Below are 57,671 nucleotides of genomic sequence, written 5' to 3' on the forward strand. Positions count from 1 at the left end.
GCTGGGCGGCGTCTAGTACGTCCTCGTAGCAGCCTTCAACGAGTCCGAACCATGCAGACATCTCATACGCCCAGCCCATGAGTTCGCCGTGCCCGGTCTGCTTGCCCATCTGGTAGGCGGTCTGGCGCGCGACCTCTGCTTGTTCCCGCTGCCCAAGGTCGTAGCTTCGGCCGTCAGGTCGATGCCCAGGGTGTCATGGCGGGCGGCGCGGACAGCAACCGCTGTATCCGCTACCTGACCAAGTACCTGGTCAAGAGCGTCGCCGACTGCCACGAAGCGCAGACAGACCGCCAACTGGCCCACGTCGAGCGGATGGCTGAAGCGCTGCGGTATGAGCCGTGCTCCCCAACGTGCGCCAACTGGCTGCGCTACGGGGTCCAGCCCAAGAACCCGCGTAAGGGCCTGGTGCCGGGGTTCTGCAAAGGCAAGGCCCACCGACGCGAACACCTCGGCTACGGCGGCCGCCGCGTGCTGGTGTCGCGCAAGTGGTCGGGCAAGACCATGGCCGACCACAAAGCCGACCGCACCGCTTGGGTGCTGGCGCGGCTGGCGGAGGCCGGTATTTCGGCAACTGGCCCTGCAGCGGGTGATCGGCGGTTCCTGTGGGAACGCGCTGGGCCCGGTGATCCCGACGTCAAGCCGATCACACACCGGCTGCTGCTGCTCATCGAGGAACGCACCCGGCGACGCGACCAACTCGCCCAAGCCCTCAACGACGCTTCGGCAACCGGGGAGGCAGCGTGACCAGCAAGCGCAAGAACTCCTCGTCTCTCCCTGCTGACGAGCGTCTGTTGACCGTCGTGCAAGCGGCCGAGTTGCTCGGCACCTCCGAGCGGTTCCCTCGGCGGCTCATCGCCGAACGGCGCATCCGCTTCGTCCGCCTGGGCGAGCCCGGTAAGCGCGGTCTCGTCCGCATCCCGGAATCCGCACTCCGCGAGTTCATAACTGCCGGACTCGTCGAACCCCTGACCACGTCCGACGTCTGGAGGGCCGCCTGGTGGCCAAGGGCAACAAGCCTGGGCACCGCCGTTTCGGCAACATCCGCAAGCTGCCCTCGGGCCGCTACCAGGCAAGCTACATCGCACCTGATGGACAACGCCGCTACGCCCCCGAGACCTTCGCACGCAAGAGTGATGCAGAGCGGTGGTTGACCCTCACTGAGGCCCAGATCTACAGCGGTGAATGGGTCGACCCTGAGCGAGGCAAGGTCAAGCTAGGCGACTACGCCACGAAGTGGATCGAACAGCGGCCCGGTCTCCGGCCTCGCACAGTGGAGCTGTACGCCTGGCTGCTCAAGCGGTACATCGATCCGCACCTTGGCGGCGTTTCGCTGGGGAAGCTCAGCACGTCCATGATCCGTGAGTGGCGTACGGCCCTCCTCGACTCTGGGGTTTCGGCAACCATGGCGGCCAAGGCGTACCGGCTGCTGCGCGCGGTACTCATGACGGCGGTCGATGAAGACAAGATCCTCACCCGCAACCCGGGTCGCGTTCATCGAGCGTGACAATGGACAGATGGTCCTCGGGCCGCCGAAGTCCCGCGCTGGCCTGCGTACGGTGGCAATCCCCGATGCGATCATCCCGGACCTGGTCGCGCACCTGACCAAGTACACGAAGCAGGGGCCTGACGCCCTCGTCTTCACGGGGATCAAGGGCGGGCCGCTTCGGCGCAGTGGCTTCAACAAGATCACCCGGTGGAAGTACGCGGTGGAGCTGCTCGGCGTGCCGGGCCTGCACTTCCATGACCTCCGGCACACGGGCAACACCCTCGCTGCCGACATGGGCGTCTCGCTCAAGAACCTGATGGCGCGCATGGGTCACGACAATGAGCGGGCCGCGCTGCGCTACCAGCAGCGGTCGAGCAGGGCTGATCGTCAGATCGCTGACGGTCTCAATGCCCTTGTGGAGGCCGACCGGAAGCCGGACGAGGACGATGACGACGGTCCGGCGGGCGCCCTCGTCCCCGTGGCCTAATTGCACGCTAATTGCACGCGGTGCCACGGACGCCAAGAACGATCAAGGCCCAGATTGGGGATCATGTCCCTGACCTGGGCCTTAGATGTGGAGCGAGTGACGGGAATCGAACCCGCGCTACCAGCTTGGGAAATTTAAATCACGTCCATTTTGATCGCTAACCTGTTCGAGACTTCTTGGCTAAACTGCTGGTGAGCACCATGATCGACATGTCATACTGTCCAAGATTCTATCACTGAATGCCACATGATCCAGTGATAGAAAAGTGATAGATGATCAAGGCGCGAGGAGATCTCAATGGGCTTCGTCCGCACGTACAACAACAAGAAGGCAACGCGCTATCAGGCTCTGTACATCGACGCCCAAGGCAAGCAGCGGTCTGCGGGTACGTACGCGTCGGACAAGGAGGCCACCCGGGCCTGGCAGACGGCCGAGGTGAAGATACGCGAAGGATTACCGTGGGACCCACGCCGAGGCAAACAGACCTTTCGCCGCTACGTCGAGGAGAAGTGGCTACCCCATCACCGGATGGAGCCGAGCACCCGACAGGACTACCTCTCAGCGATCTACAAGCACATCATGCCCTTCTTCGGGGACATGAAGATGCGGGACATCTACCCGGAGAACGTCCGAGAGTGGATCACCAGGCTCAAGGCACAGGGCGTCTCGCCTCGCAGGATTCAGTACTGCAAGACATCGATCCTCAACGCGATCTTCACCACCGCACTCAACGATCACATCCTCGGCATCCATCCCAGTCGAGGAGTGCAGACCGACCCGGTACCTGAAAAGATCCGCAAGATCCTGACGGCGGAGCAGTTCGACGCCATCTATCACGCACTACCCGACGCGCGAGCGCAACTCCTCGTCGAACTCGACATCGAAAGCGGCCTCCGCTGGGGCGAGCTGACCGAGCTTCGGGTCCAGGACCTCGACTTCGAGACCCGTATCCTGACCGTGAGCCGTGCCGTTGTAGAGCTCACGCGCAAGAACCACCCCGACGGCAAACGGTTCTTGGTCAAGCAGTACCCCAAGAACAAGCGACACCGCCGGCTCAAACTGAGCTCCCAGATCGCGAACAAACTCAAGGCCTACGTCGAGGCCAACAGCCTCGGTTCGGACGACCTGCTGTTCTCACGAGAGCGAACGCCCACGACCAAGCCACGTCTCCAGGTCCTGGCGGACCCCGAGGACATGAAGTTCGTCGCAGACAACGGTCGCACGTACACCCACGGCACGACTTCGGCATACAACCTCGCCAAATGCCGGTGCGACCATTGCCGAGGCGCCTACGCCACCTACCGAGCCAAGCGGCGCGGTCAGGGCAAGGACAACCCACGAACTCCCCGTATCGTCGCCCCGGAAGATCACATCGCACGAGACTGGTTCCGCAAAAAGGTCTGGCTTCCCGCTCGTGAAGCCGCAGGTCCCGGTCTCGAACCGCGCATCCACGACCTACGACACGCGCATGCGTCCTGGCTGCTCGCGGGCGGCGCGGACCTTCAAGTGGTCAAAGAACGACTGGGCCACCTGAAACTCGCCACAACCGAGAAGTACCTGCACAGCCTCCCCACCGCCGACGAAACCGCACTAACTGCCCTCGACAAGATTCGCAGCGCTCCGCAGCAGAGCCAGACAGTCCCGCCATCGGCACCTGATGTCGAAGCGCTGGCGGAGGCGACGGCTGCCCTGGCAGAAGCCGAGGCAGAGAACACGCGCCTCCGCAAGGTCATCGCCGACCAGGCAATCGCTCAACTCACCGAGAACCAGGGACTACGGCTGGCGTAGACAGCCGGTCACATGGGTGGTCAGGTTTTGGCGACGCCGGGGTCCACAACGTGACGCGCCAGGACGGCAGAGTTGGCGAGCGAGCCGGTGGTGGCGGCCACCGCCGGCTCTCTGTCGGGGCTCATACGCTCGGGATAGATGCCCTCTGTCCCATCACGGGTAGGCAGCGCAAGGGCAGCCGACGTGAACTTCGTGCAGCAGACCTGGCGGCGACGGCTTGACAAGGTCCCTCTGGTACCCGAACAATGCGAATGTTCGGTCTTCGGACTCGGACAACATTCTTCACTCCCACAACATTGCCTCCGTTCCTCGTCTTGAGGGGCGTACCCAAACGGGCGGTGTCGTCGGTGTAACGCGATTCCGCGAGTAGGCCTCGTGGACGCGTCCGGGCTTCGGCTGAGCCGCCCCGGAGCATCGTCGAGCCGGAGCCTGGGGCAGTGTGTATGTGCAACTCAGAAAGCCGCACTCGGCTTTCTGCTGTTGCGCCTCACACACTGGAGGCCAGTATGACCACGCGCCCCACATTTTCCTACGGATCACCTTTCAACCCTCCTCTGGACTACGTATTCCATGAGCTCGTCGAGGTCGTCCAGAATCTGATCCGCGACGGTCGCTCAACCCGCTCGGCTGGCGTCAAGCCTCGTCTCACCCAGCGGCTCGGCACGCCCCTCGACGAGCGGTCCTACGGTTTCGCCACCTTCCGCGAGTTCCTCAACGCCGCGCGGGAGGCGGGTGTCATCGCTTTGCGTTCGGCCGAGTCCGGGCCTGATGTGGACGTCTTGCCGGTCGATCGGTATTCGGAGGACGAGGCGAAGCCGCGCACGCCGACACAGTTGCGTCCCGATCTCTGGTCCACGTTTATGGACTGGACCCCCGGGTTCCTGCGGGCCTACGACCGGGAGGAGGGAAAAGCCTTTCGGGTCGCCATCGCGGCCGAGGCCCACGACCTTCAGATCAGGCAACTCCGCCAGGCGATGCAGACCGACCGCCGGAGGTTCGTGCCGATCACCCCGGTGGATCTGCAGACCCAGACCGGTTGGGCCCACAGCTTTGTGACGGGTCTGTCGTCGGGCGGCGACCGCGACCTTCTCGCTCAGGCGCTGCGAGGAGAACGACCGCTCCAAGCGTTCACCCACATCATCCGGACGCTGGCCATCCAGCGTGATTGGAAAAGCTTCCGAAACGAGCAGGTCGTCGAGACGATCCGGTCGTGGGCGCGGCAGAACGACCTGACGATCGACCCGCGAGTGGCCGATGACGCCCCTTCCTCGCCGACCGCCGTCGCCACGCCGCCACGCCGGCGAGTCACCACGGGTTCTGCCGTGCAGCCTCGCGCCGCCGCGGAAAGCGACCTCGGGGCTTTGCGCCGACGGGCACACGAACTCATCGACCAGATGACCGCCGAGGAACTGCTCGCGCTGCCGCTCACTCTCGGCATGTTGTATCGGCGGTGACATCGTGGAGACCCCCCATGGCGCGGGGCGAACCCGACGTCCTGATTCCACCTACACCGATCTCGCCCTGACCGGCATCCTCACCACACCTCCGGCCCGTCTGCTGAGCATTCCCACTGACCCCGCCGAGCTCGAACAACTGCTCGACAGACTCCGACGGGACCCGTCCACCCCCAGACCGCTGCGCAGGCTCCTCTGGCAGCCTGCCCGGGACGGCAGTCCGCATTGCCTCGTGCCTGAATTGTTGGCAGCAGCCGGCAGCGCGTCCTGCCCGTTGGACGTCCTGTTCACCATCCTGACGAGGGCACAACGCGTGGTCCATCTGCCCGACGGCACCTGGTGGCTCATGGCTTCCATGGATGCGAACGCCGGGTCTCCTCGCAGCGTTGGCTGGGCCCGGCTGAGTCTTCCGCACGGCCCGAACGGCGCCGAGGTGCGGGAGCTGGATGTGTATCCTCTGGCGGATAGCCTGTCGGCGATCCGCGATGAGCTGATACTGATCACCGTCCAGAGCCGATGGCGCCCGCTCGCCGCCGCCTCTGAACGCGTCCTGGTCCTCCTTGGACCGGACGCCACCGTGCGGCTCGCACACGACGCCGAAGAAGTCGAGGCACATGCCGCTGTCGACGGCGTGCACCTCACGATCCTGCCGATCCCTCGAGCGTCCTCCACCCGCGCATGGACCGAGACCCGCGACCGTGGATCGGAAGCTGAAGGAACGATCGTCACCGCCGTCACCCCCGACGAGCACAGTGCACAAAAGATACTGGGCGCCCTACAGCAAAAGGGTCGCACCATGCTCGAACTCCCCGCTCCCAAGACCGGGGAATGGGACCTTTCGGCAGTGACACGAGGGCTCCAGGAGCTCGATGTATTGCCGGGAGGTTCCCGACCACAGCGGGATCCGGAGCCGGAGCCACCTGAACCGTTTCCAGCTCAGCAGGCCCGGCGTCTGATCACCAATGAGATTTACCTCGCCAAAACTGGTTCAGCCCCCGGCTTCGACATCATGGTTGGTACAGGACGTCGTTGCCGCCACAATTCCTTTAACCGCTTGAGCCGCCGAAAAGCCCCCAAGAAGTACAAGGGCGTGGAGCGGTTCCTACACAAGCTCGATCCACCCGGTACATTTCTCGAGGCCGAACTCTGCACCTCCTCTGGATGCGGCCTGGTCTGGGTCAGGTACGAGACTTCCACGACGACCGACGATCCCGGGGAGCCCGATTCACCGGGGCGCTGGGCGCAGCAGCTTAGGGCGCCTCCACACGATTCTCGAAGTCGAGGTCGTTGTCTCCGACCTTCAGCAGATCTAAACGGCATTCGCCGACCACGCGGGCCACGGCGGACATCAGGGTCTTTCTGCTCGGTGTCGGTCTTATTCAGCGGCTGTGTTGAAGACCAGCGTGGGCTCTTTGAGGATGTCGCGGCCGAGTTGGTTGAGATAGACCTCGTCGACGCTGCCGTAGGTGGCGTCAGTGAAGTCGAGTCCCAGGTCGGCCGCAGCGCGCCGAACGGACTGCTCGCCAGGGCTTTCGATCTCCAGGAAGATGGGCAGGTCAGGCCATGTGTCGATGTCGTAGGTGACGCCGTCCAGTTGCCATTCTTCGCGGTAGTTCTCCTGGTAGCGCAGTGCGGTCTCGTTGACGTACCGCCACGCAGTCGTGGTCGATACCCCGAATCCCGCGCCGAGCCCGGCGAAGGTCTCTCCTTTACGCAAGTAGACCAGCACCATCAGCGCCTGCATGCCCGGCGACAGCACCCGGTCCTTGCCGGCCAGGCGCGCGCGGTGCCGCCGGACGACTCCGGTCACCTACTTCAGGGTCGAACGCGAAAACGGCAGCGAAGCACGGTACAAAAGCATGCGAAGCCCCTGGTGGTCTGGCGTGGATTGTGGTGATCAACCCGACTACCAGGAGTTTTGCTGCTGCTGGGAGCGACACGCCGTCCGCGATCATGCCGTGATCGACGGCCTCACCAGCGCAAGCGAAAAAGGCTTAGTGGGTCGGCGCTCAAGCCGAGGCGTTGATCAGACACTATTGAAGGCCGATGGAGACTCTTGACCCTCAGGGCTTTCGACGAGGGTTCCACAATCGGAACGCTCGTTCCAGTGTCTACCGAAGCCCTAGAATGCGACATGAAGATCCTTAGCCTAAATCTTGGACCGGCAAAGCCGATGACCTTTACCGATGCCCCGTCAGGAATGACAGGCATCGACAAGCAGCCGGTGAGTGGGCCAGTGCATGTAGCTTCTCCTGGACCACCCGGTATTGGGGCGAGCGGCGTGGCGGGAGACTCCGTCTGTGATCTTCGCTTCCATGGCGGCGACGATCGCGCGGTCTACGCGTTCGCCCGCGAGGACTTGGACACGTGGGAGCAGGAGTTGGGGCGCCCGCTCACCAATGGGACTTTCGGAGAGAATCTCACCACGATCGGCATCGAGCTAAGGGACGTCCTGGTTGGCGAGCGCTGGCGAGTCGGATCCGAGGTGGTATTGGAGGTCACAGGCGGCCGCATTCCTTGCCGCACGTTCGCTAACTGGCGCGATGAGAAGGGCTGGGTACGGCGCTTCACCCAAGCAGCCTCGCCGGGTGCAATGCTTCGCGTGATTGAGCCCGGCGAGTTCTGCGCCGGCGATCCGATCGAAGTGGTGCATCGTCCCGACCACGATGTGACCGTCACCCAGTTGTTCCGAGCCGTGACAACGGAGCGCGCGAACCTGCCCGACACGCTGGTCGCCGCCCCGTGGATGGAGCGGGAACAGCTGGAGATCGCTCGCAACTACACGGAGAAGTACGCGGCCCGGCGGCGCAACGGCACCTGACAGTCCTCGATCGGGGATGAAGGCGAGATAACGTTCTAGTGTGGCTTAACGATGTGAGGGCTCACAACGCTTGCACCCTCTGGCAATTCTGCTGGGAGTGTACGAGCCTATTGCTAACCAAGATCTCCACCCGATTCAGCCGAGGAGTGCGCGTGTCCAACGCTCGCCCGGGCGACCGACTCGTCCGTTCTCCGGTCTTCCTACTCAGCTCGGTGCGCTCTGGTTCGACATTGCTGCGTTGCATTCTGAACACACACAGTCGGATCAGAGCACCGCACGAGCTACATCTGGCCGATCTGGAAGTGCAGGTCGTCGGCCGGAACGGAGAACTAGCGATGACCGAGTCGGGCCTGTCGGTGCGCGACATCGAGCACTTGCTGTGGGATCGCATGCTGCATAGGGAACTCGTGGTCAGCGGCAAGGACATCGTGGTGGATAAAACACCAGGCAATCTGCTGCTCTGGCGGAGACTGCGAGAGTGCTGGCCTGCCGCCCGTTTCCTCTTCCTGCTGCGGCACCCACTGCACGTGCTCGAATCATCCATCGCGGTGGAGCCAAGCCAGAACGCAGAAGCGGCTAAACGCCTCGTGGCGTGCTACCTCGAAGAACTCGTGACGGCCCGGCGCGAGCTGCCAGGACTGACAGTCCGTTACGAGGACCTCACGCTGCATCCAGACCAGGTGACCCAGCAGATCTGCGAATTCCTCGAAGTACCGTGGGAGGCGGGGATGGTGGAGTACGGCAAGGCCGATCATGGCTCCTACTTGTTCGGCATCGGCGACTCTAGCGAGACCATCCAGGGTGGTGTGATCGTGCCGGGCCGCGAATTGCCCCCTGATCTGCAGATCCCTGAGCATCTCCGGGCGGTGTGCTCCGAACTGGGTTATCTGGGAGCTGACCAGTGACCAAGCAGATGTTGGATGCCCACGACTGTGCGGCCGTCCTGGCGCGGCAGGAGCAGCGACAATGTGCCGCACAGGCGATCATGGAACGGCTCTCTCCGCTGGACCGATGGAAGGCGCTTGGCGAGCCGTACCTGTGCGGAGCGATGTCGTACGGGTTGCTTGTCAAGCCGGACATTGACATCGAGGTATTCGGCGAGTTGCGGATCGAGGCCGGGTTCGCGCTGATGGGCGAGTGGGCGCGAGATTCGGCAGTGCGCCGTATCCAGTTCCTCAACGCGATCGGCGAAACCGACGCTGGATTGGGTTGGGAACTGGGCTACCAGTATGGCGAACAACGGTGGAATGTGCAGATGTGGCTTTTGCCGGAGGACTACCCCGGTCCCAGGTCAGTCGACCTCGTCGAGCCGATGCTCGCTGCCCTGACCCCACGGACACGATGCGCCATCCTCCGGATCAAAGAGGCCCTGCTACGCAGTGGAATCCGCTACCAGTCCATCGACCTGTACCGCGCTGTCATCGAGGACGGTGTCGCGGACGCGCACGAATACGAGCGGTGGTGCTGGACCAACTCCAGCGTCGGGCTGGTCGACTGGCGGCCGGATTCCCCGACCGCAGCGAGCCAGCCCCACGATCACATCTGATCCGGCGCGGAGATGCCCAAAAGGTCCAGCCCGAGTGCGAGGGTCCGTGCAGTCAGATCACACAGCACAAGCCGACTCTGCCGCACCGGGCCCTCGGACTTGAGAACCGGGCACTTCTCATAGAATCCGGTGAACGTGCTGGCCAGCCCATACAGATAGTGGGCAAGCCGGTGGAATTCCAGATTCTCGGCGACCTGCGTCAGCACACCTTCGAAAGCCAGCAACTCTAGTGCCAGCGCCCGCTCCGCAGGCTCGGCGACGACGACCTCAGCCAGGTCCCGTGGCGGCTCGACGTTTGCCTTGCGGAAGATCGAGCAGATCCTGGCCCGGGCGTACTGCAGGTAGGGGGCAGTGTTGCCCTCGAAGGACAGCATCCGATCGTAGTCGAAGACGTAGTCCTTGCCCCGGTCGGTGGCCAGGTCGGAGTACTTGACCGCGCCAATACCGACCGCGTTGGCGACTTCGGCTCGGGTGGCCTCGTCCAAATCCGGATTCTTCTCCGCGATGATCGCAGCGGCCCTCACCACCGCCTCCTGCAACAGATCCACCAGCTTGACCGAGACCCCAGCGCGGGTGCGCAGGATCTTACCGTCCTTGCCCAGGATCGAGCCGTGCCCGACGTGCTCGGCCCGTGCCGGCAGTGCGAGCCAGCCAGCGTCCCTGGCGGTCTGGTAGACCATCTCAAAATGCTGAGCCTGCGGCAGCCCCACCACGTACAGGAGCCGGGTGGCGTGCAGGTCGCGCAGTCGGCGGCGGATGGTTGCCAAGTCGGTCGCACCGTAGCCGAAGCCGCCGTCTCTCTTCTGCACGATGATCGGCAGCGGGTCGCCGTTTCGGTTGGTGTAACCGGCGGGGAAGACACACTTGGCGCCCTCGCTAAGCCGCAGCAGCCCCAGCTTGTCCAGCTCGTCCACAACCGATTGGAGCTGATCGTTGTAGAAGCTCTCACCGAAGAAGTCGTCGGCGTTCAGCTTCACGCCCAGCAGAGCGTAGACAGTCAGGAAGTATTTCTTGGACTCCTCGACCAGGGTCGTCCATAGCCGCAGCGTGGTCGGATCACCGCTCTGCAGTTGGACCACCCGGGATCGGGCACGGTCCTTGAAAGTGTCGTCCGCGTCGAACTTGCGCCGGGCGGCCTGATAGAAACCGTTGAGGTCGCCGACCGACAGCTCCTGCGCCGCCTCGGCCTCGCCGATGTCCAGCAGGTGCTCGATCAGCATCCCGAACGGGGTGCCCCACTCGCCGATGTGGTTCTGGCGGATGACCGTGTGGCCCTGCCACTCCAGCAGCCGGACCACAGCGTCGCCGATGATCGTCGAGCGCAGGTGACCGACGTGCATCTCCTTGGCCGCGTTGGGCGCGGAGTAGTCCACCGTCACGATCTCCGTGCGCTCGGGCCTGGGCACAGTCAGCCGCTCGTCAGCGCTCACCTGAGCCAGAAGCCTGCCGAGTACATCGTCGGCGATCGTCAGGTTGATGAATCCGGGGCCCGAGATCTGCACGTCCGAGCACAGATCGGCCAGGTCGGCCTGCTCGACCACCCGCGCGGCGACATCCCGTGGATTGCCGCCCAGTCGACGCACCAAGGCGAGCGCGGCGTCGGACTGGAAGTGCGCATGCTGCGATCGGCGCAGCGCCGGGTCGACCTGGGTCCCGGCCACGGCTTCGAACGCGGGCGCCAAACGCTGGCGCAGCAGCTCCTCCAGATTCGCCATAGCCAAAATCTAGCCGACCTAAAACTCCAGTGTCCAATCGGTTACTGCGCAGCCGGGAGGGCCCCAGCGGCTGTGGGCGGCCACCCTGCGGTGACCTGTCGAAGAATTACCCAAAGCTGGCGCATTGGTCGATTCTGCGCGACACTGAGCGCCATGCGAACGGTCGTTCTACTGGTAAAGAATGGCATCGGTTACGGCCACCTGCGTCGGGCGATACTTCTGGCCGAGGCCCTCAGCCGGACCGGCCGGCTACGCCCCGTAATCGTCAGCCAGGCGACCACACTAGACCTGTTGCGAGACACTGCGGTTCAGGTGGTGAACCTGCCGCTGCTGCATCGGGTGCCTTCGGCGGTCATCGAGGACACCTACATCGAATTTCTTGAGCGATTGCTGCTCCGGCTCGCCCCTGCGGTCGTGGTCGAGGACACCTATCCCGATCCGCGCTACCTGTCCCTGGCAGCTCTTGTAGGCCGACCACGGCTACTGATGATGCGGCGGTTGGACGGGGAGTCATTCGACAGGCTGCGCACGGCGGGCCGGTTCGCCGAGTACGACCAGATCCTCGTCGCGCAGGACCCGACAGAGTTCCGCCAAGAGGGCCACAGCTCCGACGCTCTCGCAGCGGTGCTGCACAGCGGCCGGTTCGTGTTCGTTGGCAACCTCAACCACGAGGCCAATCCAGCGGACGTCGCGGCCGTGCGTCGCCGCTACTCGCCGACCGGCGCGCCGCTGGTCGTGGTGAACGGCGGCGCTGGCGGCGATCAGCTGGCCGACGGATACGGTGATCGGTTGTTCACAGCCGCCGCCATTGTGGCTGAGCGGCTGCGTCAGTCCGGGCACACTGCCAAGTTTGTTCTGGTAACCGGCCCGTACTACGCGGGACGGGCCCTACTTGAAACCTCGAACGTTACCGTGCGACGTTTCGAGCCGCAGCTCGCAGAATTGCTCGCTGCGGCTCATGTAGCCGTTATCAAACCGGGGAACAATGTACTTTCTGAAACTCTCCGCGGCGGAGCAAACGCCATCATTGTTCCGGATGCTTCGTTCCTTGAGGGGCTTGACCAACATGCCCAGCGCATTATTGGCCAGTATGGCGGTGCAATGGCCGAAGCGGACCCTGATGTGCTGGAGACGCTGGTGCGCCAAGCCCTGAACAAGCCGCCTCGGGAACGCCGGTTGGGGTCCAACCAGAACGGTCTCGCCGAGGCCGTGACCGCCGTCGAACGGCTTGCGCAAACACCTCCAGCCCGGATTCGCATGCGTCAAGCGATGCTGGTCCTCGTACCCGGCCCACGCTGGAGCCCCGAGACAGTCCGCAAGTTGCTGCCCGATGGGGCAGTCGGCCCGACAGTTCTCGGCGCGGCCGATGAAGACGACGTCATGCCTGTCAGCGGGCCCGATCCCAAGAGTGACCTCCGGACGATCTCGATCCTAATGAGCGGTGTCCGGCTCGAAGCTGCCCCACAGAACCTCGCCGCTCAGGGGGTCCGTGTCCTGATCAGCTGCTCCCCGGACGAGACTACGCAGGTGCGCCGATGGCTGGGTCAGGCGCCGCCCGTACCTTCTTTGACGGTTGCGCAAGCAACGCGGATCACCGCGGTTCCCCGGCAGTTCGGACCGCTCAGCCATCGGCTGGCGCGGGTCCTAGAGGCTGCGGACCCGGCGTGCGCGGTAGTGGATCTTTCCTCGCACCAAGAGGAAAACGCGTTGGCCCAGACCGTGCATGAGCTGTGCACCTGGCTGGCGGCACAGCCTGTTGAGTTGATCGGCCCAGCCGAGCTTGACGCGTTCTCCGTCCGGCGACTGCTGGAGCCAGCATGACCGAGCTCCGGCTTCAAATAGTCGCCACTCACAAGGTCCGGCATGCGGATGCCGACGTGGGGGAGCTGGTCGAGCTGGTCATGGGCCTGCTCACTGATGGCATACGGCTGATCGATCTCGCAAGGCATGACACCCGCGGCACCCGGTTCGAGGTGCGGGCCGAGCTGAAGGAGTGACCTTGACATTGACCGCCGTCCCCGCCGGACTGATCGCTGACGTACGGGCCAACGGGTTCGCGGTCTGGCCCACCTTCGTAGGGCCAGACCGTTGTGTCGAGCTTGCCGAGCTCGCCGCAGAGTTGAGCGCGGGGCCGTATGGCCTGCGCTTCCCGAAGTCGACACGTGTATGGGACCTCTATCGGCATGGTGCCATGTTCGTGGAACTACTGGCCGACACTCGCCTCGTCGCGGCAGTGACCGAACTTCTCGGGAAGCACTATCTGCTGTCGGACTTCAGCCTGAACAGCGTGCTGCCCGGGCTGCCTGTCGATGCTTGGCACCTCGACTATCCCTTCAACGAGATGCCCGGCACCTTGAGCGGGTCGATACTTGGGCTGCAGTGCGTCCTGGCGCTCGACCCGTTCACGTTGACCAATGGGGCCACCGAGCTGATCGCCGGTACGCACGACCGCCCCCGAACGCCCATCGCTGCGGAGATCGGCGAGCGGTTCACCTTCGTGGCCGAACCAGGAACGTTGCTGGTGATGGCTGCAGCTACCTGGCACCGATCAGGGTTGAACGCGTCCACCGCGCCCCGTACCGCCATCCTGCTCAGCTTTGTGGAGCGGTGGGTCCGGCCGATGTGCGATCCGCCGGAGCCAGGTCCCTGGTCACACACTGAGGAGCTGCGGATCCTACTCGGTATGTCTCGACCGCCCGAGACCATCAACGGTGTGCCCATCTGAGGGCGAACCTGTCACGATTCCGACCCGATCCCCCTTCTATCTGGGCGACAGATAACAGCCCACTCGCCGAGGGGGAAGAGTGCTCAAGCTCAACCGGGAGAGCGTCCCCAAGCAGCCCAAGCCATCGGGTTCGTTGGCTCGCAGCGGCCCGGAAGAGTCCGGCATTGGGATAATCGCCGTCGCAGCGGCCAATGCGCTACTGGGACTGCTGGGCTGGTCATCGGGCTGGCTGGGCGCGCTGATCACCAGGGGCTCACCCGCCCCGGGCATGGGGTTTACCGACCTCATGCTGTTCCCGGCCTATCTGGTGTGGAACTTGGGTGACGCCAAGGCAGTCTGGCCAGAGTCGCAGCGGGCGGCCCTGGGCTCCAACACGGCGTTCTGGATCATCTACCTGACCATGATCGTCCTATTCGCGGCCGTGGTGGGGTTGGTGGCCTTGAAGGTAGTGGGTCACCGCCGCCAGTGGCGGGTGCGCGCCCGGCAAAGAGAGCGCGACTTCTCGCCGATCTGGGCCAAGCCCAAGGACGTCGCACCGCTCGGGATCGAATCCAAGGACGAGTTGCGGGGCCGAGTTTACCTGGGCGACCTGGTCGGCAGAGGCAAGACCCAACTGGCCACCCCACGCTACACATCGATCGCGGTGATCGCTCCGACAGGCTCGGCCAAGACCGCCAAGTACGTAGTGCCAACCATCCTGCGCTGGCCGGACGCCATCTATGTGACCTCGACCAAAAGCGATGTCGCCGACCTGACCATCCCGCACCGTGCTGACCGGCCCGTCTACATCCTCGATCCGAGCGGGGACTGGCCTGAGCAGTACCGCAAGTATCTGTGCGCGTGGTCTCCACTGATGGAGGTGGACTCCTACGCGGACGCGGAGAAGGTCGCCGGATGGTTGGCCGAGTCGGCCCAGGCCAGCGATGACCCGAAGATCCGGTTCTTCATCAGCCTGACGCAAATCGCGCTGGCCCCGATGTTGTGGATCGCCCGCAAGTACGACAAGACGCTGCAGGACGTCTCCGACTGGGTCTCCTACGACCGGTTCGACGAGGTCGAAGACCTGCTCGACGAGTACAAGAACAGCGGGCGGCTACCCAAGAATGCGCTAGCGGACTGGGCCATGGCCCGACGTGCCGTGACTGCAACCAAGAAGCGCAGCAATGAGCTATTCGGCAATATTTGTGGAAACGTCGATTTCATCCTGCGTCCCTTCGTCTCCGCCCAGCTGGCCGAGACGATGGAGATCAAGTTCGACGTCCACGGCCGTCCATACAGCCCGCACGGCCGGCCTGTCCTGGACATGGGCAAGGTACTGGCGGAGGGTGGGACCATATACGCGGTTAGCGACGAGGAGGAGCAGGAACTGCTGCTCCCGGTGTTCGTCTGCGCCACCCAATCCTTCCTTCGTGCGTGCCGCAAGCTCCAGCAGCGCTCGGGCACCGGACCGCTCAAGAATCCACCGCTACTGCTGCTAGAGGAGGCTGCCAACGTCGCCCCCCTACCCACCCTGGACAAGATGGTCGCCACCTACCGGGGGTACGGCATTGTGATCATGTCGATCTGGCAGGACGAGGCGCAGGTCAACACGATCTACGGCACCAGAGCGCCCACCGTGTTGGGTAACCACACCACCCGCGTCTACCTGCCGGGCTCCTCAGACGACAAGACGCTGGCCCGGCTCTCCCGGTTGATCGGCGAGCAGCCGATTGCCACCCAGAGCGCGATGGCTATGCCTTCCGACCGATCATCCGAGGTGGCGGTCAGCATCAGCGAGAGCTCTCAGGACATCGAGATCGCCCCTGTCGAGTACCTGCGTACCCTCCCTGCCGACGTGGCCGTGGTGCTCTCTGGTCGACTACCCGCGATGAAGGTCAGCTCATTGCCATGGTTCCGGGACCAGCAGATGCGCGCCCGGGTTGGCGAAGAGACCTGTGAGCGCTACGACAGTGCGTTCAAGTGAGCCGCCGGGCCTGGACCATATAGACCGGCTCGGCGAAGAAGAAGCGGCCAGCCCGATCCGCAGACTCCAATTCGGCGCGCCAGCGCTCCAACTCACCACAGGTCACGTGGTGTCTCGAGAGATTTCGCCGAAGCGTCCAGACGATGTCGCGCACTCGATTGGCGGCCAGGCCGTCGAGTCTGGCGCTGGTCTCGATGTGCACTGCGGTCTCGGTGATCCGGAGTGTGGGGCACCGGCTCACCATCCCGACAAGCCTGCGCCCGAGATGCGCATCAAGGTGCTGACTACCATCGGCCTCGAGGCTGGCATAGGCGTGGCGGATGTGAGAGGTCAAGTCGCTGGAACCGGCATCGATGGTCAGTGCACCGAAGTCCGTGTGCGAGAAGACCGCACGGCCATGCTCGCCGAGTACCCGCCCGGCTTCCGCCAGCAGGATGACGGGGTACTCCAGGAACTCCAGCATGTTATGGCTGACGATGCCGTCGAACGATCTGTCGGTGAACGTGAGCGCCAGGTCGAGATCAGCGCATCGCAGCAGCGTCCGGCCGGGCAGGCTGGCGAGCCGGGCCTCAGCGGCGGTCAAGAACTCAGCGTTGCGGTCGATGCCGACGAGTCGTGCTTTGGGCACGAACCGGGCCAGCTCGGCCAGCTGTTCTCCTCGACCACAGCCGAGATCGAGGATGCGCCAGCCCTGCTTGGGCCGGAGCAAGTCGACAATTCGCCGATGGAGGCCGGGCCTGGTGGACTGGAGCACCTCGGGCACCATTCTTGATCGAAAATGCTACGAGCACGAGAAAGGCGGCGTCGTATGACACCCGAGCGAATCTGGCGAGTGGCGATCTTCCTACGCAGGCGCGGGCACATCCGGCTGGCCCGGAAGGTGAAGCAGCTGAACTCGCTGCTGTACCACAACTCTCTGGCCGCCGGCGCTCGGGTAGGACCCGACCTCTACCTCGGCCACCACGGGCTCGGTGTGGTCGTCCACAACAACGTGGTGATCGGCCGACGGGTCAAGATCTGGCAGAACGTGACGTTGGCGGTGCGCGCCCCCGCTGGGTCGCCACCATGCATCGTGATCGAGGACGACGTGATGATCGGCGCCAATGCGGTCGTCATCACCCCGCACGAGCGCGGCCTGCGAATCGGCCGTGGGGCGCGCATCGGCGCAGGTGCGGTTGTGACCTCGGACGTGCCGGCGGGCGCCACTGTGGTCGGCCCGGCGGCCCGGGTCGTTCGGATGACTGACCCGGGCGCCGACGGGGAATAGGCACTCAACGCCGCCAGAAGTCGGTGGGGCGCCTACCCGGACGGAATCCGCAGCTCTCCACCAGCGCCGCGGCATCCATGAAGCGTTGTGCTACCTCGCCGGGCTCGTGCGCGTCGCTGCCGAAGGAGACGGCCTGGCCGCCTTCCTCGTACCACCAACCGATTACCTGGTGGGCGGGCCATGGCCCGCTGGTGTTGACTTCGAGTGCCCGTCCGGACCGAGCCAGCGCACGGAGCACAGCCCGGTACTCCTCCTCGTAGTCCAATGCGTCGTATGGCTTGGCGTCGGGCGGCCACGGCGCCCGCATGGGGTAGTCGATGTGCGCCAGCACAGCGAAGCTGTCAGTTGTTTCGATCATCTTCAGGGTTGCGGCGAAGTATCGCCGCATCGTGCTGACGGTGTCTTTCTTTAGCAGCGTGGGGGCGTACACCAACACACCCTCGTCGTCGGTCAGCGAGTGGAGCGAGCCGAGCACCCGGTCGAAACTCCACGACGACAGCATGGAATCGACTTGTGTGTCGAATAGGTGCGGCTCGCCCAACTCCACCCCGGAAAGAATCGTTAGGTCCGGGAACATGTCACGGCACCTCTCGAGACAGTCCATGTAGCCCTGAACGTCTAGGAATCCGCCGTGCGAGTGTTCGTCGACCACCCGCAGCGCGGGGGTCTCGTCGGCTTGGCCGGGGAACGCCCAGTCGGTGAAGTCGGCATGGTCGGTGAAGGCGATGGACGGAAGGCCAAGCTCCATAGCGCGTCGGCAGGAGCCTTCCATCGAGCCGGTCGAGGCGTCCCACGACCACTCGGTGTGCACATGGTTGTCTGGGGGAAGCGGGCGATCGACGAATTCGGGGGGCAACATGTCACTCCTTGTCGGGCGGCTGGGTCTGGGCATGCAGCAGGGATGCCTGCTCGGTGAGGCTGATCAGCAAAGGGTCCGCGAGGATCTCGATCCTGTGGTCGAGCAGTGCCCGGAGAATCTCCACCTCGTCGGAGTCGCCTAGGACCGTAGGCGGCCCTTCCCTATCAGCAATCCGGCGCAGCTCCAGTTTGACCGCAGGCGCGGCCAGCGCCTTCCGGCACTCTTCGGCGGTGAAAATCTCGATGGGATACTTGGGGTCGGGGACGTAGCCGAGGTCCCGTTGCAGGGTGGCGAAGGCCGAGGCAATCTGAGTGAGGCGCTCCAGGCGAATGGGAGCGCGGGTGATTACGAAGAAGTCGATGTCGCTGTCTCGGCGCGCACGTTGTGCGGCCACCGAGCCGTACACGAACGCCGCCGTGGCGTTCGCGCCGAACTCGTCGGCCACGAACGAGCGCAACCGCCGCGGCAGGTCTACGGTTCTCTGGCCGGTCACCGCGGGACGTCGTTCCAACCCGCAGGTCCGCTGACCCCCGGCTCAACCCCCTCATCCGCCCAGCCACGTGCGACCAGGTCGGCGGTCAGCTGATGGGCCAGCGGGTATGCCGCCGCCAACAGGCGTCCGACAGCGCGGTCGAGATGCTCGCGAGTGAGCAGCGGGTTGCCTGGGCAGGCGGCCATGATCGTGTAGCCGGTGCCTGCCCCGGCACCGACCCGGTCGTCCAGATCCGCCAACGTGTGCTCGTCGAAGCACACCTGGCCGGAGGTATACAGCTGGGCGTTGAGCTCTGCGGTGTACCTGCTGATCAGCCGAGCGACCCTGGCCCGATCGGTAGCGGGCAATCGGCGCAGGCCCGCGCTGACAGCAGGTGGGCAGAGGACGAACGAGAGCCGATAGAAGTCCACATCATTGAGCCGGACGAACAGACCCGTGTCTGCGATTCGGCGGTCCAGGTAATGGATCAGGGCGTTGCGGCCGTCGACGAGGGCGCCAAGTCTGGCCACGCCCAGATGGCGCAGCAACATCCAGGTCGCCAAACTTTCGAAACCGCGCGAGCCGAGGAACGGGGTGATCAACCCGAGATCCCAGCAGTCATCCCTGAGCACAGTCGCCTCATGCCTGCTGAAATGGGTGAGCATGCCACGGTCCCGGAACACCACGTACGAGGACGGGTAGGGGGTGAACAGACCCTTGTGCGGATCGAGGGAGACCGAATCTGCGAGTTCGATGCCGACCAGATGTCGCTCTCGCATTTCCTCGCTGAAGATCAGGCTCCCGCCGTGGCAGGCGTCGACGTGAAACCAGACCCCGCTCTCCCGACAGATCTCGCCGATCGCCCGCAGATCGTCCAGCCCCGTGGTCCGGCAGTTGCCAGCAACTCCCACCACAACGAATGGGGTGAGCCCATCAGGCGGATTCGCCAGCGCGTTCGCCACCGCCTGGGGGTCAGTGGTGAAGTCGGAGGCCGCCTCAACAGAGATGACGCTGTCCCAACCCAGGCCCAGGTGAAAAGCCGCGTCGCTGTGCGAGTAGTGCGCGATCGGACCGGCCATCACTACCGCCGGCTGGGTCGACAGCGCCCGTAGTCCGCGCTTCCGAGCCTCAGGGAAGGCCTGCCCCAGGGCGACCAGCATGGCAATGTGGTTGGAAAGGTGACCACCGGTCGTCCAAAGCCCTGCCACATCCTTGAGCCCACGGAGGCGATCGAGCGGTGCGGACGGATAGCCGAGCAGCTCGCGCAACCACTCGATCACCTGGATCTCGATGAACGTGGCGACGGGCGCACTGCGGTCGACCGCGATGAGGTTCTGGTTTAGCAGCGGACTCAGGATGTTTCCGGCCACTGCGGCCACCGCGTTGCCGGAATCGGGGAAGGCCAAGTAGCCCGGATGTGACTGGGAGATCGAATACTTGGCGATGACCTCCTCGACCTCGTCGAGTACCTCACGCATCTCCACACCTGCCACCGGCAGTGGGCCGCCCACGTTCGCGAGGAGTTCGGCGGGCTCGGCGTGGTGCAGGAACGGCTCGCCATCCTCGGCTCGGTGGAGGAAGTCCAAGCCCACCCGTAGCGTGTCGCGCAGAGTGTCCTCGTGCTCGCTACGGTCCGCACCGGAACCCACCAGCAGCCCACCGAGTTGCTTGTTGTCCAGCCCCTCCGGCCGAGACTCCAAAGCCAGAATGAGTTCATCGACAAGCCATCCGGGATCGATGACCAACCGCTCGTACCAGTCCGCAATCGCCATTCGTCGAGCCGCCATTGCGCCGGGCCCCGCAGCTGCCAGGCAGGTAGTGAGTGTCTCGGTCCGGGCCGCGCCGTTCTCGCTCTCGTTCTCGCCGAGGGCCTCCTTGGTCAGCATCCGGCAGATATCTGCTTCCATGGCGGCCTCAAACGCTTCCATGCAAGCCGCCAGGATGGCCGGATCAGCCACCCGCGCTAGCACACGAAAGATCTCCGCCTCAGTCTCAGCCGGCAGGAAATCACCCCAGAAGTGTCCAAGCTCGTGCCCAAACAGGAACTCCTCGTCGTGGCCACACCTGGGCCGAAGGTGCCGCCCCTCCAAGGCAGCACTCTGCTCCAGCAACTCCCGACGCTGCCGCCAGCTCACCGTCTCGGCACCGAGAAGAGCCTGTTCAAACCGGTCCGCGTCCAACAACAGGTCGTCTGACGGCTCCGGGAATGCTCCATCGACCTCGAACAACCGGTGCTGCTCAGCGGCTGTAAGGCAGTCGGCGAAAAATACCCGGTGCCAACGCAGGCATTCGGCCGCCCGCTCCGGCCGCTGCGCGGCATCCACGACCTCCTCGAAGTCGATCAAGATGACCGTGTTGTCGTGGACGAACATGTTGCGCGGCGCGAAGCCTTGCCAGACCCGACCCACCTCAAGCATCGCCCTGCGCATAACCCGCAGGCCCTCCAACACCTTGGCCCGGCGCCCTGGTGCCAGCTCGGTACCGCGCAGCTGGTCCTCCAAGGTAGTCCCCAGGTTGGGCGCAAGCGCCCATGGGTCTCGATCCGGCCCGGTGTTGACGAGCTCGCATTCTTCTTGTACGGCGATGCGCAGGTCACCCGGCAGGTCCAGGGAGCTGACGAGGTCCCTGACGATTCTCTGATTGGCCCTCCGCGCCTCGACCGAATCCGCTTGCCACCGCAACGCGACCACGCCTTGCGGGAAGGCCGCCCCGCCTGGCAGCAGTCGGGCCTCTCGGGAGGGGTGCAGCGGCACGAGGGTCTGCAGAAGTCTCGGGGCCTCCGCTAGATATCGCTCCACATCCGGGATTCCTCGCAACAAATCCCGGAGGGCGCAGGAACTGTCCGCCCGTGGTGCGGGGACGCTAAGTATTGGCAGGTCGACCAGCAGCCGAGCTGCCCGGCGAGGGCAGATTTGTGCCTCGATACGCGCGGCCTGTTGACTCCCGGGCGCGGCAGCGGACTGCAACCGAGCCAGTACGACCGAGTACCGCGCTCGGAACCGGGGTGACAGGTGCGGGTTCTTCTCCAGCGGCAGCCTCCAGTCATCGACCTGGTCGATCCAGACCATGCCAGATTCGTCGTCCATCCCTTGCCCTTCCATATTCATTAACCGGTCGCGAACCGGCTTTCCAATTCGTCCAAGATTCGGGCTTTCACGGCTGGCTTCTGGGTGTGGTACATCGAATCTGGCGCTACCTTCTCGTCACAATGGAAGACATGCAGCGGCCACCCCTCTGGAAAAGCCAGCCGCCGATTGCCCGTGGCGCCCACGTGGGAGACCAAATCCTCCCAGTTGTAACTCAGATCGCTCCGGTCGATGAAAACATCTGGCATGAACGCACCGAATCGCCCAGCCGTCCAATTGAAGCGCTGCACGTCATAACCAAGGAAATGAGTGGAGATCCGATTGACCGAGCGCACTCCTGGCTCGATCGGCGGGCCCAGATCCTCCAGCTTCCATGACCAACATGCATAGTCGTCAACCTTGCCGATCGCCAGCACATCGGGGTGACTTTCAAACAGTTCCCGGCATTCTCGCAGCACATCAAATATGCCGCTAGTCCGGTACATCACCACATCGTCCTCAATAGCAATCAGATATTTCGCCGCTGTTGCAAAGAAGCGTTGGTGCCCATTGTTGGAGGGGTCCCCAGCCGCCAGAACCCCTGTACGACGACGGATCCGCAACTCGTCAATCCCCCACTCCGGCAGCAGACTAGGCAGTTGCGCCGCAATCTCCGGTGGCGTCCCATCACAATGCAACACCACCTCAAAAGTTTCACTGGTATTGCCCGTCAACGCTGAAAGACAGCGCGGCATCGTCCGGCGCAGCAATGACAGATCCTGATGAAACAGGAACACAATTTGGAACGTCGGACCATAATCACGCGCCATAAGTCAACCCCTCTCACACCGACTCAACATCACACTTTGAGTGAATTGTCGCCGCGTCGCAATAGTCTTCGGCGACTCATCCTGAATAAGAGCCAGGACCAGCAGAATCGTGACACCATCTCGTCGTCTAAGACTGTTATTCATTTGTTACATTGACCGCCTGGAGAGCTCGCTCAGGCACGCTCGCGACCAGCCGCATCCACGAGGCGTACGGTCCGCGATGCAGACGTTTTCTAGACCTCTAAGCGCTGCCGGTTCTGGCGCACATGAGCCAAGAGAAGGCCTTTCCCAGGGCTGGCCTGATCGGGAGGCGCCCTGAAACCGCAGTCATAGCGATAGCGACCAGCTTCAGCCTGAACCAACGCGGCGCCGCGCAGGACGCAGCTGTTCGAGGAGCTGTGCCGTCTCCGGCTCCATCTCCAACTCCAGCTCGTAGAGGATGAGGATCAACCGTTCTACGGCCTCATCGATGCCCGCCATATTGCCTGCGCGATGCTCGGCACGAATGAGGTCGCGGAAGAGCAACTCGGAGCCGGGCTCGATCTCCAGCCCCTTGGCTATGGCGGTGCGGGCGGCAGGAGCGTTTCCGGTTTCCGTCAGGGTGACAGCCAGAGCGTGGGTCACATCGACGATCACAGAGATCATCAGTTGCTTGACATGCTCGGCCCATACGTACGACGACGGGCCTGAACCCGCGAACGGCTGTCCACGGACGATGCTCAGTGCGGCCTGCAGATCCTTGACGGCACGGAGCCGGTCACCAGCCACGCGATGGGCAAGACCGCGTCGACCCAAGGCCTGGAAACGATCCCAATCGCAGCGCACTCCTGACAGCGTGTAGAGCCGACCTTGAGTTTGGGTCGGAACATAGAGACGGCCCTGGCTGTCACGGCCGAACCAGGTCCGCAGCCGTGACATGTTGCTCGCGCGGGTCGATTGAGACCAAGGGCCGCGTGGACCGCCGAGCGCACGGCTAACCTCTTCAGCGCTGCAGCCAGATTTAAGGTGAAGGAACGCGGCCAGTTCAGGGAGTAGGTTGCGCTTGCCGACCTCCACATCGTTGACGTCGCGGCCAGCGATCTCTACCCGCCCTAGGACTCTGATCTCGGGGGCGTCAGGGTCGAGATGCAGCAGGTCCGCGGCATCTTCGCGATCCCATGCCGGAGAGGTCGTCCCGGCTGCAGCAGCAGACGAGTCCTTCCGCGCCTCGTCGACGTGGCCAGCGGTGCTGCCGGGGATGTGGCTGCGGGTTTCCAGCTCAGCTATCAGCCGCGCCGCCTGCGCGTAGGGAATCCGCAAGCCTCGCTGGAGCGTGAACGCGTCGGCTGATGGTGTGCTCATCACTATTTCGGCGGCCACGTCGATGAGATCAGAGTCAGGCCCACCGGGGGCGAGCGGCTCACCCGCTACACGAAGATCTCCGGTATCGATTGATTCAGAAACCGATGCGCCGTGTGCCGCGTCGGTCACGTCCTGGGTGGCGTCGGACGACTGGACAGAGAACGGCGGCGGGTTCGGCCGCGTTGGAGTCTCGGCACTCCAGCCAACAGGATCGGGCTCAGGCGGGACATCCCGCCAGGCCGGGTCCGGAACGCTGTTGTCATCGCTCGCGGTCGCCAGATCATCGAGAAGTTGGTGGAACTGGTCAGCGGTGACGCGCTGCAGCGTGAGACTGCCGAGTGGCTCGACATGAACGGTCTGGTCCGGAGTGGCGTCGAGACGCCAACGTCCTGGGAGAGGTGAGTCTCCGCCGGCGGCCACCACTGCCGCGAGATTGCTGGATGCGCCACCGGTAACCAGAGCGCTAAGGCGAGCGACCTCGTCGGGAGTAAACGGGGTAGACGACAGGATTATCTGGGGAGTCCAGGCGTCGTCGGCGACGTGATCGGTGCGGGCCTGGCGGACGGACTCGACGTCTGCGTCTGCTAGCACGTCGGCTACCTCGCGGGCTCGAGCTTCGAAATCAACCAGGACCTGGTCCAGGTCGCTGACATAGCGCAGCCGTCCAGTGCCCAACACGTGTGGGAGTTCCTCGGCGAAGGCGACGCATGTGACCTGGATGTGATCCGCCCACGGACAGGTCGCCATCTCCAGCGCGAGCCCAGTGAGAACTTCGCAGATATGGCCTCTCTCGCCGGTGAGCGTGATGGCTCCAGCTGCCTCCAGGTCGATCAGGATGTGGTTGAAATCGGCGTCGACGCCCAGTGTGACCAACGAGGGATAGGGCGCTGGGATGTCGCTAAGGGTCTCAGAGGTGAGCAGAGCGTCGCTGGTTCGATCAAGGTTCCACACCTGCCGCCCCGTGTCCGCGGCGAAGGGAGGTATCGGGTCCGCGGGTTCCGCAAGCAGTAGCTCCACAGCTGTGCCTGTAACACGGGCACCATGAAGCGCAGGCAGCACGCCTCCGGTTTCACCCAACCGTGCGGAGAGCGACCGCACAGCGGTGTCCAGTAGTTGCACCGAGGCGGGCTCTTCATAGGCGCGCAAATCCATCTCGGTGTCACTCATGGCTTCGGGCAGCCGGATCCGATGGCCAGGGCGCCGTCGACGCTGTTGGGTGATCCGTTTGAGAGCTAGTAGTGACAACAGCCCAGCGGCGGTCAGCGCGCTATATCCGGCAATGGTCGGCGCGGAGACTCCTTCGTCGGCATCTTCCGCCCCTTGCGGGGCTGCCGAAGTGGCACCACTCGGCACCTGCATGGATGGCGGCGAGGTTGGGGTCGTGGGACGAGCGGACGGTGGAGTGACACTCAATGTCGGAGTCGATTGCACCGTAGGGCCTTGCCTGGGCTGGTGCTGGCCAGCGCCCGGCGACGACTGACTGGGGGGCGCGGGCACGACAGAGCCACCCTGAGTCGGCGCAGGCGTCGGCGCCTGGGTGGCAGGAGGTGTGGATGCCTTGCCAGACTGCTCTGGTAGTTGTGCGGGTTGCGTCGGCGTAGGCCGGACGGATGGGCTCTGCGGAGGAGCTGATCGCGGCGGATGCGTTTGAGGTGGCGGAACTCGAGACTGCGCCGATCCGGCGCTTTCCGGGATGAAGAGCCGTTGCCCGGGGTAGATCAGATCTGGATCTGTGAGCTGTGGACGCTCCTTAGGCTGTTCCAGATTCTTACTTGCCCGATAGATGAAGCGGTAGCGATCTCCCTTGCCGTATTCGTCTTCGGCGATATCCCAGAGCGTGTCACCTCTCTTGACAATGCGCGTGTGGCCCTGTTTCTCCGTGACGGACGAAGGAAGCTGTCCCTGACTCGCTGCAGTCTGGGCAGCAGCCGCGTGAGGCGTCAGGGCAGGCGACAAGTTGGGCGCGATGGCTGCGGTAGCGTGCGTAAACGGGGCAGTTGCATAGTGGGTACTCGGAGTGGCTGGAGTGGCAGCCATTGCAGCAGGAGTGCCGACCCCGAATGCGATCAGCAGCATTGCAACCAGCCGCGCGACTGGGCGTTGAATCGAGCCCATCCCAGGCAGGCGCGGTGCTTGGCGTCCACGCACTTGGGCGGCAAACTCGACCAAGACGCTCGTGGTGAATACCGCCCACGCCCCCCATGCGAGCACGGTGACTGCGCCCAGGAACAGGGTTCCGTCATCGCGTCGGGAGAGTGTGGCGATGAAGTCCGCGAGGTTCGGCACGCTGGTCGGCAGTGGGGAAATGGCCTGCAGCAGCCACGGGATTCCGCCGAGGACCGCGGCCAATACCAACAGGGCCACAAGGCCGCGCAACAGGCGGGTGGTGCGGTGAACAAGGGATGCGCTCATCGTCCCGGTCCTTCCACGCCGGAAAGCAGGTCGGCGGTTGCGGTGCGGGTGACCCGCATGGATCCGATACCGACCAGGGACAGCACCCTGGTGGGTTTGCCCACGGTCACCGTCACGCGGATCTGATGCGGGCCGGTGGCCGACACGGTTCCGGTGTGGCCGCTGGACTGCAGGTAGGCGGAGGCGGCGCGGATCGCACCTGTCCGGTCGACAACGATCCGTCCGCCTGCGTAAGCGCGGTCCCGGTCGATGATGCCGGCGCCAGCGCGGGCGGCCTCTTCAGCCACGCTGCTCGCTTGCTGCCCGGCGCGGAGCTTGGCTCCGCCGTCGAGTACCAGCCCGAACATCATGATGAGCGTCAACCCGAACACCATGCCGACCAGGGTGTAGGAGCCGCGATCATCGCCGGGTGCCCAGCGCTGGCCGAGCCATGCCAGCCGCCGAGCTGGGTGCCAGGTCGCCAGGATCATCCTCTGCCTCTGTAGGGATCGATTGGGGAGGTCATGGATGCGCGCAGGTGGCGGCCGCCGGGCATGCCGGGGACGGTGAGGTCGGCCAGGCGGACCGTGCATGACACCTCGACGCGGACGGAAGCGGTGGTGCCGGGCGCGCGGCCGAATCCGGAGGTGTCGACCGCGACTGCGGGCGTGCATTTGAGGCCCTGATGTTGCAGGGAGGCGTGGGCGCTGGACAGCGCGTTGGCGCGGGCTTCGCTGGGCGTGCGGGCGATGCTGGCCTGGCGCGCTCCGTCGCGGGCGGCGGCCTCCATTGCTCCGCCGGCGTCCATCACCCGGCCGGCCGCGATGATCAACGCGAAGAGGGAGATCAATACGGGCCCGATGACGGCCAGTTCAAGCGTGGCCGCGCCGCGGTCGCCACCGAAGCCGTGGATCCTGCCGGTAAGTCGACGGGTGGGTTGCCGGGGCGAGCAAGGCCGGAGCGATGCGGTCATCTGGCCGCCCCTGGCGTGGTCCAACGCTCCTTGGGTCCGCGAGCCTCCCGCGAAATGTTGATGTTCAGGCCGGGCACGAAGGAGGGGACACGGCCAGTGACGCGCACCACGATGGTCTGGTCGGCGCCTTCGCTGACCTGTGCGCCGGGAGCGTTCAGATGCGCACCGCCGACCTGGGTGGCGTAGCTCATCGCAGCGCTCTGGCCGGCGCCGGGCGAGCCGTGCTGGGCACGGGCGGCACGCAGCCCTTCTTGGGCCGAAGCCAGTGCGGCTTGTCGTGCCATGTACCAAAGGCCGCCTTGCCAGCACGCGGCGATCACCAGCAGGAACGTGGCAGCGGTGACGATGAACTCCAAGGTTGTGGCACCGCGATCCGAATTCAGTCGTCCGGCGCACCAGGGGGTGATGTCCGGGCGCTGTGTCAGCCGAGTTTGGCCATGTACTCGCGGACCTTCGTGCTGAAGACTGCCATCACGGTCACTGCCAGCCCGAACGCGACTGCGGCGATTACGATGTATTCCAGAGTGTTGGACCCGCGGTCGCGGGAGCCTTGTTCGCTGTGTGCCTGGCGCCAGCGTTCGGCCAGCAGAGATACCAGGTACTGGGTCTCGGCGGGCCAGTTCAGCGGGTGCATCGTTCTCCCTTGTGGTGGGGGCTGGGTGACTCCGTCGGCGGGTCATGGGTTGACCATCGTGTACATGACTGGGAAGGCCAGCAGCAGGAGGAATCCCATGCCTAGCAATGCGATGGGAATGACCATGGTGGTGGTGTGGGAGTTGGCGGCGGTGCGGGCGTCTGACAGCTGCTGCTGCCGCATTGAGTCGGCCTTGGCGCGTAGCGTTTCGAGGATCTTGGTTCCTTCGCCAGCAGCTAGCTGAGCCATCTGGGCGAGGTCTTCGAGTTCGACGACGTCGATCTCCGCGCCGAGGGCGGCCAGACCTTCCCACGGGGGCTGCTGGGCGCGGCGGGCTCGCTGCAGGACTGTGTTGATGCGCTGGAACACCCAGGCGTCGGAGATCTCGGCGGCCGTCTCGAGGGCCTGGTTGGGGGCGGCGCCGGCGGCGCGCTCGAGGGTGACCTGGTCCAGGTAGGCGGTGAGCAGGCGGCGGAAGTCTGTGCGACGTTCGGCGGCGTCCACCCGCACGGCCATGTCGGGGGCGAAGAACAAAGCGGCGGCCAGGACGAGCGAAGCGATCGCGGGCACTTCGATCGGCACCGGCATCTGGGCACCGGCGGCGAAGGCCAGCATGGGCAGCATCGCGGGTAGCGCCAAACCGAGCAGCAGGCAGCCGATCTTGTTGAGAACGAACCGTTCGCTAGTCTGGCCGAGAATAGCCAGGTCTTTGCGCGGGATCGGCAACCCGCCCGGCCCCGTCAGCCGCGCCGCCAGGCGACCTGCGGCCACCTGCAGCGGAGTGCTAGGCGTCGCCGGGGTGTCAGGGTCGGGTTCGTGGGCGTCCAGTTGCGTCAGGGCCGCATCCAGCCGTGGTGGCGCGGGCCGCAGTTCGGCGATCAGGATGAACAGGCCCAGCCCGATGAGGGCTCCGGCGATCACGGTGAGGGTCATCGGGTGACCTCCGGCGGCGGTGGGGTGCTGCTGCCGAGCAGGCGAGGTTCGCTTTGGCCGCGGCCCAGCCGGTAGATCCAGGTCAGCCCGGCCGCATAGAGGCCGGCCACGACCGCCATGGCCATCTGCCCGGCCGGGGTGCCGAACGGTGCCGAGTAGGACTGCCGCAATGACACGAACACGGTGTAGCCGACCAGGAAGATGACCACCCAGCGAAGGGTGGTGCGGTGTTCAGCGCGAGAGGCGTCGATCTCGCGGCGGGAGGTGACGTCCTTGGCGACCAGTTCCGACAGCTCTGTCAGCACCAGCCGCACGCCTGGCCCGCGGCGGGAGGCGGCCAGGATCAGCGCGGCGGCGATCCGGTCGGCGACCGGGTCAGACAGTTCGTCGGCCCACAGCCGTATCGCCCGGTCGGTCGGCATCCGGGATCGGATCCTGCCAGCGAGGGCCCGTACTTGTTCGGCGATCGGTTCGGGCGGCTTTCGGGCGCTGGCGATGATGGCGTCCTCGAGGGCGCGAGAGGCGCCGAGCACGTCGGCCAGCCGACGGGTCCACTGCTCCAGCGCCTCGAGCCGGTCGATGCGCTGTTGAGCCGGCCGTTTGGACAGCACTACCGGCAGGGCGATGGAGCCGGCCAGGGTAGCGACCGCAGCGACCGGCCATCCGGTGAATCCCAGCACCAAAATCGCGGCGGCGATGCCGACCATGACGCGGCGGCGGCGCTGCGGCGCAAATGCCGCCCTGGCCAGCTCCAGAAGCCGAGACGGCGGCTGAGCCGGGGGGCCCTCTTGCCCCGGCGCGGGCCGACGGAAGGCTGCGGCCACGCACACCAGCCCTGCGGCGATCAGGGCGCCGGTGACCGCGGCGAGCATCGCGGTCATGACGCGCCTGCCCAGAGCCCGTTGCGGTAGCCCAGCACGCTGGCGTCAAAGCCCGCGTCGATCAGGTCGGGCAGGCATTGCGGCGTGGTTCCTGGCACGGCGCGACCGTCGGGTCCGGGGTTGTAGACGTGGTTGACGGCGGGCCGGTCGGTGTCGGCAGGCGGCAGCACCTCGAGCACCTGGCTGACGAACCGGGTCGCGCCCGCGCGGCGGATATGCACGACCAGGTCTATCGACATGCCGACCATGAGGTGGATGGCGTGGGTGGGCATGGCTACCCCGCCGCGCAGGGCCAGGACCAGGATCCGGTTGAAAGCGTCTTCGCCGGAGTTGGCGTGGAGAGTGCAAAACGAACCCTCGTGGCCGCTTTGCATCGCTTCCAGCATCGGCAGAATTTCGGTGGAGCGAACTTCGCCGACGATGATGCGGCGGGGGTTGTGCCGGAGGCATTGCGGGATGAGGTCGTGCAGGGTGAGGGAGCCGTGGCCTTCGCTGTTGGCCTGACGTGCCTCGAATGCGATCACGTCGCGGTGCCGGTGCGGCAGCCGGTGCAGAAACAGTTCGAAGTCTGATTCCAGGGTGGCGATGCGTTCGGCGGGGTCGATGCAGGCGGTCAGCGCCCGCACGAAGGTGGTCTTGCCGGAGCTGGTGCCTCCGGTGACCACGATGTTCTTGCGGGCACGGACGGCGGCGGCGAAGAACGCGGCCAGGCCGTGATCGACGGTGCCGCGGCTGAGCAGGTCGTCCATGCCGATGTCGACCAGTCTGTGACATCGGATCGAAGCGTAAGGGCGGGGGGTGACCGACATCGATGCCGACAGCCGCGCCCCTTCGGCCTCCTGCAGCGCGGTGTTGAGCAGCGGGATCGCTACGGAAAACTCGCGGGCGGTGCTGCCCTGCCTGCTCCATAGCCGGACCTTCTCGATGAGTTCTTCGTCGGTGGCGGCGGCGGCGGGGCCGGCTTCGCGACGGCCGTCGGCGTAGTCGACCCACACTTGGTCGCAGCCGTTGATGTCGATGTTCTCGACCGTGGGATCTTTCAGCAGCACCTGTAGTGGCCCGAGCCCGAACAGCTCGTCCAGCACTGCGGCTACCAGCCGCTCTTGCATGTGCGCAGAGGGGGTGAGCCCGTCGGGGGTCAGCCGTTCCACGATGCGGCGCTGCACCTCGGCCGCCACCCGGGTGCGGGTTTGTTCGCGGTCGGTGTCGCTCTCCAGTCGCTCGACTACAGCCTGCAGCACGTCGCGGACTACGGTGCGGAAGACTTCCTCGTTGGTCGTCGGCGAGATTGTGTCGGCGGGGGTCGTGCCCGCAGTCAGCGCGGCGGTGTTGAGGAACCACGGCGCCCGCGGGGGTCCGGCACCTCCGCCCCGTCCGCTTCCGGAGCTGGTCCTTGGGGCACCGTTCGCACCGGGCACTGGGCTGCCGCTGGTGGGCGGCCAAGAGGAGTACGGGGAGGTCACCGTGCACCCCCAGCAATCATGTTCTGGGTGGGTGACTGTCTGGGCGGTTTGTCGAGCCTGCCTGGGCCGCGCTGGGCGCCATGCTGCGGGACCTGTACGGAGGCGATGATGGAACGTTGCATGCCCTTGGCGGCCAGCGCGGCCTCGCGCAGCAGCGGCGCAGTGGTGAAGCCGCGGCCGGGTTTGCTGCCGTGCACCAGGACGGCGGCTGACTTGCGGTCGGCGGGCAGACGGATCACCGTCGCGAACGGGCCCAGGCCAGCGCGTTCGCTGGCGATGTCGCGGGGGTCGTATTCGCCGTCGCCGACCAGGCACAGCCCGATCGGGAGGGTGTCGGCCAGCGCCTCCCGGAGTTTGGTGAGCCGCGGCTTGGCAGCCGCGATCTGCTCGAACGTAGGCCGCATCACCATCAGCAGCAGGTCGGCGCGCCGCACCAGCGGGAAGGGCAGGTCCACGTGCACCGCGCCGATGTCAGCGATCACGTCGCCTGGCAATGCGGCGAACAGGTCGCCGATCTGTTCCCACATGGCTTCATCGATGGGCCAGAACGGGTCGCGCAGCCCGGGCAACAGCCGCCGGTCGCCAGTCTCGTCCAAGGCGACGATCTGGTTGCCTAGGTCCGCCAAAGCGGCCTGCTGGCCGTGCCGGGTGGCCAGAGCAAGCTGCCAGAGGCCGCGATCCAGCGCGGACAGGCGACCCTGAAAGTAGCCAGCCAGCAGGTGCCCGCCAGCAGGGCTGCATTCTGCCAGCAGCACCGGCTGCGGCCACGCCAAAGTGAGCGCGAACGCAGTGGTGGTTACGCCCGGCGAGTTCCCTGGCGACACCAGGGCGATCACCGCCATCACGGCCTCCGGGGGGTGAGGTTCAAGGCGACCCGGCCAGCTGCTGCCTGCCGGGCCAAGTCAGGCCCAGCGGACTCAGGAACCAGTAGGTCGACCACGACCTTGCCGTCGGCGTCGGGCTTGCCGACCTGGTCCACAGTCGCCACCACACCCGGGCCGGTGGCCTCGGGTTTGGCGGGCACCGCAGCCTGGCCGCCCTGGCCCTGGATGCCTTGGGTGATGACCACTAGCACCTGACTGCCAGGGATAAGGCCACGCGCGGGAATCTGGCTTGGCAACAGCGGCACCGCCACCAACTGCTGCCCGGCGGCCGGCGTCTGCGCGCCGGTCAGCTGTGAGGCCGCCAGCAGCGTGCCTCGCTGCAGGTCCACCTTGGCCAGCTTGCCGGGCAGGTCTCGCAACTGACTGCCCGGGATGGTCTGCACCCCGCTCTCGGCCGCGATCATCGTGGTGCCGACGTCGGCAACGGTCAGCGGCGTTCCGATCGGCACATTTCGCAGCATCACCACCACCGACGACCGATGCGAGGTCGACGACTGGATGTACACCGCCAGCAGCGCCCCTACCGCGACCAACAGCACCGCCAAAGCCAGCATGCCGCGGCGCCGCTGCCGCGGCAGCCGTGGCGGAGCCGCAGGCCGATCCGTCACCGCGCGGCCGGCCTCGGCCGACGCGGCGCCGACCGGCTGCTCGAACGACACTCCCCCAGTTCGCGCCACCCTCATACTCCGCTCGTGTCGTGCTGTCAGTTCAGGCTCTGACCTTCGGCAACCCGGACCCCGAAGGATGTGGACATAGACAGCGGAGGCAGCGAACCACCCAGCCCGCCCGCGCCTCGCCAGGTCGCGGTCCACTCCACCGATACCGTCATCGTGTAAGTGCCACCGGGCTGCAGCGCCGAGGACTGTAGATAGGTGTGCGAGCAGTCAGTGCGCTGCGCACTGGCAGGTTTGCCCGGGTGATACGCAGTGCCCGGCCCCGCGCATTCAACGCCCGGCTGCCCCGCTCCCGGCTGGATAGTGATCTTCTGAGGCGTGGCGATCACCTCCACCCACACGCTGCCCTGGCTGGCGCGCTTGGTGATCGGACGCCATTGGCTGGCGGGCACCCACACCCAATGGGGCAGGAACACCACGCCTTGCTTGCCACGCGGTGGGGCGGTCTTGGCCGCCGGAACGGGCAGCCGGAGCTGCGCCAGGGCACGCTGCGCCAACTGTTGCGGTGTCACCTGCGGCGCTTCTTGCGGGCCATTAAGGTCATCAGGAATGCCGCACTGAGGGTTGGTCAGCGGATCACAGTTCCCGGCGCCGTCCAAGCCGCGGCGCCTGCCTGCGCTTCCAGAGCCCTCCGAACCGCCACCGGAATTGCCGCCGCTCCGACTCCCCTTGCCGCCGGGCCTCCCAACTCCTGCCTCCCATCCCTTGAAGCCGGGGTCGACGTTGCCGTGCCCGTCGATTCCGGGATCAGGATCAAGGCGGACCGTTGAGCTTACCTCCGCCGCGGAGGGCTGCCCGACCGCAGCGACGGCTGTCAGTGCAGAAAGGATCACTGTCCCGAGCAGGCTGATCGATCGGGTTTGAGACCGCTCAGACGCCACTGTCCGTCACTCCCTCGCTGCAACTCTGCCCTGAATCCTTGCTTAGGGCCGCCGCGGGTATTGGGGATCAGCTTCTTTGTGGAGGCATCGGCAAGACCGGCCTGACGGGCGTCCTGGCAGTCCTTGAGGGTCGCTGCACTGCCGACGATCTCAATTTTGCCGATGTGGAGTACAGGCCCGCTCCCCCACGGCTCCCGCCCATTTGCCTTGGCCATGCGGGCGTTTTTCACCTGGAACTTCAGGTAGTCCCCGGTGGCGTATCGGGCCAGGGTCGGTTCAATCTGCTCAAATGCGCCTGTCAGAGCCTGACGTCCATTGGGCCAGAACGCTGTGTAGGCAGCCCTGATCGCTTCTTCCGGAGTTGCTGGAGATGATGCGGGAGCCGACGAGGTTGGGGTGGCGCTTCCTGAAGGCAGTGGCACTTTCTTGTCTCCGTCACCGCATCCCGCCAAGGCCAGTCCTGCCCCTGCGGCGACCGCGCCAACGACCATCCGACCGGACGAGTTGATGGGGATCCACCGACGGTGCGCACGCGCCCTGGGCGTCACAGGCATCCCAGCCCTCTCCCTGTTCGCTTTTGTGGGGAACCACTCTGTTCGCTCAGGTCAGGGCTTGACAAGTCCTGAGTCTCGGCGTGCACTTCACAGTTGAGATGCCCACCAACTCCCAACCAACCTCCCGACCTGGACAATCTCGACAAATACCCACAGCAGAGGTGGTGCAGCCATGACCGGACGGAGAAGATAACGATTGAATAACCGTCCATCGCACCCCCTCGGACTCACGCTCAACCAATGAGCGATCATCCGATGAAGACGTTCCAGCTCGTGAATCGTGACCGCGACACGGACCTCACACGGTACGAGCAACAAATCTGCAGCTCAGCGCCAAATCGACACCCGTCCAGCTACCCCATCCAGACCCACGGCTCCCCCAACGCGCTAGCCACCGCACTTACGGATCGCATCCCGGCACCAATTAGGGGCGGCCATTAATACACGGCATCTCTAGCCAAAGTTGCTGCCCTCCCGGGCAGCAACGCAGAGGCCACTGGAACCATCACGGCCACCGCCACGATCCTGCCTGTGACTCGCCTCAGTCAGACTTCGTAGACGTTCGCCCAGCTGAATCAGCAACACACCGGGATGACCAGCTCGCGTGAACGAGCACACCCGAATGATGATCGGCCCACCAGAAGGCAAGACCGACCCACCGCACCTCGCCCACGCGAACAGACGGTTCTGCAGCACCAGTGGGAAACACCGCGCCACCCAGCCGCCCCAGCAGCCGAGTCACCCCTTCTCAGACGTGGCGTGGGCCCGTGGATACCAGCGCAATCCATCCCAGCTGAGTCGAACGCGGGCTCGCTGCTCGTTCAGCTGCACTCCCTGAGGGTCACGTCCAGCCCAGAGCAAGAGGGCAACGATTTCACCGCCGTCGGCGTCAACTCGGCGGGCCAACCCCGCCTGCAAGCGGACCCCGGCGAAACCGGTGCGCGGTGGATCACCGGAGAAGTACGTAGGCCATTGCTTACGTCCTTGCCCAGTGAGGTCGGCACGTACAACTTGCCAAGCCAGGGCTACCAGGGCGCTCTCTTGGGCAGGTGGCAAGTCAGCCGGTTGGGGTTCGGTGAGTTCCAAACCTCGTTGCAGCTCCCGGTCCGGCAGATCGGTGTCCGCCCGCCAGCTCTGTTCACGCCCGACCGGAGTGGCTTCCTCAGCAGGGTTATTTCGAAATGGTTGCCCCGCAGGGCCAGAAGGTTGCACAACCGGACGTGACGGCAGGCTCGTTGTCCGCCCACCGTCAAAGACGAGAGCCAACCCAAGCGTGGCGAACGCAACTGAAAGTGCGATCAGTCCCGGAACACTTGTTAGTATCCTGGCGCCGGCAGCGTTCTTCTGTCGTCCTTTCCGCCGAGTGACCATCGCTAGCGCTCGACCGAGATGTGTAGGTGGTCGAAATGGTTCTGGGTGAGGCTGCCACGATTTCCCATCGGGCGCCACCCTTCCCCTGCGCGGTGAATGTTCCAGATGCGCTGTTTCCAGATGACGTACTTGATGCCGAGGCGTTGTGCATTCGCCGTGGCAAACGCGGCCACTTGGTCGCCATGCGCCAGTCGCTGCGGGCTGGGCATCTGACCGGCCGTGCTTTCCATGAAGTCGCAAGCCCTTCCGACACCGTGGTCCTGGGGGTCGCCAGGGCGGAAGCAGCCGATTACCGGAAAGGGCCCGAAGGCGTTGTCAATGGAAATCAGAGTGGTCCGCATGGTGGAGGTCATTGTGTTACCGGTGATTTTGGATCTACCGCCGCCACCAGGAATGAGCGGCTCAGATGGTGTCGGACTGAGCCGTGCATAAGCGGCAGCCTGGTCCATAACCTTGCGGGCATACCAGTCCGCGTTGTTATAGCGGCGCAATGCGCGGTAGAGCTGGGACGGGTCAGCGAGATCGGTGTCGCCGCCTCCGCAAAGCTTGAAGGCTGCCGACAGCGCGGCGTCGTAGTAGTTCTGTGGGTCGGCCCTCCCATCGCCGTTGCCATCATGGCCCTCGGTTTTCCAGGTGCCAGGCAAGAACTGCATCGGGCCGACGGCACGGTCATAGACGGAATCGCTGTCCAGCTTGCCGTCGTCGGTGTCGTAGTGAGGGGTGCGGTTACCGCCGATACCGCGGCCGTTCAGGGGCGGGCCTGTGAACGGCGGCTTGACATCTCCGTTGGAGGCGATGGTGCGCCCCTGGGCATGATCGGATTCAATCTTGCCGAGGGCGGCCAGCAGATACCACGTCACACCAGTACAGCGGGGTGCTCGCTGCGGCATGACGGTGGCGGCGCGGTTGTAAGCGTCCAGCGCAACCGGCGGTATCCCTGGAACGGTCGCTGGGGCCGCTCCGTTGGCTCCGGGCGCACCAGCCAGCGATGACAGGATCGCTGCGACTGTGACGATGAGGAAGAGGATGCCCAAGGCGACGGGTGCTGCCAGCCAGACCAGAGCCTTGGCAATCCTCCGCCAGCCAATCTTCTTGGCCGCCCACAGCCCGGCCTCGACTCCAGCCTGGACCGCCAGGGTTACTCCGGCGCTGGCGGTCGCGCCTGCTGCGCTGGCGCCGCCCTTGACGCCCTGGATGGCAGCCTGTTTGCCCGCCTGCGCAACGACTTGCTTGCCAGCGTGTTTGCCTGCCTGCTTGCCCAGTTGCTGGCCGGCTCGTACCGCCGTCTGCTGCGTGGCCTTACTGGCGAACTGTTTGGTGGCCTGTTCGCGAACCTGTTTACCTGCGCGTCTGCCGATTTCTCTCGTTGCCCGCTTGCCCGCACCCTTGGCGATCTGCCTGGCGTGCCGCTGACGGGGCGAAACTGGTTCGGACTCTGGCGGCGCGGTCATGGCAGATCTCCGGACCCGCGACCTTCATTCGGAGGCGGGGCCTGACCACCGCGATGTTGGGCACGGGCACGGCGACGATTGTCCAGGTGCTCTCGCCACCTGGCCTGCGCCGCGGAGGGGCCAGCCCCGCTGTCCTCGCTCGGCTCGGCCGACTCCCAGGAACGAGACGGGCGTGCGCCTCCGGTGGCCTGACGGGCCGCCCAAGCAAACCCGCGCCTTGTGTTGTTGGCGTATTCAGTGGCATAGCTGGCCACCTTTTCGGCCTTGGCCTTCCCAACCATGCCTGTGGCGTAGGCGGCGTCAGTTGGGAGATTTACGACGTTTGCCAGGTGTTCACGTAGTTGAGCCGCACGTTGGCGCTGCGGAGAGCCTTCCTGAGCGGCTCGAGGCCAGGTGACTGGCGCTCCGGCCGTCCAGGCCATCGCCACCTTGCTGGAGCGGGCGCCGATCGATGCGACCTTTCCAGTTCCCTCTGCGGTTGCTTTGGTGGCGTTGGCAGTGACCTTGGTCGCCTTGGCTGTGCGCCACAGAACCCGGCCTCCCCGTGAACCGTACATCTTCTGCTTGAAGTCACTGGCTCCAAGTTCCCTCTGGTTCCTCCGGGCGGCGGCGTTCTTCTCCGGGTCACCCATCCATGCATTCTTGGCCGCCACGGCCGGCGCGGTAAGCCGATCAATTTCTGCGCGCACACCATGGTAGGTACCGCTGGCTGAGACCGGGCTCACCGCATCAGGGTCTCCGGCGCCAAGCCAGCCCTGGCCTGCCATCCCGTACGCGCCATAACCCCCGTACGCGCCGCCGTACATGCCACCGTAACTCCCGGTTCCACGCGACCCGCCAATTCGGGCCAGCTCCATTCGGCGGGCAATACGATGGCCAGCACGTGTGGAGAACCGCAAGAGTTTGCGATGGTAGACCAGTCCGGCAGCAACGACCAAATCCATAATCGCGAATCGGACTATCATTTTCTGGCCGTCGGTCGACGCCAACATCGCATCGAGAAACTTAGTCATCAGCGGAATGAACACGGCGACAGCGCAGATCACCAAGCCAATCTTGACGAGGCCGCCGATCCACCGCCAAAGTAGACCTCGAGCGCCGCCCGGCAAGATGGCTATCACCGCAACCACGTGACCGAACATCGCATAGAACGCGAGCCCACAGATCGCGATCAGGAGGACTCCCACCATGATCAAGATAAGGACCGTAGCCAGGAGTGCGGCGAACAGGAGAAGGACTGCGCCAAACAGCCGGTCCCATGACGGCGTTTTGTGGTAATCGGACAGATCCTTGCATTCTTTGTACTTCCCCATGAACCAGCCGGGCCCGTCCGACTTCCGTTCGGCGGCCGCAGGGTCGAGGGGATTCTGAAAGGGATTTAGATCACCCAGTTGGCGCTCTGGAGGATCTTTAGTCAACCCATCGACATAGGCGCGTTTGCAAGCATCGGGAACCTTCGGGTTCTCATCTATCACCGTCCCGAATTGCAGCATCTGATGTGGCTTCGCAACAAAGTTATCCAAGATCGTACGCTTGAGGGGTGCGGTGACTTTCTCTGGTTCCTGGCTCCGGGATGCGCCATTTGAGTCAGTGATGGAGGCCAGCGCAAGCGCAGTATCACGGGTCTTGCCCATCATCCCGTCCTCGCCCATTAGCAAATCAACTGGATACAGCAGTGTCGTGGCGGCGATGGCGGAGATGAGGACTGAGAGTCCCAGTTCGCCCCAGCCCCGCGCGTTTCGGCCCCGAAGGATCATGAGCCCGCACCACAGTCCGGCCAGGGTGAGCACGAAGGCTGGAAGCTCCAGCCTGTCAACGACACCCACCTTGTACGCGTTGGCGACATTGCGGGCAGGTTCAAGTAGCTGCTTGGCAGGGCCGAATTCAAAGGCCCAGCCCAGGAGCCAGGCCATCAGACCGATGACCAGTTTGACGAAGCTGAACACCCCGTTGGTCAGGAAGTTCAGGAGCTTCTTGTCCCAGTCCAGCATGCCGCCCGTATCGGCGGTGATCTCATACCGGCTGATCGGGACCTTACTGATCTCTTTGGTGTCGAGCTCGCCAAGCAGTCCCGTACCAGGTTTGGGTGGGTCGTCTTGGCTGGATCCGCCGGAGGGGTTCGGGGAAGGGATTGGAGTTGTGGGCGCTTGAGGGGGGCCAGGTGAGCCAGGGTTGTTGAAACCTGGGCTAGCCGAGCCGGAGGAAGTGGGAGTTGGCTCGGGTGCGGCTTGAGCGGGAACCATCCCGGCGGCGTTGGTGATTGAACCCAGCACTGCGCAGGTCAACGCCACCCACAACAGACGGTGAAGCATCCGCCGTCCCCACATGGCCAGCCGGACCGTCATGGTCTGTGCCCCGCCCTTGGCTTGGTGACCTCTCCGGCTGCCGCCGCCGCTGGCGTGATATCAAGGCGAGTACCTAGTGACGGGGTGGTGAGGATCGAGGTGGCGATCCGTTCCACCGGCGGGATCAAGATTTTGATCTTTCCGGTCCGCCGACGGGTGTCCAGGAACAGCGCCTCCCCCTTGCGCTGCTGGTCCTTGCTCGGCGACAGATTCGTGGTGACCATCTCGATCAGGGCTGGGTCGCCCGGGTCAAGGTTGAGGAACTCCAGGCCCTTGGCTGCCAGCTGGCTGTCACGGTGACGCAACAGAAACCGGTTGGGCAGCAGGCCGCGGATGGTGTCGTTGCCGAAATCTTCAGGGTCGTGTGACCCGAGCAACGCTCCGGCGTCATGTTTACGGCCGTCGCGCACGATCTCTAGGACCAGGTCCTGCCCCTCGGTGGAGTTGGTCAGCCAGTAGCACTCGTCGAAGGCCAAGCCGACGAATTGGCCTGGGTCAGCGAAGGCGACCTCACGGGCGGCGGCGGCGATGACATATAGCACCGACCGGCCTATCAGGGTCTCCAGTGGTTGGCGCTGCATGTGATATTCGGAGGTGAAGACCTCCTTCTTGGGCAAGGTCAGCCCGGCTGTGTGGAAGACACAGAAGTCGCCGTCCAGTCTTAGCGGCGGTAGATCCCCGAAGACCATCTGGGCGAGGGGGTCGGCGGCTACGACCCGTAGCAGATCGGCTAGTTCGGCAGCATGCTCGCCGCGACGAGTCGCATGTTCAGTCTTCGCGAGAGCCTGTAGCTCAGAGATGACACCGCGCATGTGTGGGCGAGAGGACATAGCGACCGCGTCGACCGCCTGGGCGAGGGCGAGGCCGCCCGGCGACATGGGCGGCACGCCCAACTGGAGAGTCAGATACGACTTGGCGTACCGAGCGGCGGTTGCGGCGGGAAAGACCCGTAGCGGATCCAGCGTCAGCTGGGCCTGTTCGTCTGCACGGATGACCTGATGGCGACCAGGCGCTGCCTGCTCGGCAAAATGAACCCATTCCCCCATTGGGGTGCGGTCGACGGCGATCACCCGGCCGCCGCGATCTAGCAGACCGATGATGATGCTTTTCAGGAGCACACTCTTGCCTGCGCCCAGTTCTCCGACCACGCCCATAGAGGCAGAGGCGTCCTGGCGAGGGGCGTTGGCCAGATCTAGAAGGACCGGCCGGGCCGACCCGTCGTCAAGACTCAGCCCCAACAGCATCCCTGTTGGGTCCCCGACCTCGCTGCACGCCCAGGGCATTGCCATGGCGAAGTCGGAGGCCAGCTGGTACTGGCGGAACTCGCTCAGTACTGGGGAGGACGCCGAGCCGGGCAGCATGCTGGAGAACAGGGCGCGCTGGGAACCTGTGGGGCGGACCAGTTGATACTCGGCAGCCGACAGCGCAGCCCGCACCACCTCTGCGCGCTGGTCAGCGTCCTCCGGGGTGGTTCCCCAGACACACATGATGGTTGTGGACTGAACTTCCACCTCTGTGGAAGAAGATTGGAGCCGAGCTCGCTCGTCGTCCAGGTCGGTCGCAGCGTCTATCAGACTCTGAGGGATGCCTGCGGTCTCCCCGTCGTACTCTTCGGCCTGCGCAGTCAGTTCTCGGGCCTTGCGGCGAGACTTGGCCTCCGCTTCCGCACTGGAAATGATCTTTAGGCGGCAGGCGTAGTCGACTGGGAAGTCGAATCCGTCAAGATCCGCTAGGTACTCAGAGCCGGGGAAAGTGAACATGGCCGGCATCTCACCTAGTGCCAAGAAGGCCTGGTAGGAAGTGCCGACATCGGATTCAACCTGTAGCCAGCGGCGCCGGAGCGGTGAAAGGCCTCCCGGCTTGCGCCACCAGGGCTGTGGTTTGCTTCCCGTGCTGCTGTCGCGGGGTGGTTGACCGCCCTCCGTGAGACGTACCTGCCCGAAGTGGGCCAGGGACGGTCCGCGCAAGACCTCCCTGACCAGTCGGGATCCACCGTCGCTCGAATCGGCTGCGTCGGCGAGTAGCGGTTCAGCCAAGCCGCGCCGCAACGCGTGAGTGTAGATCCACAGCACTTCCGCAGGAGTGGCGGGGCGCATCGCAGGCTCCATAGTCAGCTGGGATTCCAGCTGTGCCGCTTTGGCCTTGTAGGCGGCCAGATCGCCGGCTGTGACCGGAGGTGGCGCTAGACCAAGCGCATCGGTCAGTGCTGACAGAGCTGAATCAGCGACAGCACGCAGCGCCAGTGCGTGACGATCAGTACCGAGCGGCAAGGCCAACCAGTGAGTGCGCTCGGTGAGGTCGAGAGTGTCCAGCCAATCCAGGGCAGCGTCGGCGACCTCGATCCACTCTGGGCACTGCTCCAACACGACCCCGTCGATCATTCGTTCGACGACCTCGGTTGCGTCCTGCTGGGCGCACAGGCTCAGCAGCATCGGCTCACCGGCCAGGCGTTTCAGCACTGCGGTCGTGGCGGCCAGCAGGTCGGCGCGGGCGCGTGGGGAGGCGTGTGTGTATGAGACCGGGCGCACTCGCCAGATGGCCCAAACGGTGCCTGAGGTCGACCACAGCAAGTTCCCGGCTAGATGCCGGATTGGGACGCGCATCAGGAACTCTCATTTTGGTCGGCCGGGGCAGCAAGGAGGGTTTGCAACGCGGTGGGCGCGGGCCGGGCCGCACCCGAATTCGCGCCTTGTCCGGTGGGTTTGACCGCGTGGTGAGGATGTGGCCGCGCCGCCCGCGTCGGAGCGATTTGGCGCGCCGGGGAGAACTTCACGGGGTGTCTTCCGGCGAGCCGGGCTTCCGAGGCGGACGGCACGGCAGTCTCTGGTGTGACCGTTGTGTCGGGAACCATGGGGGCAGCTTTCGGCGCAGTTTGAACGACGAGGTCCGAATCGGCCGCAACTACGGGTTGAACCGCGGGGAGTGCACTGAGCCGCACCGAGCCCTTGATCCAGCTCGGGCGCGCATCTCGGGCTAGGCGGCCATCAATGCGCCCGCAACGAGGTTCTGCACCAAGAGCTGCGAGGCCAGCCAAGGCCCTCAGCGGGGTCCGGCCTTCGATGGCCGCATGGCGGACAGCCCAGGTGGCCGCGAACGGCATCGTGATCACGATCAGGCCAGCGGCGCCAAGGCGGCTCCACAGCCCGAAGGTCTGAACGAGCAGATACAGGCCGCCGATCAACACACCGAGCTGGGTCGCGGTGTAGGGCCCCAGGGGAATCGTCCACCCCTGGATCTTCCCGATCACCCATGGAAAGCGACGAGCGCGGGTGTACGAGCGCCCGATCTTGACGTGCTGACCGGCGGACTGGCTCATGTCAGAACGCCCGTGTGCTCGGCAGGCATCACGTGGACCACGGGCGCAGGCCGCGGCGCGGGTGCACCATTGATCTCGGATTCGACCTTGTCACTCAGAGATCCGAGCTGGCTGACGACCGCGATCACAATGGCGCCACCTATCCCGGCAACCATTGCTTTCTTCCATGACCTGGCGACAACCCAGGCGACAATCGCGAAGAACACTGCGGCGAGCCAAAGCAGGCCTGGCACAAGGCCTTTGATTTCTCCTTGCTTCATTTGCACCCATTGGATGAGATCTCCGGCGAGGACTCCATCACCCTGGGCGGCTGCTGCTAGCAACATGGCGCTTGGTTTCCTTTCGCTTGTCAGCGTGCTGGTCAGCGGCTCGGACTTACTGATGGCACCTGGCCAGAGGGACCCGGGGCGGGTGACTGGGACGGATTGGGCGCCCTCGGCACCGATGATGAGGGAGATGGCGTCGGAACTTCCGAAGATGGGCTGCCACTACGAGAGCTAGCGCTAGTCGAAGGGGTGGCGGGATAGCGCGAGGTAGCCAGCGTGGGCGCAGGGTCCAGGCTGGAGACCTCCCAGCGGCCCGCCCGGACGGAGACTGTCAGCGCATAGGTCAACGGCCACCGCTGCCCAACGGAATCGGTTACCTCCAGGCGAGCCAGCAGCCGGCTTGTCGTGCCATCGGCAGGGACACTGGAATCCACGCCTGTCAAAGCGCCCGTCAGTGCGACGCCGATCAGATCGATCTGGCGATAGGGCGGTGGTGTTATCGCTTGGAGAGTCTTGCCTGGAGCTAGGTAGCGTGAAAGATCTCCGCTGCCGGTCAGGTAGGCGGCCGCGAACTGGCGAACCGTCTCAGCCAGAGGGCCGCTGCTGATCTGCCGGCTGGCCTCATATGCCAGCTCAGGTGCCAGTGCAGGCTGTGGCGGGGAAACTTCGGCGGGAAGTGCGGCGGCGACATAGGAGACAGGACTTCCTGCTGGACGTGTGCCCCCAGCTGCGGCATCCCCCAACACAACGATCGCCGTGCCGAAATAATGAACCCCGACCGACACAAGGTTCCCTTTCTTGTCCTTTGCGGCAACGTCAGCCGCCACGGTGATGCTCCAGTAACCCGGACTAACTTCTCGGGCGCCGGTTGCAACGGTGCGGGTAGCGGTGCGCTGGCCGACCGGAGCAGACAACGCTGGCGCGAGCGGGTAGAAGGTCTTCAGAGTCGAATCGCCCGAACCGCTCTGCAGGTAGGCAGCGACGTACAACTCGGCAAAACCCGAGGGCCCGACCGCCGAGCGCTGATTCACCTCGGCGATCGATTTGCCTGACGACGAGGCGGGACCGGCGGCAGCGGAGAGCAGGGCCAAAGGCCCGCAGCCCACCAAAGCCCAGAGCCCGACCTTCGCCGCTGCGGTGGCAAGCGCCGCCCGGGGTGGCGGAGCAAGCCACGTCTCGACTGGGACCGCAGCCCCAGAATCAGCCGCGGCCTGAGGACGAGGCCGGCTACGGCGCAGCTTGCCCATCTCATATCTCCATGTTGTGACTGGCGATCACGACTGCGGCCTCGATCTCGGTGACACGCTGTGCAAGAACGTCTTCGCCGCGGAGCGCGAGCCGGTCGAAGGCATCTGCCGCTTTCCAAGCCTCCGACTCGAGATAGGTGGCCATCGCGCGGTAAGCGGCGCGATCGAAGGGAGCGATGATCAGGCGATCGACGATTGGAATCAGCCGGGCATAGGCGACGCCGACCGCTGCCTCATCACCATCAAGCAGCATTGCGCCCCCCAACCAAGGAGCGGCCGGAGAATGGCGGATTGGTGGGGGTCATCTCGTGGGCGCCCTTCTGATTCTGGTTCGGTGGCCTGTCTGCGGATGGAGAAGAGGATTGAGGCATCAAATCGTGACCACTGTGGCGATGACTACTGGTCTGGGGCAGCAACAGCGAGGTAGTCTCTTGCCGCGGCAGCCAGCTTTCGAGTCGCCCGACTGCACCGCTTCTTGATCGCATCAGGGCTCAGGCCCGTGGTGGCGGCTATCTCATGGAGGTCACCGATTTGCTTCCATGAGTGCTGTCTGCCGGGAGCCTCGTGGCCATACCTTGCAACCAGGAGTTCGGCGTCTTGGCCACTGATGATTTGTTGAGCAACCGCCCAGGTCAATAGGTGAGCCAATTCCTCGCTCGCGTTGACTTGGGGCAGCGGCGGAGGGAAGGTCTCGATACCTTCTGACGGAAGTTCCTGCGCCTGCGCAAAGAGTTCCTTGCGCATTGCTCGATGTGCGCCCCAAGCCAGGTAGGGCGGCACATGATGGGTGATGCGCTGCGGGAATGTGCGGATCACGGTGTACATACAGCACACGGCGAGCTGATCACGTTCGTCAATGTCGGGATGCAGCCATCCGTGGGCCCGGGAGATCTGCGCAGCCTTGGGAAGCATCAACTGCAGCACGACTCTGGCTGCCACAGCGGCATCAGGACCAGCAGAACTTGCGCGGCGCACCAACGCGGCCAGGAGGGCATCGACCCGAGCATCCACCGGGCCGGACTTGGCCTGCTCGATGAGCGCGAGGGTCGACAATCCCGCTAGTGCTGGTTCGGACTGTGCCCAAGAGGCAACGATCCTGCCGACCTCGACGTCGCTGCGCAGTTGTGCCCACTCCACGTTCAACTGCGCGAAGACACTGCCGGGTCGCGCCTCCCTCTGTGACCGACTGGGTGCAGCTGTGGCGTCCACCGTCATCTCCTGAAGAATGAGGAAGTTGGTGGACATCACGCTGCAGGGAGGCCCTTGCCCAGGCTCTTGCCCAAACCCTTGCCCATAGGTCACGAAACGATAACACCTGGAAAATCATTACCGCCTGCCCGAGGCGGCTAATCCGACGGCGGTGCAGCACGCGAGATTCACCGCTTCGCGATCGACTCAGCCTGAACTGTTTCACAAGCGGCGTCGCGAAACTGAAGGAAATGGAAGGCCATGGCCAGATCGCTCGCTCGGTGGGGGACCAGCGGAGTTTCCGCAAGACGCGCGAGGACTTGAGCAGCACGTCCGTGTGCTCGCCCGTGGACGTGTGGCCGAGCGTGTGAGCGGTAGGCGTCCTTCTGAGTCAGGCTTGTTCTTCCGTCGACACAAGGTGAGATTTGCCAGCGCCACGGAATCTCCAGCATGGGCAGGGGCCACCGGAGGCCCCTTCCTCAATTGCGGCGTGTCGTCGTTCTGGGCAGCCGGATAAGAACGACTCGCCGCAAGTGAACGAACCTTGCGGGAGGCTCTTCGGCGGAGTGGGGCGGGGTCGTGTGCAGCGGGCCGTCCGGGATGGGGTGGACGGGCCCGCCGCGACGTTGGAGGAGGCGAGGGGAGGGGCGCGGGTAGGTCAGCGGGTCGTGAGGGCGGAATTCACGGCGGTGCGCAGGGCCGCGCGGGTGAGCAGGAGGATAGGACCGTCCGGGTCCTTGCTGTCCCGTACTGCCACCGTCCCGGCCCCGGCCGCCTCCGCCAACTCGACGCACTCAGCCGCATTCGAGCCGCTGTGTGTGCTCTTGCGCCACGCGGCGTTCGTCAGGTCCATATCTCTTCAGCCACCTTTCTGATCAGCTCCCGTGACATGTCTTGTGTGACAGCACGTGCGCGCAGATCGACCAGCGTTCGGGCGAGTACGGAGAGGTCGGCGGGGTCGTCCGTCGTGATCGAGCGTATGGCCGTTTCGGCATACGCGACCTCGCTCCGATCCTCCATGGTCGCGAGCACAAAGGCTCCCATGTTGCCGTCGTGATCGCCGCGGCTCAACACTACTTGAACCGTGACATTGGGCAACATGCTGATCTCGATCAGGTGCTCAAGCTGCTTCTTCATCGTCTCGGCAGTCCCGACCTGGTGGTAGAGCACCTGCTCCTCGATGAGGAAGAGGACGATCGCCGGACCTCGTTCGTCGTCTCTGCTGAGGATGGCTTGGCGGCTGATCCTCAGGTCTGAGGCCTCTTGGTTGCCGTGCACGATCGCGAGAGCGTATTCGGGTGTCTGGGCGAGACCTGGGATCACGGAGTGCTGCCAGCAGATCAGCATCGCCGCGTCGGCCTCGATCTGGGGCCAGTCGAACCAGATCGGGACTGGGTGTCCGTCCTTGTTCAGGTCCTCCCAGAGGTTGATGAGCGCGCCACCGGCCTCCAGATGGTCGTCGACGGTCTCGACGAAGGCTCGGGTGGCACGCCTCTTGCCAGCTTCGATCTTGCTGACCTGAGGTGCGCTGACCTTGGTCAGGTGAGCGATGGTCTCCTGCTTGACCTCCTTGGCCTCCCGCATCCGCCGCACCTGGCGGCCGAAAGCAACGAGAGCGGGGGACTCACGAGGACGCTGCCGACGACGTGGCATCTCTATCTACCTCTCGAGAAACATGCCAATGCAGGGACTCAACATGCCAAACCTTGCCAAACATGCCAGGCATGAAGACTATAGACCGGAAGTTGCGCACTGTGTGTCTCTAAGTACACACAGTGAGGAGATCGTCCATGGGTGAGGCGGCGCGCTACGAGAACGAGGTGGTGGTGAAGCATGACCTCTCGGTCATTGCCGAGGTGCGGCGGTTCGTGCGGCTGGTCACCGGACAATGGGACATAAACGACTTCGTCCCGTGCCTGGTGGCCAGCGAACTCGTCACCAACGCCCTCCGCTACGCCTCCGCGTCCGACGACGTGACATTCCGCATCGGCCGTACCGACGACGGCGCGTTGTGGATGGAGGTCCAGGACGCGACCTGCGATCTCCCCTGCATCCAGCGCGCCGACACCATCAGCGAGGCTGGACGGGGCCTGTTCATCGTCGACCAGCTCTGCCGTTGCTGGGGCGTCCGCCCCCTCGCCGGGCAGGCTGGCAAGGTCGTCTTCGCGGTCCTCAACGCGCCATGAAGACCAGCGGAGGGGCGATCCCCCGTCCCCCTTCCGCTCCCGCTACCTCCCGGCTGCGCCTGCTATCCGTGCCGAGGCCCATGCCCCGGCGGCGGGTTCAGCGTGGACACGTAGTTCTCCCCGTCCACAGCGGCTTGTCGAGGTCAACGCCAGCCGCAGCCATCCGGTCGTACTCAGCGAGCACGAGATTCTTCGTCCGGTATGTCCCGTACTTGGCGATCTCGTTCTTCAGGCCCCCCGGTCTCCGTCTGGAACGTCTCCAGGATGTAGTCGATGTCCTCGCGGCTGATGCCGTAGAGGTGGAAGAAGTAGGCGTCTAGCTCCGCACGGATTTGAATCCGCCGCTCTTCGTCCCACCGGAACGGTTCCCCGGAGTCCTTCAGGTCACAGGCGAGGGGCTTCATGTCGTGAGCGGTGTAGACGAGTTCAAGCACGCGCGGTGTCAGAAAGAACGTATGCGGAGTCAGTTCCTTGGGTCTCGGAGTAGGAAGCTCCTTCCAAATGAAGAGCCCCATATTGGTTCCGCCGACTTTCTTGCGACTCACATAGTCGAACACCAGAGAGCTTTGAGTGGCAATCAGGGCGATCGCAAGAGTTGCTGAAATATCTGGCAGCATAAGGGGAAATATATCTCACGAATGTCCGGTCTCCTCGGCGATCAGGGCGGAGAGGGCGCGTTCTTTCTTGTTCGGGGGCGAGGTCTTCTTTGGCTTCCTCGGGGTCCCAGCCGGTCGCTCGGAGCTTGGCCAGGGCGTCAACCATGGGTGATGCGTGGGAACTCCAAGTACCCCGACGGCCCGAGGCTGACCATCAGCCGTCCCGAATGGCCGGGCCCTCGCTAATCGACCGCCGAGTTGTTCAACAGCACGCTCAAGGTCGAGTTCGTGCACCGGCAGCGGTTCAAGACCCTGGCCGAAGCCCGCATCAAGATCTCGAGCTGGATCAGCGACTTCTACAACACCACCAGGAGACACACCGCCAACGACGGGCTCGCCCCGGATCACATTCGAGCGTCAGATGGCAGAAACACGGAGAACAGCAACGGCCCAGTTCAGGGCCGAGGTGGCATAACACCGTCTCCACGGTTCGAGGGGATTGACACCGGACCACAAACCTTTCGGTCAGCTGGTGCGATACCGCACGACAGGTGATGATGCGAGGGGGCTCAGGTGCGTGACGCGGAAGTAGATGGTCCGGCGTTCTTTCAGATTGCGGCGCACGATGTGGTGGCAGCTCCAGGATTGAGCCGTGATGCGATGCCAGGTCTTCGATCCCTTGTACCGATAGAAGATCAACGCAGCGTGACCGCTCCGGCCTTCGACACAGTTCCGATTCCTCCACACCTCCCAGTAATCACCTTTGGGATGCCACACGATCCCGGCAGTGTTGCCCGGTGTCTGAGTCCAAGACCGGTACGGGGCGTCGGCGAGGGCGGGTGTGGCAGTGGTAGTCACCGCAGCAGCAGCGGCGGCTAGGGCCAGTGCCACACGGGTGGAAGTGCGCGGGAGTCGCATTAAACTCCTTGACGGTATGGTCCGAATACCCTGACCTTCCGGGACGACGGTAGCGTAGAGCAGCCCCGCCGGATTTGCTTGGCCGGAACTGGATACAGATGACGGTGGATGTTGAGCGGTTTTGGAAGGCGCCGGTGGTTCCCGGTCTCCCTTTTCACTGCGCCTCGTTGATCCGGCGGGTCATGCGGTTCTGGTGTTCGCACACGGCGGCAAGGACGCTGGCCAGGCTGGCGAGCTCTTGCTCGTCCGGATGCAGGGTGCGCAGTCTGTCGACGTAGGTCTCGACGATGTGCTTCAAGGCGACCGCCCGCTGGCGAGATACCTCCAGTGCCTCGATGGAGCCTGTCGGCAGCCAGCCGGGCATGTCGTTGGCGGAAACTGGTCTCCGCCCAACTTGCCCGGGCCGCCAGCCAGACGCTTTCAGCGTGGCCGCGAGCAGGGTCACGGTCGACGCCCGCAGGCACGCCAACTGGCCAACCCGTTCATCGGGGATCAGAGGCCCGGCGGGCGACCGGCCCTTCCGGAACCATTGACGCACGACATCACCAGAAACCTCGGTTCCCAACAGCCGCGATAGCTCGACGGCCACCTCGCTGGCGGGCAGCAGCTGATCCTTCATGCGGCCCGCACCAGGTGATTTTGGTTCCACATAGAGAGATCATGCACCAGCCCTGGGGTGCCAGACATCAGGCGGACGTTCTGGTCACGGACCAGCGCTCGAGACCACCACTCCGCCATGCCGTACGCCAAGGAGGAACCGCTCCGGAAGCGCCGCCCGCGTTCCTTTGACCTAACGGCGGACGCCGAGCGGTGAGCCACATCGAGAGCACAGAGACCGTCACCCCACACGCCGCCCAGGCCATCTGCATCACCCGCAAGACCTGGCCCCGCCGCGGCAGACGCTGGAAGACCGTGAGCCGTCTACGCAATCACCAGCCTGCTCGTTCCCCAGGCCCGGCCCGACGAACTCGCCGCCTGGATCAGGCAGCACCGGCAGATCGAAGCCCTGCACCACATCCTCGACGTCACCTACCACGAAGACGCCTCACAAGTCCGCACCGGCAAAGGACCCGCGGTCATAGCAGCCCTCCGCAACCTCGCCATCTCGATCTTGAAACTCTGCGGCTGGACCAACATCGGTACGGATCACTGAACCATGATCATGTTTTCGGAGGGTTGACCTCCTAATGGGCTAGTGGACCTCCTCGGCGGTGTGATCATCGAGTACGCGTCGTAGGCCCTGGGTCTTCTGCATCAACATCCCCATCGCCGTCCTCACCCTGGCAGCCATTCTCACCCTGGCAGCCATTCTCACCCTGGCAGCCATTCTCACCCTGGCAGCCATTCTCAAACTGATGCCCCCGTAGGCGGCAGCTGAGCGCGGGATGCGAGCGGAGGGTGGAAGTCGACCGACGGCGCGTCGGCGGACCGGGTCGCCCGCGCATCGCACTTCAGTCGACGACGAAAGTGACGCTGTATCGCGCCCGCGTGACCGCGACGTAGAACTTCGCGAGATCCCCAGCGTGAGCGATATCCCGGGTCTTGAGGTACTTCTTCATGGGGCCGGTGGGGAAGATCAGTACGCGATCGAAAGTCCTGCCCTTGGACTGGCCGATGTTCATGGCCTCCAGCCCATGGGTGTTCGTCGTCCTCTTCCAGCGCAGGATCGTGGGCCGATACTCCTGCACGTAGGCCTCAACTTCCCTCGGGTTGATGCAGAAGACGCCGTCATGACCGGTCAGATCACTGTTCTTGGACTCGGTAGCAGGAAGCTCGGGGTAGAGAGCGTCGGCGAAGTCACAGATTTGCTGGTTGCACCGGAAGCTGACGGTGCGCTCTTCGACGGTGCACCGGTCAGTCCGTTCGTACAGCCAGTCGGCCACGCCGCCGCGCCTGTACTTACGGTTCTTCGCGGAGTCGTTCGCCGAGTAGGTGCCTTGCCGCGGATCGCCGACCATCGTCACCGCGACGGGCGAGTCAAGGAGCAGATCGATCAGATTCAGGTCGTAGCCGGCGAGGTCCTGCACTTCGTCGATGTAGATATGGTCGTAGATGCTGGCGAGCCGGTCGATGACTAGGCCACCGGACTCGGCGTCGGCCGCGCAGACCAGCTCTGCGAGCTTGTCGCGGTACACGTCGTTGCGAGAGTCCAGGTAGTAGCGGCGAGCATCGACCTTCCTGGCGTAGTTGAACTTCGGCTTCTCGAAGTGCAGGCCAGCCAGCACTCCCGCCTCGCCGAAGACCACGCTTTGGTACGGCCTGGCGCCCTCGTTGAGCAAGAAGGTGAGCCAGCCTCGGGTGTCGACATGCTGCGGTACGACTCCTTTCTCGGTACGCAAGCGCGTCTGGAGCTCCTGGAGGTTGTCGTTGGTGTATGTGGTGACGAGTGCGCGTTGATCCGGCCTTGCCAGGACCCGGTCCACGATGCACTGCGTCTTGCGGGAGCCGGCAGCGGCGATGACCGCGAGGTTGTCAGGCGACGGCATCGGCGATGTACCCCGGCATCGTGACGGCCTGCTCCGTGCTGAAGATCGCCAGTGCGCAGGAGGTCTTGTGGGCCTTCATGTGCTTGGCCAGTTCCTCCTCAGACATCTGCGCGCTCAGCCCGAGGATGGCCTTCATTCTTTCCGCGCCGTTCGACTTGATCAGTTGAGGCTCCAGCGTCCGGCAGCTCGTGTCATCACTCACGCAGATCTTGATGTCGCCCGAGGCCGTGTAGGAGGCATAGCGTTCGTGCACACGCGCGGCGTCCTTGCCGTCGTTGTCCGTGACTACGGTGACCTTCGCGCTGTCCAGCCGGGTGGCGATGTCCAGGAAGCGCCTGAAGGACAGACCGCCGACGTCGATGACGTCGATGCCGTCGTCGATGGGCATCCGGCCCTCGTGTGCGTCCCGGTAGGCGCGTTGGACGACCAGCTCGTCGGAGGGTCCCTCGACCAGGATGGCTTTTCGGGCGAGGACCAGCCGCAACGTGTCGTAGCCGGACAGCTTGCGGAAGTAGTCCCGGGTGTCGGGTGGCAGATCGTCGAGACGGACCCCGCCTTTGGCATCGAGCAGCATAAGCCGTTCGAGACCGAGCTTGTTGAGGACGAACGAGCTGTGGGTTGTGATGAACACCTGCTTGTCCACGCACTTATCGCTGATCTTCTTCACCAGCTTGCCCAGGTTTGAGAAGGAGAGGTGGTTCTCCGGTTCCTCCACCAGAACGACGTGCGTCTCCTCCACGCGCCTGTTGAGCGAGAGGAGGATCTTCAATGTGGACTGTTCTCCCTTACCGACGTACTGGTAGGGCAGGTCGTCGAGGTGCGGCACGATGCCGTTCTCCCAGCGCGCCTTCTGGGACACGTCTATCCCGAGCGTCAACTTGTGATCACTCACTTCGCTGGGCGCACTGCGGAGTTGCTCGTTGATCGTCTCGATCGCCGGATCGCTGGAGAACTCCTCGCGGAGCCGCCGGTAGGCGCGAGTGAGTCGGACCCTCTCCTCCGGCTTCAAATGAGAGCTGATGATCCGCTCGAGGTAGTAGTCCACTCCGCTGTGGAGGTGGATGTTCGAGCTGTCGATGAGAACGGAGGTTCCTGGAAGGCTCAACGCGGTGATTCGGTTCGCGGCGAAGTCCAGCCATTCGACGTCGTAGTACTCGGTTGGAACCAGTCTCACGTGCTCAGGGTCCTGGATGAACTCCTCGTACTCCCGTTGGAAGTCCCGGTTCAGCGAGACACGGACTCGGACACCCGCGTCGTCGGTCTGAAGGAGATTGTTCGTGCCCCTCAGCCGGTTCACCTCGGGACGGTCGCTCTTGGCGAAGAAAAGATCAATGATGATCTCGGGCGGCGGAACCTCACGTCCCCCTCGCAATGCCTCGATGTACTCGTCCACCGCGTTCTGGTTGAACAGGTACGGCGAAAGCTCCTGCGCAAGCTGTCTTCCGTGGATGCGTCCTGTCATGGCCAGGCTGATGGCCTCGAGAACGGTCGACTTCCCCGAGGCGTTGTCACCCACAAGGATGTTCATCTCGGGGTTGAAGTCGAGCTTGAAATCCCGGAACACCCGGTAGTTCCTGATAACGAGCCGTGAAAGCACGTGGAGCCCCCGCTGACGGCTGAACGTTCGGGTCCCGTTCGCGCACAGCGGGAGCTGAAGCGATAGCAAGCGACGGCGACCATGACATTGGCGGTAGATCGATGACTATCATCACGAATCACCAACGAGGAAATTGGATCACGAAAACCATCCAGAATAACTAGTCCGCAAACTGGGCGAAGTTCGCAAATCACCCCCATCATCACGAATCGATCTCCCTTAACGGAATTCCATTCGGTATTTCGCGAGTAACGGCACTGGACGACAGTCCGCTGCCGCTACACGCACAGTCGGATCGGCCCGGCGCCCGGCGGCGGTACCCATCCGCAGGGCATCCGCACCGGAAGCCGCCCTAATGCGCTCCTAGACATGTTCTGGTGTCCGGTGTGTCGGTGGCCGGATGGCCCGGCAAGACGTCCACACCGGTCACCGCTGGCGCGCACGTTCGAGTAGGGAGCGCGCGGCGTACCAGGCGACTCCGGTGGCCAGTACTGCCACACCGGTCAGTACGGCCGAAGCGGGAAGGGGAACGCCAGGACCAGGCAGCCGATCAGGCCGGTCGCGAGGATGAGGCGGATCGGGCGTCCTTCTGCGGAGGTCAGCGATCACTTCATCGCTCGGACGGCCTCCTCTACCCCTCCACGAGTCGCACTCTTGACGAGTAGCGACCTATGGCGATCTGCACTTGAGAATGAAAGAATAGAGCGTAAGCAACGTCAAATGCCTTCATCTGGTCAAGCAGGTCTGCGCTGCACTGGAGGGCGGTGGACGAGATGCACTCTCCAAGTCGGCATGATCATCTCCAGCGAAACCACAGATTGGGATCCATGCAGCGGGTCCGCGTGACCGGAGCGACGGGCCCAACATCAACCGGACGCTGCATGCACGATCACGGACATTCACGCCTGCGTGGATGCACGGATCCAAGCCAAGACCCGTGGCTGCCCGTCGGCGTTGCTCCGCGCGAAGAGCTGCCGCGCGGAGCAAGAAATGGCGTAACCAGCACTTACACAGTTTCTGGACCGGGCGCGGTCCAGAAATCAGCCGTCTCGCCTGGGGCTCTTTTGGTGGCCAACGCCGATATGGGACAGGCGATCTAGAAGGAGGCTCCTTGGACGAAGTCAGAGACGGAATCGACAGGGAGAGGCAGGGGCGGCGCCGGCGCCGACGTCGCGGCGTGCTGCGGGACAGGAGTTTGCGGGTTCAGGTCACCGAGCGTGAGTACGTCCTGGTGCGTTCGGCAGCTCAGCGCATGGGTTTGGCGGTGGGAGCTTACGCCGCAGAGGTTGTGGTGGCGGCGGCGTCTGAGAGTGATCCGCCGCAGTGGTCGCCGTTACGCGAGCTGATGAGTGAGGTCATGCGCGCGGCCGGGCAGGTCCGCCGCGTCGGCGTCAATCTCAATCAAGCGGTAGCCGCATTGCACTCGGCCGGCTACCCCACAGGCGCCCTGCATGAGTACGCGCGAGTAGCCACAACGACGGTCACCAAGCTGGACGACGTCGCGGAGGAGATCAGGCGGAAGGTTCGGTGAAAGGAATCACCGAGCGTCCACCGGACGTGGCCGCACTGATCATGCGTTTGTTCTCCTGCGACGTGGAGGATCACTGCGCGGGTAACCATGAGTCTCGGGTCATCACCGGCTACTCGGGCGTGTTCCGGGAGCCCTTCGTGGGAACGGCGATCAAGCACGCAAACGATCAAGTTCACATGGTGATCCGCCTCTACAGCCACACCGGCGACCGTCTGCTGTCTCGCAACCACCTCCAGGTCGCACGCCCGTGCCTTGCCCGAAGACCGCCTGCAGCCAGCTACCCAGCTCAACGCCCGCACCTCTAAGGACCTCAAGGCCCAGCGCCGCCGCATCGAGGGCGAGCGGGAAGGCAGCCACAGGCACAACCCTGGCGGGAACGCCGACGCCTCGTGATCGGGAAGGTACTGCGCGGCAGCCGGGTGCAGGGGCTGATCCGGTACCTGTACGGGCCGGGACGATTCAACGAACACCATGACCCGCACATCGTCGCAGGATTCGACGATGCATCCGCGCTGGAGCCCGAGGCGCTTGCCGATGGCCGACGGGACTTCCGGCAGCTGGAGACCTTGATGCAACAGCCGCTGGCGCTGCTGGGTGATCGCAACCACCCGCGGCCGGTGTGGCACCTGTCCCTTCGCGCTCACCCCGATGACCCGATCTTGTCTGATGCTCAGTGGGCCGATATCGCCGCCGAGGTCATGGACAGGACCGGCTTGGCGCCGAGGGGAGATGCGGATGCGGTTCGCTGGTTCGCCGTCCGCCACGCCGACGACCACATTCATATCGTCGCCACGCTTGCCCGCGTGGATGGCGGCCGGCCGAAGGTGTGGAACGACGGCTACCGGATCAGGGATGCCTGCCGCACTATCGAGGACCGTTACGGGCTGCGGTCTACTGCCCCGGCGGACCGGACCGCCGCCCGTAGGCCCAAACGCGCCGAGGTGGAGAAGGCAGTCCGGGAAGGGCGGACCGAGCCGGCTCGGACCGTGCTGCGGCGTCAGGTTCAGACCGCGGCGGCTGGAGCGCGGACCGAGCAGGAGTTCTTTGACCGGCTGGCTGCCGAAGGCGTTCTGATCCACAAGCGTCTCAGCCAACACGGGCCGCGTCCGGTCACCGGGTACGCGATCGCGCTGCCCGGCGACCGAACCTCGTCCGGACAGCCGGTCTGGTACAGCGGAGGCAAGCTCGCCGCCGACCTCACGCTGCCCAAACTCCGCCGTCGATGGTCCGCCCCCGGTCCGCCCAGACCAGTCGGTCCGCGGATCGGATCGAGCGCCGGTCCGCGCTCTGGTGCGGCCGGTCCGCGGGCTGCGGACTACCAGCCGGTATCCGGACGGCATCTGTCCGGCCGGTCCGCCCGAGCCGTCCTACGGTCCGCCGTCCGCCAAGCCGCGGACCAGGCACGGACCGGCGAGGAGTTCTTCGACCAACTCCACCGCGCGGGCGTGCTGATCCGTCAGCGCTTCAGCCAAACCCACCCTGGGCAGATCACCGGCTATGCCGTCTCCCTGCCCGAACACACTGGGAACGACAACGAGCTCATCTGGTACAGCGGCGGTCGCCTCGCCGCCGACCTCACCTGGTCGCGTCTAACCCACAAATGGAACGGCGATGTCCGCCAACCGCGCAGCGACAGTCACGCTCTCGACCTGAGCCCCGACGAACGACAAGCGATCTATCAGGACGCCGCGCGCGCCGCCACCTACGCCACGGGACAGATCCGCCGCTATACCGTCATCAACCCCCACGCCGCCCGCGACGCTTGCTGGGCCGCAGCCGACCTACTGCACGCAGCCGCCCAAGCCACCGGGAACGTTCACCTGCGCCGAGCAGCGGATGCCTACGACCGCGCCGCCCGCGCACCCTTCGGACGCATCCCCCAACCAACGTCCGCCGGTGAAGGACTCCGCACCGCCGCACGAATCCTCGCGCTTGCCGGTCGGATCAGAGTGCCCGTGACCAACGCGTTCGCAGCCCTGACTCAAAGCTTGATCACGCTCGTGGCCACCATCACTCAACTCCACCGTGCCCGAGGCCAAGACCCTCAGGAAGCAGCAGCCCGTCTAACCACTGCTCATCTCCGCCGAAGCAACGCCGTCCCAGCCACGCCGGGGGACGCTCCCTGGCTGATCGCGCCAGCCAGTCCCCAGCCCCCGGCCAAAATCGCAATGTGCGACTTCCCCTCCTCCTGGACTGCGACCACAGCACGCCACCGCGCCGACTCCAACAAGCCGAAACATAGCGATCAGCCCCAACCGTCCAAGACGAAGATGCCGCGCCGATAGCCGCGATCCTCGGTCCCCTGCCCTCGTCTCGAAAAACAACCGGGAGCCATTGAAACGATCACAGCCAGCGACAAGGGTCCGGCGTTCCCCAATGCCGTCAACCCGAACACTCGCGGCCGGTTGCTGCTCACCAAAGGCTCTTGGTGACGCGTCGTGTCGCCTGGTGCTGACTGATCCGAGTGATAGATGAGTGATAAAAGATCTTGAGCCCTGATCGACTACTGGCGATCAGGGCTCTGAGCTGGGAATACGTGGAGCGAGTGACGGGAATCGAACCCGCGCTACCAGCTTGGGAAGCTGGAGTTCTGCCATTGAACTACACTCGCGCGGGCCGTCGATGGGACGGCCGCTTGGTCATGGTACCGGAATCCGGGCGGTTGGGGAGACGGGGTGTGGTGGGCGCGCGTGGGGGCTGGGCACGGTAGCTTTTCTGGCGTGCTGCTCTCCGATCGCGATATCAGGTCCGAGCTCGAGTCCGGGCGGGTCAAGATCGACCCGTACGAGCCGGGCATGGTTCAGCCGTCCAGCGTTGACGTGCGGTTGGATCGGTACTTCAGGGTCTTCGAGAACCACAAGTACCCGCACATAGACCCGGCCGTCGAGCAGAGCGATCTGACTCGGCTGGTGGAGGTGGAGTCGGACGAGGCGTTCGTGCTGCATCCCGGGGAATTCGTGCTCGCCTCCACCTATGAGGTCTTCGGGTTGCCGGAAGACCTGGCTGCACGGCTGGAGGGGAAGTCGAGTCTGGGGCGGCTCGGGCTGCTCACGCACTCGACGGCGGGGTGGATCGACCCTGGGTTC

50 protein-coding genes, 1 tRNA gene and 2 pseudogenes (1 of these 53 running past the window's edge) are annotated in these 57,671 nt (G+C 64.6%); 20 read left to right on the forward strand and 33 right to left on the reverse strand.

The genetic code is table 11. The features are described from left to right. The first annotated feature begins 195 nt into the window (after positions 1-195). From ACH34W_RS21465 to ACH34W_RS21490, 6 genes and pseudogenes are all read left to right on the forward strand, one after another. Complete coding sequence (locus ACH34W_RS21465; RefSeq protein WP_395962727.1) at positions 196-744, forward strand: replication initiator; 549 nt, start codon at positions 196-198, stop codon at positions 742-744. A gap of 56 nt (positions 745-800) precedes the next feature. Further along, positions 801-938, forward strand: a pseudogene (locus ACH34W_RS21470) (excisionase family DNA-binding protein); the annotation flags it as partial. 59 nt (positions 939-997) lie between these two features. Further along, positions 998-1,504 carry a hypothetical protein gene (locus ACH34W_RS21475; RefSeq protein ID WP_395962728.1) on the forward strand — a complete coding sequence of 169 codons (507 nt, stop codon included), beginning with the start codon at positions 998-1,000 and terminating at the stop codon, positions 1,502-1,504. A gap of 10 nt (positions 1,505-1,514) precedes the next feature. After that, a complete protein-coding gene (locus ACH34W_RS21480; RefSeq protein ID WP_395962729.1) occupies positions 1,515-1,973 on the forward strand; it encodes a tyrosine-type recombinase/integrase in 459 nt (152 codons plus the stop codon). A gap of 297 nt (positions 1,974-2,270) precedes the next feature. Next, positions 2,271-3,761 (forward strand): tyrosine-type recombinase/integrase, encoded by a 1,491-nt coding sequence (locus tag ACH34W_RS21485; protein WP_395962730.1) that lies wholly within the window; start codon positions 2,271-2,273, stop codon positions 3,759-3,761. 506 nt (positions 3,762-4,267) lie between these two features. Next, a complete protein-coding gene (locus tag ACH34W_RS21490) occupies positions 4,268-5,215 on the forward strand; it encodes a UPF0158 family protein (protein ID WP_395962731.1) in 948 nt (315 codons plus the stop codon). Positions 5,216-6,848: 1,633 nt separating this feature from the next. On the opposite strand, the pseudogene ACH34W_RS21495 reads toward ACH34W_RS21490, so the two are convergent. Continuing rightward, positions 6,849-7,025, reverse strand: a pseudogene (locus ACH34W_RS21495) (transposase family protein); the annotation flags it as partial. 324 nt (positions 7,026-7,349) lie between these two features. Here ACH34W_RS21495 and ACH34W_RS21500 point away from each other — a divergent pair. The 3 genes from ACH34W_RS21500 (at position 7,350) to ACH34W_RS21510 (ending at position 9,582) form a co-directional block, all read left to right on the forward strand. After that, positions 7,350-8,036, forward strand: coding sequence for an MOSC domain-containing protein (locus tag ACH34W_RS21500; RefSeq protein ID WP_395962732.1), 687 nt, complete (start codon positions 7,350-7,352; stop codon positions 8,034-8,036). Positions 8,037-8,188: 152 nt separating this feature from the next. Beyond that, positions 8,189-8,941, forward strand: a complete 753-nt coding sequence (locus ACH34W_RS21505; protein WP_395962733.1) for a sulfotransferase family protein — start codon at positions 8,189-8,191, stop codon at positions 8,939-8,941. After that, entirely contained in the window at positions 8,938-9,582 is a 645-nt protein-coding gene (locus ACH34W_RS21510) for a hypothetical protein (protein ID WP_395962734.1), read from the forward strand. Before ACH34W_RS21505 ends, ACH34W_RS21510 begins: the two co-directional genes overlap by 4 nt. Here ACH34W_RS21510 and argS read toward each other — a convergent pair. Then, the gene (gene argS, locus ACH34W_RS21515) at positions 9,573-11,297 is read right to left on the reverse strand and encodes an arginine--tRNA ligase (protein WP_395962735.1); all 1,725 of its coding nucleotides are present in this window, start codon (positions 11,295-11,297) and stop codon (positions 9,573-9,575) included. The genes ACH34W_RS21510 and argS overlap by 10 nt on opposite strands. Positions 11,298-11,450: 153 nt before the next feature. Between argS and ACH34W_RS21520 the strand changes: the two genes are divergently transcribed. From ACH34W_RS21520 to ACH34W_RS21535, 4 genes are all read left to right on the forward strand, one after another. After that, positions 11,451-13,118 (forward strand): glycosyltransferase, encoded by a 1,668-nt coding sequence (locus ACH34W_RS21520; RefSeq protein WP_395962736.1) that lies wholly within the window; start codon positions 11,451-11,453, stop codon positions 13,116-13,118. Further along, the gene (locus ACH34W_RS21525; protein WP_395962737.1) at positions 13,115-13,294 is read left to right on the forward strand and encodes a hypothetical protein; all 180 of its coding nucleotides are present in this window, start codon (positions 13,115-13,117) and stop codon (positions 13,292-13,294) included. The genes ACH34W_RS21520 and ACH34W_RS21525 overlap by 4 nt, the downstream gene beginning before the upstream one ends. A 2-nt stretch (positions 13,295-13,296) precedes the next feature. Continuing rightward, entirely contained in the window at positions 13,297-14,022 is a 726-nt protein-coding gene (locus ACH34W_RS21530) for a phytanoyl-CoA dioxygenase family protein (protein ID WP_395962738.1), read from the forward strand. A gap of 79 nt (positions 14,023-14,101) precedes the next feature. Continuing rightward, on the forward strand, positions 14,102-15,985 hold the full coding sequence (locus tag ACH34W_RS21535) for a type IV secretory system conjugative DNA transfer family protein (protein WP_395962739.1): 1,884 nt from the start codon (positions 14,102-14,104) through the stop codon (positions 15,983-15,985). Here the strand turns inward: ACH34W_RS21535 and ACH34W_RS21540 are convergent. Continuing rightward, on the reverse strand, positions 15,978-16,751 hold the full coding sequence (locus tag ACH34W_RS21540) for a methyltransferase domain-containing protein (protein WP_395962740.1): 774 nt from the start codon (positions 16,749-16,751) through the stop codon (positions 15,978-15,980). The two genes, ACH34W_RS21535 and ACH34W_RS21540, sit on opposite strands and share 8 nt — an antisense overlap. Positions 16,752-16,793: 42 nt before the next feature. On the opposite strand from ACH34W_RS21540, the gene ACH34W_RS21545 reads away from it, so the two are divergent. Continuing rightward, complete coding sequence (locus ACH34W_RS21545; RefSeq protein WP_395962741.1) at positions 16,794-17,252, forward strand: serine O-acetyltransferase; 459 nt, start codon at positions 16,794-16,796, stop codon at positions 17,250-17,252. A 4-nt stretch (positions 17,253-17,256) separates the two neighbouring features. On the opposite strand, the gene ACH34W_RS21550 is transcribed toward ACH34W_RS21545, so the two are convergent. The 25 genes from ACH34W_RS21550 to ACH34W_RS21670 all read right to left on the reverse strand — a co-directional run bounded on the left by ACH34W_RS21550 (position 17,257) and on the right by ACH34W_RS21670 (position 46,924). Next, the gene (locus ACH34W_RS21550; protein ID WP_395962742.1) at positions 17,257-18,111 is read right to left on the reverse strand and encodes a PHP domain-containing protein; all 855 of its coding nucleotides are present in this window, start codon (positions 18,109-18,111) and stop codon (positions 17,257-17,259) included. Position 18,112: 1 nt separating this feature from the next. Continuing rightward, entirely contained in the window at positions 18,113-18,604 is a 492-nt protein-coding gene (locus ACH34W_RS21555; RefSeq protein ID WP_395962743.1) for a nucleotidyltransferase family protein, read from the reverse strand. Beyond that, positions 18,601-21,669 carry a pyridoxal phosphate-dependent decarboxylase family protein gene (locus ACH34W_RS21560; RefSeq protein WP_395962745.1) on the reverse strand — a complete coding sequence of 1,023 codons (3,069 nt, stop codon included), beginning with the start codon at positions 21,667-21,669 and terminating at the stop codon, positions 18,601-18,603. Before ACH34W_RS21560 ends, ACH34W_RS21555 begins: the two co-directional genes overlap by 4 nt. Positions 21,670-21,689: 20 nt before the next feature. Next, positions 21,690-22,478 (reverse strand): hypothetical protein, encoded by a 789-nt coding sequence (locus ACH34W_RS21565; RefSeq protein WP_395962746.1) that lies wholly within the window; start codon positions 22,476-22,478, stop codon positions 21,690-21,692. 348 nt (positions 22,479-22,826) lie between these two features. Continuing rightward, positions 22,827-25,178: a BTAD domain-containing putative transcriptional regulator gene (locus ACH34W_RS21570; RefSeq protein WP_395962747.1), complete on the reverse strand. Its 2,352-nt coding sequence runs from the start codon at positions 25,176-25,178 to the stop codon at positions 22,827-22,829. 1,049 nt (positions 25,179-26,227) lie between these two features. After that, complete coding sequence (locus tag ACH34W_RS21575) at positions 26,228-26,701, reverse strand: pilus assembly protein TadG-related protein (protein ID WP_395962748.1); 474 nt, start codon at positions 26,699-26,701, stop codon at positions 26,228-26,230. Then, the gene (locus ACH34W_RS21580) at positions 26,698-27,183 is read right to left on the reverse strand and encodes a TadE family protein (protein ID WP_395962749.1); all 486 of its coding nucleotides are present in this window, start codon (positions 27,181-27,183) and stop codon (positions 26,698-26,700) included. Before ACH34W_RS21580 ends, ACH34W_RS21575 begins: the two co-directional genes overlap by 4 nt. Further along, positions 27,180-27,539 carry a TadE/TadG family type IV pilus assembly protein gene (locus ACH34W_RS21585; RefSeq protein ID WP_395962750.1) on the reverse strand — a complete coding sequence of 120 codons (360 nt, stop codon included), beginning with the start codon at positions 27,537-27,539 and terminating at the stop codon, positions 27,180-27,182. The genes ACH34W_RS21580 and ACH34W_RS21585 overlap by 4 nt, the downstream gene beginning before the upstream one ends. Before the next feature lie 65 nt (positions 27,540-27,604). After that, positions 27,605-27,817 (reverse strand): hypothetical protein, encoded by a 213-nt coding sequence (locus tag ACH34W_RS21590; protein ID WP_395962751.1) that lies wholly within the window; start codon positions 27,815-27,817, stop codon positions 27,605-27,607. Between the two features lie 42 nt (positions 27,818-27,859). Next, positions 27,860-28,750, reverse strand: a complete 891-nt coding sequence (locus ACH34W_RS21595; RefSeq protein WP_395962753.1) for a type II secretion system F family protein — start codon at positions 28,748-28,750, stop codon at positions 27,860-27,862. Beyond that, positions 28,747-29,631, reverse strand: a complete 885-nt coding sequence (locus ACH34W_RS21600) for a type II secretion system F family protein (protein WP_395962754.1) — start codon at positions 29,629-29,631, stop codon at positions 28,747-28,749. Before ACH34W_RS21600 ends, ACH34W_RS21595 begins: the two co-directional genes overlap by 4 nt. Further along, complete coding sequence (locus tag ACH34W_RS21605) at positions 29,628-30,809, reverse strand: CpaF family protein (RefSeq protein ID WP_395962755.1); 1,182 nt, start codon at positions 30,807-30,809, stop codon at positions 29,628-29,630. Before ACH34W_RS21605 ends, ACH34W_RS21600 begins: the two co-directional genes overlap by 4 nt. A 281-nt stretch (positions 30,810-31,090) precedes the next feature. Then, positions 31,091-31,936 carry a hypothetical protein gene (locus ACH34W_RS21610; protein WP_395962756.1) on the reverse strand — a complete coding sequence of 282 codons (846 nt, stop codon included), beginning with the start codon at positions 31,934-31,936 and terminating at the stop codon, positions 31,091-31,093. Next, positions 31,936-32,637 (reverse strand): SAF domain-containing protein, encoded by a 702-nt coding sequence (locus tag ACH34W_RS21615; protein WP_395962757.1) that lies wholly within the window; start codon positions 32,635-32,637, stop codon positions 31,936-31,938. The genes ACH34W_RS21610 and ACH34W_RS21615 overlap by 1 nt, the downstream gene beginning before the upstream one ends. Before the next feature lie 44 nt (positions 32,638-32,681). Then, a complete protein-coding gene (locus tag ACH34W_RS21620) occupies positions 32,682-33,251 on the reverse strand; it encodes a hypothetical protein (protein WP_395962758.1) in 570 nt (189 codons plus the stop codon). Between the two features lie 230 nt (positions 33,252-33,481). Next, positions 33,482-33,955, reverse strand: coding sequence for a hypothetical protein (locus ACH34W_RS21625; protein WP_395962760.1), 474 nt, complete (start codon positions 33,953-33,955; stop codon positions 33,482-33,484). 1,505 nt (positions 33,956-35,460) lie between these two features. Beyond that, positions 35,461-36,909 (reverse strand): hypothetical protein, encoded by a 1,449-nt coding sequence (locus tag ACH34W_RS21630; protein ID WP_395962761.1) that lies wholly within the window; start codon positions 36,907-36,909, stop codon positions 35,461-35,463. Continuing rightward, a complete protein-coding gene (locus tag ACH34W_RS21635) occupies positions 36,906-39,254 on the reverse strand; it encodes a type IV secretion system protein (RefSeq protein WP_395962762.1) in 2,349 nt (782 codons plus the stop codon). The genes ACH34W_RS21630 and ACH34W_RS21635 overlap by 4 nt, the downstream gene beginning before the upstream one ends. Beyond that, complete coding sequence (locus ACH34W_RS21640) at positions 39,251-41,713, reverse strand: ATP-binding protein (RefSeq protein ID WP_395962764.1); 2,463 nt, start codon at positions 41,711-41,713, stop codon at positions 39,251-39,253. Before ACH34W_RS21640 ends, ACH34W_RS21635 begins: the two co-directional genes overlap by 4 nt. A gap of 143 nt (positions 41,714-41,856) precedes the next feature. Further along, positions 41,857-42,570: a hypothetical protein gene (locus tag ACH34W_RS21645; protein ID WP_395962765.1), complete on the reverse strand. Its 714-nt coding sequence runs from the start codon at positions 42,568-42,570 to the stop codon at positions 41,857-41,859. After that, positions 42,567-42,896 (reverse strand): hypothetical protein, encoded by a 330-nt coding sequence (locus tag ACH34W_RS21650; RefSeq protein WP_395962766.1) that lies wholly within the window; start codon positions 42,894-42,896, stop codon positions 42,567-42,569. Before ACH34W_RS21650 ends, ACH34W_RS21645 begins: the two co-directional genes overlap by 4 nt. Before the next feature lie 1,188 nt (positions 42,897-44,084). Beyond that, positions 44,085-44,336: a hypothetical protein gene (locus ACH34W_RS21655; protein ID WP_395962767.1), complete on the reverse strand. Its 252-nt coding sequence runs from the start codon at positions 44,334-44,336 to the stop codon at positions 44,085-44,087. Positions 44,337-44,479: 143 nt separating this feature from the next. Next, positions 44,480-45,328 carry a hypothetical protein gene (locus ACH34W_RS21660; protein ID WP_395962768.1) on the reverse strand — a complete coding sequence of 283 codons (849 nt, stop codon included), beginning with the start codon at positions 45,326-45,328 and terminating at the stop codon, positions 44,480-44,482. 601 nt (positions 45,329-45,929) lie between these two features. After that, positions 45,930-46,124 carry a DUF397 domain-containing protein gene (locus tag ACH34W_RS21665; RefSeq protein ID WP_395962769.1) on the reverse strand — a complete coding sequence of 65 codons (195 nt, stop codon included), beginning with the start codon at positions 46,122-46,124 and terminating at the stop codon, positions 45,930-45,932. Continuing rightward, positions 46,115-46,924, reverse strand: a complete 810-nt coding sequence (locus ACH34W_RS21670) for a helix-turn-helix domain-containing protein (protein WP_395962770.1) — start codon at positions 46,922-46,924, stop codon at positions 46,115-46,117. Before ACH34W_RS21670 ends, ACH34W_RS21665 begins: the two co-directional genes overlap by 10 nt. A 137-nt stretch (positions 46,925-47,061) precedes the next feature. On the opposite strand from ACH34W_RS21670, the gene ACH34W_RS21675 reads away from it, so the two are divergent. Continuing rightward, on the forward strand, positions 47,062-47,457 hold the full coding sequence (locus ACH34W_RS21675) for an ATP-binding protein (RefSeq protein WP_395962771.1): 396 nt from the start codon (positions 47,062-47,064) through the stop codon (positions 47,455-47,457). Positions 47,458-47,630: 173 nt separating this feature from the next. Here ACH34W_RS21675 and ACH34W_RS21680 read toward each other — a convergent pair whose 3' ends face one another. Next, on the reverse strand, positions 47,631-48,074 hold the full coding sequence (locus tag ACH34W_RS21680; RefSeq protein WP_395962772.1) for a hypothetical protein: 444 nt from the start codon (positions 48,072-48,074) through the stop codon (positions 47,631-47,633). 237 nt (positions 48,075-48,311) lie between these two features. Here ACH34W_RS21680 and ACH34W_RS21685 point away from each other — a divergent pair, with 237 nt between their 5' ends. Then, positions 48,312-48,608: an integrase core domain-containing protein gene (locus ACH34W_RS21685; RefSeq protein WP_395962773.1), complete on the forward strand. Its 297-nt coding sequence runs from the start codon at positions 48,312-48,314 to the stop codon at positions 48,606-48,608. Between the two features lie 517 nt (positions 48,609-49,125). On the opposite strand, the gene ACH34W_RS21690 is transcribed toward ACH34W_RS21685, so the two are convergent. The 3 genes from ACH34W_RS21690 to ACH34W_RS21700 all read right to left on the reverse strand — a co-directional run bounded on the left by ACH34W_RS21690 (position 49,126) and on the right by ACH34W_RS21700 (position 53,054). Beyond that, positions 49,126-49,590, reverse strand: coding sequence for a hypothetical protein (locus ACH34W_RS21690; protein ID WP_395962774.1), 465 nt, complete (start codon positions 49,588-49,590; stop codon positions 49,126-49,128). 832 nt (positions 49,591-50,422) lie between these two features. Then, positions 50,423-51,457 (reverse strand): UvrD-helicase domain-containing protein, encoded by a 1,035-nt coding sequence (locus ACH34W_RS21695; RefSeq protein WP_395962775.1) that lies wholly within the window; start codon positions 51,455-51,457, stop codon positions 50,423-50,425. Further along, on the reverse strand, positions 51,444-53,054 hold the full coding sequence (locus ACH34W_RS21700) for an ATP-dependent nuclease (RefSeq protein WP_395962776.1): 1,611 nt from the start codon (positions 53,052-53,054) through the stop codon (positions 51,444-51,446). The genes ACH34W_RS21695 and ACH34W_RS21700 overlap by 14 nt, the downstream gene beginning before the upstream one ends. 1,111 nt (positions 53,055-54,165) lie before the next feature. On the opposite strand from ACH34W_RS21700, the gene ACH34W_RS21705 reads away from it, so the two are divergent. The 3 genes from ACH34W_RS21705 to ACH34W_RS21715 all read left to right on the forward strand — a co-directional run bounded on the left by ACH34W_RS21705 (position 54,166) and on the right by ACH34W_RS21715 (position 56,870). Beyond that, the gene (locus ACH34W_RS21705) at positions 54,166-54,585 is read left to right on the forward strand and encodes a hypothetical protein (protein ID WP_395962778.1); all 420 of its coding nucleotides are present in this window, start codon (positions 54,166-54,168) and stop codon (positions 54,583-54,585) included. Then, positions 54,582-54,890, forward strand: coding sequence for a hypothetical protein (locus ACH34W_RS21710; RefSeq protein ID WP_395962779.1), 309 nt, complete (start codon positions 54,582-54,584; stop codon positions 54,888-54,890). Before ACH34W_RS21705 ends, ACH34W_RS21710 begins: the two co-directional genes overlap by 4 nt. Before the next feature lie 84 nt (positions 54,891-54,974). Then, the gene (locus ACH34W_RS21715; RefSeq protein WP_395962780.1) at positions 54,975-56,870 is read left to right on the forward strand and encodes a relaxase/mobilization nuclease domain-containing protein; all 1,896 of its coding nucleotides are present in this window, start codon (positions 54,975-54,977) and stop codon (positions 56,868-56,870) included. A 252-nt stretch (positions 56,871-57,122) separates the two neighbouring features. Here the strand turns inward: ACH34W_RS21715 and ACH34W_RS21720 are convergent. Then, a tRNA-Gly gene (locus ACH34W_RS21720) sits at positions 57,123-57,196 on the reverse strand. Between the two features lie 109 nt (positions 57,197-57,305). Here ACH34W_RS21720 and dcd point away from each other — a divergent pair. Further along, positions 57,306-57,671 carry the 5' portion of a dCTP deaminase gene (dcd, locus tag ACH34W_RS21725; protein WP_395962781.1) on the forward strand. The gene runs 210 nt beyond the window's last position, so 366 of the gene's 576 nt are visible here — the first part of the coding sequence; its start codon is at positions 57,306-57,308; its stop codon lies off the right edge, out of view.

It is taken from the genome of Actinomadura sp. 6N118 (assembly GCF_044326415.1).
In the GTDB taxonomy this organism is placed as follows: Bacteria; Actinomycetota; Actinomycetes; order Streptosporangiales; family Streptosporangiaceae; genus Spirillospora.

What these genes read in the sequence shown, in the direction of transcription:
- ACH34W_RS21465 (WP_395962727.1), top strand. Translation starts at nt 196, where the DNA reads ATGGCGGGCGGCGCGGACAGCAACCGCTGTATCCGCTACCTGACCAAG.
- ACH34W_RS21480 (WP_395962729.1), top strand. Translation starts at nt 1,515, where the DNA reads ATGGTCCTCGGGCCGCCGAAGTCCCGCGCTGGCCTGCGTACGGTGGCA.
- ACH34W_RS21485 (WP_395962730.1), top strand. Translation starts at nt 2,271, where the DNA reads ATGGGCTTCGTCCGCACGTACAACAACAAGAAGGCAACGCGCTATCAG.
- ACH34W_RS21490 (WP_395962731.1), top strand. Translation starts at nt 4,268, where the DNA reads ATGACCACGCGCCCCACATTTTCCTACGGATCACCTTTCAACCCTCCT.
- ACH34W_RS21500 (WP_395962732.1), top strand. Translation starts at nt 7,350, where the DNA reads ATGAAGATCCTTAGCCTAAATCTTGGACCGGCAAAGCCGATGACCTTT.
- argS (WP_395962735.1), bottom strand. Translation starts at nt 11,297, where the DNA reads ATGGCGAATCTGGAGGAGCTGCTGCGCCAGCGTTTGGCGCCCGCGTTC.
- ACH34W_RS21520 (WP_395962736.1), top strand. Translation starts at nt 11,451, where the DNA reads ATGCGAACGGTCGTTCTACTGGTAAAGAATGGCATCGGTTACGGCCAC.
- ACH34W_RS21525 (WP_395962737.1), top strand. Translation starts at nt 13,115, where the DNA reads ATGACCGAGCTCCGGCTTCAAATAGTCGCCACTCACAAGGTCCGGCAT.
- ACH34W_RS21540 (WP_395962740.1), bottom strand. Translation starts at nt 16,751, where the DNA reads ATGGTGCCCGAGGTGCTCCAGTCCACCAGGCCCGGCCTCCATCGGCGA.
- ACH34W_RS21545 (WP_395962741.1), top strand. Translation starts at nt 16,794, where the DNA reads ATGACACCCGAGCGAATCTGGCGAGTGGCGATCTTCCTACGCAGGCGC.
- ACH34W_RS21550 (WP_395962742.1), bottom strand. Translation starts at nt 18,111, where the DNA reads ATGTTGCCCCCCGAATTCGTCGATCGCCCGCTTCCCCCAGACAACCAT.
- ACH34W_RS21560 (WP_395962745.1), bottom strand. Translation starts at nt 21,669, where the DNA reads ATGGACGACGAATCTGGCATGGTCTGGATCGACCAGGTCGATGACTGG.
- ACH34W_RS21565 (WP_395962746.1), bottom strand. Translation starts at nt 22,478, where the DNA reads ATGGCGCGTGATTATGGTCCGACGTTCCAAATTGTGTTCCTGTTTCAT.
- ACH34W_RS21570 (WP_395962747.1), bottom strand. Translation starts at nt 25,178, where the DNA reads ATGCAGGTGCCGAGTGGTGCCACTTCGGCAGCCCCGCAAGGGGCGGAA.
- ACH34W_RS21575 (WP_395962748.1), bottom strand. Translation starts at nt 26,701, where the DNA reads ATGATCCTGGCGACCTGGCACCCAGCTCGGCGGCTGGCATGGCTCGGC.
- ACH34W_RS21580 (WP_395962749.1), bottom strand. Translation starts at nt 27,183, where the DNA reads ATGACCGCATCGCTCCGGCCTTGCTCGCCCCGGCAACCCACCCGTCGA.
- ACH34W_RS21590 (WP_395962751.1), bottom strand. Translation starts at nt 27,817, where the DNA reads ATGCACCCGCTGAACTGGCCCGCCGAGACCCAGTACCTGGTATCTCTG.
- ACH34W_RS21595 (WP_395962753.1), bottom strand. Translation starts at nt 28,750, where the DNA reads ATGACCCTCACCGTGATCGCCGGAGCCCTCATCGGGCTGGGCCTGTTC.
- ACH34W_RS21600 (WP_395962754.1), bottom strand. Translation starts at nt 29,631, where the DNA reads ATGACCGCGATGCTCGCCGCGGTCACCGGCGCCCTGATCGCCGCAGGG.
- ACH34W_RS21610 (WP_395962756.1), bottom strand. Translation starts at nt 31,936, where the DNA reads ATGGCGGTGATCGCCCTGGTGTCGCCAGGGAACTCGCCGGGCGTAACC.
- ACH34W_RS21630 (WP_395962761.1), bottom strand. Translation starts at nt 36,909, where the DNA reads ATGACCGCGCCGCCAGAGTCCGAACCAGTTTCGCCCCGTCAGCGGCAC.
- ACH34W_RS21635 (WP_395962762.1), bottom strand. Translation starts at nt 39,254, where the DNA reads ATGACGGTCCGGCTGGCCATGTGGGGACGGCGGATGCTTCACCGTCTG.
- ACH34W_RS21645 (WP_395962765.1), bottom strand. Translation starts at nt 42,570, where the DNA reads ATGAGCCAGTCCGCCGGTCAGCACGTCAAGATCGGGCGCTCGTACACC.
- ACH34W_RS21650 (WP_395962766.1), bottom strand. Translation starts at nt 42,896, where the DNA reads ATGTTGCTAGCAGCAGCCGCCCAGGGTGATGGAGTCCTCGCCGGAGAT.
- ACH34W_RS21655 (WP_395962767.1), bottom strand. Translation starts at nt 44,336, where the DNA reads ATGCTGCTTGATGGTGATGAGGCAGCGGTCGGCGTCGCCTATGCCCGG.
- ACH34W_RS21660 (WP_395962768.1), bottom strand. Translation starts at nt 45,328, where the DNA reads ATGTCCACCAACTTCCTCATTCTTCAGGAGATGACGGTGGACGCCACA.
- ACH34W_RS21665 (WP_395962769.1), bottom strand. Translation starts at nt 46,124, where the DNA reads ATGGACCTGACGAACGCCGCGTGGCGCAAGAGCACACACAGCGGCTCG.
- ACH34W_RS21670 (WP_395962770.1), bottom strand. Translation starts at nt 46,924, where the DNA reads ATGCCACGTCGTCGGCAGCGTCCTCGTGAGTCCCCCGCTCTCGTTGCT.
- ACH34W_RS21675 (WP_395962771.1), top strand. Translation starts at nt 47,062, where the DNA reads ATGGGTGAGGCGGCGCGCTACGAGAACGAGGTGGTGGTGAAGCATGAC.
- ACH34W_RS21680 (WP_395962772.1), bottom strand. Translation starts at nt 48,074, where the DNA reads ATGCTGCCAGATATTTCAGCAACTCTTGCGATCGCCCTGATTGCCACT.
- ACH34W_RS21690 (WP_395962774.1), bottom strand. Translation starts at nt 49,590, where the DNA reads ATGAAGGATCAGCTGCTGCCCGCCAGCGAGGTGGCCGTCGAGCTATCG.
- ACH34W_RS21695 (WP_395962775.1), bottom strand. Translation starts at nt 51,457, where the DNA reads ATGCCGTCGCCTGACAACCTCGCGGTCATCGCCGCTGCCGGCTCCCGC.